At 42.8% G+C, this 57671-nt stretch carries 26 protein-coding genes and 2 tRNA genes (2 of these 28 cut by a window edge); 16 read left to right on the plus strand and 12 right to left on the minus strand.

Going from position 1 to position 57671, the window contains the following annotated elements; translation table 11 throughout:
- The 3 genes from BY457_RS12375 to BY457_RS12385 all read right to left on the minus strand — a co-directional run.
- Window positions 1-735 carry the 5' portion of a glycoside hydrolase family 28 protein gene (locus BY457_RS12375; protein WP_106153644.1) on the minus strand. The gene continues 972 nt to the left of window position 1, outside the view, so only the first 735 of its 1707 coding nucleotides appear in the window; the start codon lies at window positions 733-735; the stop codon falls past the left edge of the window.
- Window positions 736-910: 175 nt separating this feature from the next.
- The gene (locus BY457_RS12380; protein ID WP_106153673.1) at window positions 911-2530 is read right to left on the minus strand and encodes a RagB/SusD family nutrient uptake outer membrane protein; all 1620 of its coding nucleotides are present in this window, start codon (window positions 2528-2530) and stop codon (window positions 911-913) included.
- Between the two features lie 88 nt (window positions 2531-2618).
- Window positions 2619-5702, minus strand: a complete 3084-nt coding sequence (locus BY457_RS12385) for a SusC/RagA family TonB-linked outer membrane protein (RefSeq protein ID WP_181256471.1) — start codon at window positions 5700-5702, stop codon at window positions 2619-2621.
- Between the two features lie 336 nt (window positions 5703-6038).
- On the opposite strand from BY457_RS12385, the gene BY457_RS12390 reads away from it, so the two are divergent.
- Window positions 6039-10418 (plus strand): hybrid sensor histidine kinase/response regulator transcription factor, encoded by a 4380-nt coding sequence (locus tag BY457_RS12390; RefSeq protein ID WP_106153646.1) that lies wholly within the window; start codon window positions 6039-6041, stop codon window positions 10416-10418.
- A gap of 340 nt (window positions 10419-10758) precedes the next feature.
- Here BY457_RS12390 and BY457_RS12395 read toward each other — a convergent pair whose 3' ends face one another.
- A complete protein-coding gene (locus BY457_RS12395) occupies window positions 10759-12843 on the minus strand; it encodes a glycoside hydrolase family 31 protein (protein WP_106153647.1) in 2085 nt (694 codons plus the stop codon).
- Window positions 12844-13114: 271 nt separating this feature from the next.
- Window positions 13115-15340 carry a hypothetical protein gene (locus BY457_RS12400; protein WP_106153648.1) on the minus strand — a complete coding sequence of 742 codons (2226 nt, stop codon included), beginning with the start codon at window positions 15338-15340 and terminating at the stop codon, window positions 13115-13117.
- Between the two features lie 253 nt (window positions 15341-15593).
- Between BY457_RS12400 and BY457_RS12405 the strand changes: the two genes are divergently transcribed.
- From BY457_RS12405 to BY457_RS12415, 3 genes are all read left to right on the plus strand, one after another.
- Window positions 15594-16319 carry a DUF434 domain-containing protein gene (locus BY457_RS12405; RefSeq protein ID WP_106153649.1) on the plus strand — a complete coding sequence of 242 codons (726 nt, stop codon included), beginning with the start codon at window positions 15594-15596 and terminating at the stop codon, window positions 16317-16319.
- Window positions 16320-16853: 534 nt separating this feature from the next.
- Entirely contained in the window at window positions 16854-28064 is an 11211-nt protein-coding gene (locus BY457_RS12410; protein WP_106153650.1) for an Ig-like domain-containing protein, read from the plus strand.
- 41 nt (window positions 28065-28105) lie between these two features.
- Window positions 28106-28999, plus strand: coding sequence for a PorP/SprF family type IX secretion system membrane protein (locus BY457_RS12415; protein WP_106153651.1), 894 nt, complete (start codon window positions 28106-28108; stop codon window positions 28997-28999).
- A 259-nt stretch (window positions 29000-29258) separates the two neighbouring features.
- Here BY457_RS12415 and BY457_RS12420 read toward each other — a convergent pair whose 3' ends face one another.
- The 5 genes from BY457_RS12420 to BY457_RS12440 all read right to left on the minus strand — a co-directional run bounded on the left by BY457_RS12420 (window position 29259) and on the right by BY457_RS12440 (window position 44741).
- Window positions 29259-32186 carry an FAD-binding and (Fe-S)-binding domain-containing protein gene (locus BY457_RS12420; RefSeq protein WP_106153652.1) on the minus strand — a complete coding sequence of 976 codons (2928 nt, stop codon included), beginning with the start codon at window positions 32184-32186 and terminating at the stop codon, window positions 29259-29261.
- 170 nt (window positions 32187-32356) lie between these two features.
- Window positions 32357-33403 carry a recombinase RecA gene (gene recA, locus BY457_RS12425; RefSeq protein ID WP_106153653.1) on the minus strand — a complete coding sequence of 349 codons (1047 nt, stop codon included), beginning with the start codon at window positions 33401-33403 and terminating at the stop codon, window positions 32357-32359.
- Between the two features lie 128 nt (window positions 33404-33531).
- The gene (bcp, locus tag BY457_RS12430; protein ID WP_106153654.1) at window positions 33532-33996 is read right to left on the minus strand and encodes a thioredoxin-dependent thiol peroxidase; all 465 of its coding nucleotides are present in this window, start codon (window positions 33994-33996) and stop codon (window positions 33532-33534) included.
- A 94-nt stretch (window positions 33997-34090) separates the two neighbouring features.
- Window positions 34091-35029 carry a hypothetical protein gene (locus BY457_RS12435; RefSeq protein ID WP_106153655.1) on the minus strand — a complete coding sequence of 313 codons (939 nt, stop codon included), beginning with the start codon at window positions 35027-35029 and terminating at the stop codon, window positions 34091-34093.
- A gap of 82 nt (window positions 35030-35111) precedes the next feature.
- On the minus strand, window positions 35112-44741 hold the full coding sequence (locus tag BY457_RS12440) for a choice-of-anchor Q domain-containing protein (RefSeq protein WP_106153674.1): 9630 nt from the start codon (window positions 44739-44741) through the stop codon (window positions 35112-35114).
- A 434-nt stretch (window positions 44742-45175) separates the two neighbouring features.
- Between BY457_RS12440 and BY457_RS12445 the strand changes: the two genes are divergently transcribed.
- The 12 genes from BY457_RS12445 to BY457_RS12500 all read left to right on the plus strand — a co-directional run bounded on the left by BY457_RS12445 (window position 45176) and on the right by BY457_RS12500 (window position 56770).
- Window positions 45176-47692, plus strand: a complete 2517-nt coding sequence (locus tag BY457_RS12445; RefSeq protein ID WP_106153656.1) for a tetratricopeptide repeat protein — start codon at window positions 45176-45178, stop codon at window positions 47690-47692.
- A gap of 75 nt (window positions 47693-47767) precedes the next feature.
- Entirely contained in the window at window positions 47768-48043 is a 276-nt protein-coding gene (locus BY457_RS12450; RefSeq protein WP_106153657.1) for an ATP-dependent Clp protease adaptor ClpS, read from the plus strand.
- Window positions 48044-48218: 175 nt separating this feature from the next.
- The gene (locus BY457_RS12455; protein ID WP_106153658.1) at window positions 48219-48677 is read left to right on the plus strand and encodes an NfeD family protein; all 459 of its coding nucleotides are present in this window, start codon (window positions 48219-48221) and stop codon (window positions 48675-48677) included.
- Between the two features lie 5 nt (window positions 48678-48682).
- Complete coding sequence (gene floA / locus BY457_RS12460) at window positions 48683-49702, plus strand: flotillin-like protein FloA (RefSeq protein ID WP_106153659.1); 1020 nt, start codon at window positions 48683-48685, stop codon at window positions 49700-49702.
- A gap of 83 nt (window positions 49703-49785) precedes the next feature.
- Window positions 49786-51825: a sialate O-acetylesterase gene (locus BY457_RS12465; protein WP_106153660.1), complete on the plus strand. Its 2040-nt coding sequence runs from the start codon at window positions 49786-49788 to the stop codon at window positions 51823-51825.
- 294 nt (window positions 51826-52119) lie between these two features.
- Window positions 52120-52208 (plus strand) — tRNA-Ser (locus BY457_RS12470).
- 12 nt (window positions 52209-52220) lie between these two features.
- A tRNA-Pro gene (locus BY457_RS12475) sits at window positions 52221-52295 on the plus strand.
- 295 nt (window positions 52296-52590) lie between these two features.
- The gene (locus tag BY457_RS12480; protein ID WP_106153661.1) at window positions 52591-53853 is read left to right on the plus strand and encodes a site-specific integrase; all 1263 of its coding nucleotides are present in this window, start codon (window positions 52591-52593) and stop codon (window positions 53851-53853) included.
- Window positions 53854-54007: 154 nt separating this feature from the next.
- Window positions 54008-54841 (plus strand): RteC domain-containing protein, encoded by an 834-nt coding sequence (locus BY457_RS12485; protein WP_106153662.1) that lies wholly within the window; start codon window positions 54008-54010, stop codon window positions 54839-54841.
- A 182-nt stretch (window positions 54842-55023) separates the two neighbouring features.
- Window positions 55024-55299: a helix-turn-helix domain-containing protein gene (locus tag BY457_RS12490; RefSeq protein WP_106153663.1), complete on the plus strand. Its 276-nt coding sequence runs from the start codon at window positions 55024-55026 to the stop codon at window positions 55297-55299.
- 21 nt (window positions 55300-55320) lie between these two features.
- Window positions 55321-56013 (plus strand): transcriptional regulator, encoded by a 693-nt coding sequence (locus BY457_RS12495; protein WP_106153664.1) that lies wholly within the window; start codon window positions 55321-55323, stop codon window positions 56011-56013.
- A gap of 58 nt (window positions 56014-56071) precedes the next feature.
- A complete protein-coding gene (locus BY457_RS12500; RefSeq protein WP_258176718.1) occupies window positions 56072-56770 on the plus strand; it encodes an ATPase in 699 nt (232 codons plus the stop codon).
- Between the two features lie 395 nt (window positions 56771-57165).
- Here the strand turns inward: BY457_RS12500 and BY457_RS12505 are convergent, their stop codons facing one another.
- Together BY457_RS12505 and BY457_RS12510 are read right to left on the minus strand one after the other, a co-directional pair.
- Window positions 57166-57645: a DUF4405 domain-containing protein gene (locus BY457_RS12505; protein WP_106153666.1), complete on the minus strand. Its 480-nt coding sequence runs from the start codon at window positions 57643-57645 to the stop codon at window positions 57166-57168.
- 15 nt (window positions 57646-57660) lie between these two features.
- Window positions 57661-57671: the 3' end of an NAD(P)H-dependent oxidoreductase gene (locus BY457_RS12510; protein ID WP_106153667.1), read on the minus strand. 580 nt of this gene lie beyond the right edge of the window; the window shows 11 of its 591 coding nt (coding positions 581-591); the start codon falls outside the window, past its right edge; the stop codon is at window positions 57661-57663.

Consider the following 57671-nt stretch of genomic DNA (forward strand, 5'->3'; position numbering starts at 1 on the left):
ACATTCTTTGATACTCACCATCACGGGACGCAAAAAATCTTTCACCTGTTCAAAGGCCTCCCGGTTATTAAAATCAGGAACGTTAAAATTATCGCGACTGTCTCCTGCTTTTGATTTTTCGGAAGGGTACCAGATTTTCCCGTCGTCACTGAGGACTCCGCCCGATTGAACCAGATTCTTCCATTGGGAAGCAGTCATCTTACTTTTCTTAACGGGTCGCCAGGCATCTCCATTTCCATCAATAACTCCATTTCCGGTGATGGCAATATTTTCCAGATTATGTGCATGAATGGGCGACATACAACGATAGGTATCCAACCCTTCGAAACTGGTTTTTATAAGCGGATACTCATCAAAATCGGAGCTGAAGCGAATAACAGCCCCGTCCTCCAAATGAAGATTGATGTTACTCTTCATCTGAATGGGCCCTGTTAACCAAATACCTCTGGGAACAATCACCCGTCCGCCCCCGTTTTCACTAACCTGCTGAATGGCCTGAGCAAATGCATTTCCATTTGGAGTAAGGGCATCACCCACCGCTCCAAAATCGGTAATTGACACCGAATAATCGGCAAACGAAGGCTCCTGAACAACAGGCATTTCAAACTCCACCCCGCTGTAAACGGACTTATCTTTTGTTTCGGGAGACTTTTCTTCTCCCACACACCCCAAACTGTTTACCAAAACGATTAAAGCAGCCAGGCTTCCCTTAACAAAGAACACTGGTATTCTCATAAACTTATGATTTTTCCTGTAAAAAATTAAGAATGCCTAAAAATTCAATATTCAGGCCACAAGGATCTGTCGATATCTTCATGCATTCTATCATCAAAGGGGTAAGGCACTTATGTGTCTGCAAATGGAATCCGGAACACCCCGGATACCATTTGCAACACCAAAGCATGATACATTAATCATATGCCGGATTCTGAGGATATTCTCCCCTGTTCAAATCGAGAGCATCCTGAGGAATCGGGCGCAAAATCTTTAGTTCTCCACCCTTACCAACAAACCAGTCTGCAGACTCAATGTCCTTATTGTACATTACAGTCCTCTCTACCAAGGTTCCTGTTCGCTTCAGATCGAACCAACGATAATATTCACCAGCTAGTTCCCGGGCACGTTCATCAAGAATAAAGTCGATATTAACATCACCTGAAGTAATGTCGGCAACTCCGGCACGCTGACGAACCTCATTGATACGATCTGCTGCAACCTGAGTATTATCGAGCTGATAGTAAGCCTCCGCAGCCATCAAATATGTTTCAGCTAAACGAGCAATAATAAGATCACGGGTACTAACAGTCCCGTTACTTGAAAACATAGATTTGGGATCATCGAATTTTCTAATTGCTATGGTCGCGAAATCAAGAGCAGAAGATTTAGAAGCCTCCAAATCTTCATAATAATGGAAGACAGCTCCGGGATGCTCCGCAAGATAAGCTGCCTCAAAGACCTCATTGCTTTCCCAAGGCCGCGCATAGTAATGCTTCACACCAACGGTAGAAAGATCCTCTACCCTGTAATAATCATAATATGCATCATAAACAGTTGTCATAAATGTACCTTCCCAACGGGTGTCATTTTCATTGTACAGATCCAACAAATACATATTCGGGCATAGATTGTACGAACGCCAGGGAGCATCTCCGGCATTTTCGCTACCTCCCATATACGGTCCGAAATAACTTGACTGAGAATGACCAAGCTCATCAGGAGCTGAGCTAATAGAATTATCAGAATACTGAACAGAAAAAATCACCTCTTCATTCATTTCGTTCCCAGGCCACCATAAATCGTGAAACGAAATGTTCAGTTGTTGTCCGTTGATTACCTCATCAGCCAGGGATGCAGCTTGCGAGAAATCATTTTCTGTTCCAAAAGATTCATAACCTCTGGTCAGATAAACTTTAGCCAAAAGGTTAGTCACTGCCCTACGGTTTACCCTGCCTGAAAATGCTTCGGTACTTACAAGTCCCTGTGCCTCTTCCAACTCATTAATTATAAATTCATAGATATTTTCAGCACTTTCACGGTTCAATTCAGTAACAGGTTCATCAATCATTTCGGTAACCAGTGCTACACCTCCAAAGCTCTGAACCAAAAGGAAATAAGCATTGGCCCTGATAAACTTCAATTCTCCAATGCGGTGTTGAAGAGCATCGAAAGACTCTGTAATAGAGCTATACTCAAGCCCCATATTACAAGCCTGAACTGAGCTGTAACAATTTTCATAAAGCGGCAGAATCTCTGATTCAGAAGCCGTCAAAAACCTGTACTCACTAAGTCCGACAGGCTGTGCCTGACGACCCTCCACGAACATGTCGGTTCCGGCACAAAACATCCATGGTGCAGGACCGTAAATATCGCGCATTGAACTATAAGCAGCGTTGACCAGCGTTTCATAACCGTCAGAGGATTTATAATACTCATCGGCACCAATGTTTGACAAGTTTTCTTCTTCCAGATAATCGGAACAGCCGGAGGCCAGAAAACCCAATAATCCTAAAAATATAAATATCTTCTTCATTTGATTTTCGATTTTATGAATAAGTACGGATGGGAAAATTCCATCTTTTCTTGACTTCATTTGCACTTTTTAGAAATATAAAAACTCCTTAAAATCTGGCACTAACACCAAATTGATAGGTTACAAAGCTTACACCTCCGGCACCATAATCAGAACCAGCCCATTCCGGATCAAAGCCGTCATAATCCGTGAATACGAAAGGATTCAGCACATTGGTGTAAATTCGAAGATGGCTCATCCCTAACCTGCCGGCCACACTTTGATCAAAAGTATATCCTAATGATATGTTTTTAATTTTCACATAATCCACCAATCGGTAGTACCCCACTCCATCATTTCGCCAATAAGTACCGCCATTCCTTGGCTGAGGATATTCATTCGAATACTGAGCAGGAATTCCGGCATCGTTTTCAGGAATGTACCAGTTATCCACATCAAGTTTGGCACGACCACGATCACGCATATCTACGAAATTGGAGTGAAATCCACTGTAAACAAACATCCCCTGATTGGTAAAAAGATTCATTGAAAGATCAAATCCCCTGTATTTAAAATGTGTGGAAAAACTTCCTGACCAATCGGGATCAACAGAACCAAGAATCATACGGTCATCATCAGGAGTTATTTCTCCATCGTCATTGACATCCACAACTTTTGCCTGTCCTTCTGTTTGCCCATAAGTGGCAGCTTCAGCAGCTTCATCAGCTTGCCAAATCCCATCAAACTTATAGTTGTAGTGAGTCCTTATGGGTTCTCCGATAAACCAACCGTTTCCGATGTCATCAACCTCTTCCTGTCCATAAAGAGAAACAATTTCATTGGTATTCTTTGAAAAAGTAAAAGAAGTTCTCCAGGAGAAATCTCCATTATCGATATTAACGGTGGTTAAAGAAAGTTCAATACCTTTATTCCTTACTGAACTAACATTGGCATCCAACTCCTCCCAGCCTGTTTCTTTGGGCAATTTTTGTTTCATCAGCAAATCCTCTGACAAACGGTTATAAATATCTACAGACCCGAAAATTCGATTTCTCAAAAAGCCAAAGTCCAGCCCCAGGTTTAACTCGGAAGTGGTCTCCCAGGTAAGAACTTTATTTGCAATCTGTGAGGGAATAAATCCATTAACCGTATTATCCCCAAAACTATAATAGGTCTGCCTGTCGGCATAACTAACTGTTTTATATGGATCTACATTTTGGTTTCCTGTAAAACCGTAACTCACACGCGCCTTCAGGTTTGAAAGGGAGCCAAAATTCTCCATAAAAGGCTCTTCACTTACGCGCCAGGCAAATGCTCCTGAAGGAAAAGAATGCCATTTATTTCCTTCTGAAAGATTGGAAGCTCCATCCCAACGATTGGAGAGAGTTATCAGATATTTATCATTGAAATCATAATTGAGTCTTAAAACATATGACATCAATGAAGTATTGATGTAATTTGATCCAATATTAAAACTTGATTGTGCTCCCGTGCCCATATTGTAATACTGGGAATTAAACGGGAGATTTGTGGTGGACATCCTGGACGTTTCTATTCTTCGCTCATAAATACTGTAAAGTCCCATTAAATTAAAGTGATGCATGCCGAAGCTTTTATCCCAGGAAACCTGATTATCCCACGTATAATTCAGATCCTCCTCTGTGTCTCTCTGAGCCAAAGCCTGATCTCCGTTGCTTGCACCATCATCGGTTTGAGCTCCCCAGGATCGTCCACGACGAAACTGATCATAGCCAATAGAAAAAGTTGTTTTAAAAGTCAGCTCTTCAATTGGCTTAAATTCCAAAAATACATTTCCAACACCGTTGTAACGACGGGTATTGTCTGATGAATTATTGATTTCCAGCAAGGGGTTGTAGGTACTGGTTTTGTTAATCAGGTAATCGCCTTCCGGAGTGGTATATTTTCCCGGCATCGGAACCAGTACTCCTGTAGAATCACGCGGTGAAAGCAAAGGGTTAAGTCTGAAGGCTTCCCTCATTGCTTTCTGACTGCCCATTTCCTGTTCTGTAAGAGAAACATTTAAACTGGCCCCGGCAGTAACCTTCTCCGACACTTTATGATTTACACTGGTTTTAAAAGTGTACTTATCAATGTATTCATTATTAAGGTTTCCCTCTTCGTTCTGATAACCAATGCCCATAACATAGGAAACATTTTCATTGGCACCGGAAATGGAAATGTAATGATTTTGTTGTTTTCCATTTTTTAATACTTCATCATACCAATCTGTGGTTTCATTGTTTTGGGCCCGGCGTAACAACTCACTGTTTGCAGTACCCAAATAAGAAGCTTCATGCTCCTGGGCATCAATGATACCATCTCCATTGGAATCACTTGCCGTAGCCAGATAAGCTGATTTATGGTAGTACCACCACTTTTGACCATCCATAAGTTCAGGAAGACGTGCCGGTTTTCTAACCCCGTAATAACCATCATAAGTTACAACAGCTTTAGACTTACTATCAGCTCCCTGTTTTGTGGTAACAATAACAACACCGTTTGTTCCCCTGGATCCATAAATAGCTGTTGATGAGGCATCCTTGAGAATATCAATACGAGCAATATCCTGAGGGTTTAAAAAATCGATCCCATCTGTAATAACACCATCTACCACATAGAGCGGTTCACTATCATCTGACAAAGTATTTTGCCCTCTGATCTGGATGTCAAAACCATCCCCGATACGCCCGGTGGCCGAGGAAATCTGAACCCCGGGGACTGCTCCCTGTATGGACTCAAGAGGACTGGTAGTTCCTTTTTCCGTAACCATATCTGCATCGAGGCTTCCCACCGATCCGGTCAAGTCTCTTTTACTAACTGTTCCGTAACCAATCGCAACGACCTCATCAAGCCCTATAACGCTTTCCTCCATTTGTACATTGATAGTCGATTGATTTTGGACAGGAACTTCCAAATCATTAAATCCAATAAACTTAAAAACAAGCACCGCCTCCTCTGCATTGGTAACTGATAGTTCATAATTACCATCCACATTTGAAATGGTCCCAGTAGTAGTACCCTTTATAATAATATTTACCCCCGGTAACGGTAAACCATCAGATACAGAGGTAACTTTTCCCCTGACCATTAATTCTTCCTGCGCATGTGCCGAAAAAAAGACAGCACTGAGAAACAACATGAAGAACAATCTTAGAAAATTGTTTTTTTTCATAATTCTTTTTAAAATTTGGTTAGACATAAATGATTTCATCAATCATTAAAAACTATGTTTCAACAACATCCAAAATCACTCCTGCAATATATGAGGTAAAAAAACCATCCGGAAGGCGCAAAATATCAGAAAATGTGTTTCAAATTGTTAACTTTTACCGGGGTCATTTTATCAAAACACTGATTTACTACAATTTACCGACCAATCACCCACTTAATTAAATTATATAAAACCAAAAAAATGTTGCATTTTTGCAGGTGTCCTGCTACATAAAGACAGGTAATGCTGCTTCCACAAAAAGCAACATCACGAACCATTAATTATTCGGATTAACATATGTCGGCACTCAGGTTCATTACTTCTTTTTTAATACTCTCTCTTTCAATCCCTTCAATCTTATTGGGGCAGGAAATTTTTCGCTTTGAGCATATAAGCACACAGGAAGGATTGTCACAGAACACCGTTTCAGCAATGTATTGCGACAAGGATGGTTTTATCTGGGTTGGGACCAACAACGGATTGAATCGTTACGACGGATACAATTTTAAAGTATTTAAGGGAAATGATGATGACTCCGGAATGCTTATAAACAACAGAGTTACAGACATCTGGCAGGATAAGCAGGGATTCATCTGGTTTATGACGCACGATGGGTATTATCATTATTTTCATCCGGCTCTGGAAAAAATCCATACCCTTCCCGGATATCTGGAAAAAGTATCGGACGATAATTTAATTATTACCGATTTTGAACAGTACACCGATGATGAAATATGGCTGGGCTTGAAATACCAGGGTGTTTTCAGATTGAAGAAAGAGGGTGAGCAGTTTCAGTATGAAGTAACCCACTTTCTCAATCGGGGTCAGTATGCGTTGTCCAACAATGATGTTTCATTTGTAAAAAAAGACAGCACAGGCAACTTATGGATTGGCACTCAAAGGGGAATAAATTTCGTTGCAAGAAAAGATATCGAATCCGGTGCCCCGACGTTTCAGCACTTTTTTGTGGATTACTCATTCACTTCTTATTGTGAGACCGATGAGCATGTATGGCTGGGTACCAGTGACAATGGAATCATTCTTAAAGACAAAAATGACAACCTTTTTCTTCAAATCAATCAGGAAAACACCTCCGATTTAATCAGCAATCAACTCACCCGGCTATTTATTTCTGAATTGGGAGATATTTATGCAGGATTCAGAGACCGCGGAATGATGCAATACGACGGTGATTTAAAGAAATGGGAAAAAATGAACATTTCCGGAAAGAATGTGGATAAGATTTATGAAGATCATCAGCATCAAATATGGATAACCACAGAGACATTTGGAGTGGACAGGTTTAATCCAAAAGATAAAACCTCCAGGCATTACCGTCTTTCACCACCATCGAGAGAAAACTCCACCGACCTTGAACGACATGTGTTTTTTGAAGACAACAACAATAACTTCTGGATTGGACTGCACGAAGGAGGATTAGCCCTGTATAACAGAAACACCGATCAGTTCAGTTTCTATCTCAATGACCCCAACAATCCGAACTCCATCAACTCCAACATTGTCGCCAGCATTATCCATGACCACTCAGGTCAGCTCTGGCTGGGCACAGGTCAGTATCTGGGAGGAATAGAGAGGGTAATACTAAGAACTCCGGGCTTCCGGCATATCCTGCCCCAGAATGAGATAAAAGAAATATCAGACAATGTAACCCGGGCATTACATGAGGATCAACAAGGGCGTCTTTGGGTTGGGACCAAAGCCGGACGTTTGCATGTAATGGACTCACTTTACAACGAAATAGCTGTTTACAACGAGTTCACAACCGACAAAGGGGTGGTTTCAGGAGCAAATATATACTCCATCATTACCGACACTCAAGGGTATTTATGGCTGGGCACCAAGGGGAAAGGAATTTTGGTGAGCCAAAAGCCTCTGAACAAATACTCAGATCCCGCAAACCTCAGATTTTACAATTATCAACACAACCCATCCGATTTCACGTCACTCACCCACAACAATGTTTATTGCATTGTGGAAAATGAGGAAAACGAAATCTGGATTGGCACCTATGGAAACGGATTAAGTAAGGTAAAGACAAATTCCGACGGGAGCAGGTATTTCCAAAACATTCACAGCCAAAACAGCACGCTGGGAAGCAATATGGTCAGAAATATTGTTTTTGACTCCAATGGACGAATGTGGGTGGCTACAGGTTTTGGTTTATATATGCGTACCCAAGCAGATGAGGGATCATTTATGAGTTTCTTTTATACCCCTGAAAGAGACCAAAGTCTCAGTTACAACGATGTGGTGCATATTTTTGAAGATTCGGACAACGATTTATGGTTCGGCACCCTTGGAGGAGGTCTTAATAAACTGGAAAGCATCAAAGATTCAATCGCATCGTTTTTGCACTTCGACAGCAACAATGGTTTGGCCAACGACGTGGTGCTTGCCATGCATGAAGGAAAACCCGGACAAATATGGGTAAGTACCGAAAACGGACTGAACCGCATCAACAAAAACACCGGAACCATAGAAGCCTTCAATGCCAACAACGGACTGAGCTTTAACATGTTCATGGAAAACACCTGCCTGAAGCGCAAAAACGGTGTTTTGCTCTTTGGAGGCTACAAAGGGATTGAGGCTCTGGACAGTGACAAAATCAGCGTAAAGAACTACAGTCCTAAAATAGAACTCACCAATTTTCAGCTCTTTAACAAAGATGTATCAACATTGGAGCCAAACTCTCCCCTGAACAAAACCATTACCTACACAAACCATCTTACCCTGAAACATTTCCAGTCCAGTTTCAGCATTGAATTTTCAGCATTGGATTATCAGGATCCGGGCATTGTACAATACGCCTATTTCCTGCAAAACTTCGACAACAACTGGAACCAGATAGGTAACCAGAACAAGGCCACATTCACCAATTTGCCTCCGGGGGATTATGTTTTTAAAGTTAAATCCACAAACCGCATGGGAGGATGGATTGAATCTCCGCGTGAATTGAAGATTACCATTTTGCCGCCCTGGTACAAAACCAACTGGGCATATATGGGGTATTTTATCCTTTTCATTGGTTTTCTGGCAGGAATCCGAAAAATTGTCATTAAAATCAACCGGTACAGAAACGAACTCACTGTCGAAAAGAGGATTAATGAACTCAAACTGAAGTTTTTCACCAATATTTCGCATGAAATCCGAACTCCATTGACCCTGATTCTGGGACCGCTGGAAGACATCAAAAGCAAGACCCGACAGATATCTCCTGAAATCTACAAAGAATTACAGATTGTGCACAAAAACGGGAAGCGCATGCTTCAGTTGATTAATCAGTTACTGGATTTTCGAAAGATCCAGAACAACAAGATGCGCCTTAAAGTAAGCCAGTTCAACATTATAACATTTACCCGTGAGGTATTTGACAGCTTTGTTCCAATGGCCCATCACAAGAACCTGGAGTTTTCATTCCAAACCGATCAGGAGGAAACAAACATCTGGGCGGATGCCACACAAATTGATGTGGTACTTTACAACATATTAAGCAACGCCATCAAATTTACACCCAAAGGAAGAAAAGTAACCCTTTACATCAGTCATTCTGATCAAAAACAACTTACCATCTCGATCACCGATGAAGGCAAAGGAATTCCTGAAAAGAACCTGCAGGATATTTTCTCGCGATATACAATCTTAAGCGATCAGGAGATGTCAGGCACGGGAATAGGTCTCTCCCTGGCCTACGAAATCACCCGCTTGCACGGGGGACAACTTTCGGTAGATTCCACAGAAGGAAACGGAAGCACTTTCAGCATTACCCTGCCTGTCGGGAAACAACATTTGACAGGACGCAACGATGTGGACTTTGTCGAAGAAGGAGCCCCCCACCATCATCCGGTAACAGAAGACACCTTCATCCCCCGGGACACTGATATTCAGTCCGATCACAACAATTCAGCCACCAACAAACCGGCAGTGCTGATCATAGAAGACAATGCTGAAATTCTTGAGTACATCAATCAGGCACTCAGAAGCCTCTTCACAACAACAAAAGCGCTCAACGGAGAAGAAGCACTGAAGATCCTCGAGAAAATTCATCCTGACCTCATCATTACCGACGTTATGATGCCCGGAATTGACGGTTTGGAGCTGACTGAACGTTTGAAGAAAGACTTTAGCACGAGCCATGTCCCCATCATCATGCTCACAGCCAAAACAGACATCGAGGATCAGATATCGGGTCTTCAGTGTGGTGCCGACGCCTACCTGCCCAAACCATTCAACACAAAGCTTCTCAAAACAGTCGCACTAAACCTGATAGAACAACGCAAACGAATTATCGCAAAATTTAGAGACAACAAAACCATAGATCCTGAAACCCTTAAAGTAACCAGTAAAGATGAAGAGTTTCTTCAGCAGTTGGTTGCATATGTTCAGGACAATTATTCCAATGAATTTTCCATAGAAGAACTGGCTGAACAGATGTGCGTGAGCCGGACAGTCTTCTACAATAAAGTTAAAGGATTGACAGGCATGAGTCCGGTGGAGTTTGTTCGCCAAATGAAACTCAAAATTGCTGCCCAGTTATTGGAAAAAGGCTATAATGTATCCGAAGTCTCCTTTCGGATTGGCTTTAATGATGTGAAATATTTCAGTAAACAATTTAAAAACCTGTTCGGTTATCCCCCCAGCAAGCATAAAGAAGTTTAAGGCAAAAAAAATATAAACAATAAAATGAGCATGGCAACGGTTGCCACAAAAGAACATTTAAAGGCGTATTCAGGCGTATTCCTTTCAACTGTAAAAAATAAATTTCATACGGATCAGCTGTGCTCTTAAAACCAAACATACGGCATCGGCACCAACCTCTCCATTTTACCTGACGAACCGGACACTATATAGGAATTTAGCCTGATCAACTTTTAAAAAACTCCTCTCTCCGGTAACTTTTAAAGCTACCGGAAGAAAGGAGAATTGAAATTAACAGATATTTTGAAATTTTCTGTGCCGGGAAAATCATTTCAAAGAAGACGGTTTGATACACCAAGCATCAAAAGGCTTCTTTTTCCAATACAAATAAATCGGGTTTCTTTTGAGAAATTTGGAGCGACTCTTCATACAATTGCTGAATATTCCCCAGCTCTGTTTGGGCCCCTTCCCTGATAAAAAGTGGTATTTTATACATGGGGCTTTCAACCTCAATCCATTGTCCACCCTCAAAAACATCTCCCGGATTCCAGGCATCAACCCAACGTTCACCGGCAGGAAGATACATTCTGTGCAATTCCACGCCTTTCTGCCATATAGCCGACACCAAGATATCCTCTCCGTAAAGAAAGGTCTGCCAGTCACTCCAAGCATCCGACTGTTCGGGAAAATGCAAAAACAATGGTCGGACAATGGGCATTCCCGTCTCATTTGCTTCCACGGCGTATTGATGACTGTAATCAGCCAAATCGGAATGCAATCGGGCATAAACTCTCCAAATAGCAATTAATTCTTCATCATAGCCGGGTTCTGAATCCATACTCCAGGGTGCAAGGTCTTCGGTCGGACCGACTTCCATAATGGGATTAAAACACCCAAATGCCAACCATCTGGCAAAAACTTCGCGGTCTAAATCGCCCTGCCAGTAACCGCCAATATCAGACCCCCAAACCGGATAACCAATTACAGAACTTCGAAGCAAAGCAATAATGGCAGCCCTGAGGCCCTCCTGCGGAGAACCAATATCTCCACCCCAAAATGAAGTATATTTTGAACTTCCGGTATAGCCGGCACGTGTGAGAAGAGCAAAATCGTCTCCATGAATCTTTTTAGCGCTTTCATGAACCGTTTTGGCATACAATACAGGGTAATCGTTTCTTACCTCACGGGCTGAACGACCATCCGCAAACAGTACGTCGCGTGTTTCGGGCACCAACTCTTCTGACCGATCTAACTTAAAACCAGCAACACCCTGTTTCAGCATCTTCTCCGGGCCATTCTCCTGCCACCATTTACAGGCTTCTGGATTGGTAAAATCAATCAATGCGGCAGAGTCCGGATCAATTCCTCCGGCCGGACCTTTCATAGGCACCGAATATCCCTTTTCATGTGCAACCTGCTGCATATCTCCAGCCACCCAGGGAGCTATCCAGAGCATGAATTTCACATCACGCTCGCCCAACCAATTCAGCATAGCTTTCGCTTCAGGAAAACGCTGAGGATCCCATTCAAAATCGGCATAGCCATACACTCCTTTGGCCCAGGGACGATCGACCCAATAAACACCACATGGAATACCAAAAGCCTCCATCATCAGAATGTCCTCCACCAATTGACTGTTATATGGAGCTTTTACTTCGGTACCATCATAATAGGTTTGCTTATGCTCATGGTTGTCGCGCCATCGCCAGGGCTCAAAGGCCCATTTAGGCGGAACCAATGTAGGCCCAACCGCCAAACTATGTTGTTGAACAATTGTAGCAGGATTGTCTGCTGTGTAAAACACGGCAGAAAACGAAGGTCCCTCAAATTCAATCAGCACCATATCTTCATTGGTCTTACAGAAATCATAATGGCCCGGCCAGGTGCCCTCCACAAACATCCCATAATTGTTGGATGAAAGATAAAAAGGGGTGTACAACGAAAGTGTTGGCTTGATGAGCATATCCACGGCCTCGCCCCTCAAATTCATGGCTGTCTGAATTCCTTCTTTCCACGATTCGGTCTGATTTCCATCCACCGCACGCTCAAATAATCCGGTAAAATACTCATCATCAGAAGCATTGAGACCCAGCCCCCATTTCAAAATGTCCACTTCGGCATCCGAGTTCAAAGAAAGATGGTAAGAATCAGCGTTAACTTCAACCAATAGTTGAACTTCAGCCTCCTCAAGATTCCATTTTGCCAAATAGGAAGAATCCGTCCAGGTTTGCTGGTCGGGAAGTTCCTTAATCCAGTTCCGTCCATCTTTTGTTTCGAAATAAAAAGCCCCCTGATCACCGGAAATAATGAGAGGATTTGAAAGGTTTTCGAAATCAAGTTGAATGGACAGGTTTCCATCCTCATTTAAAAAGGATTGACCATGCCTGGGCGGTTGGCAGGAATAAGCCAACAGCAAAACTGTAAGAATAACAAGATATTTTTTCATCCGTTTAAAATTTTGTAATTATGTGATAAAGAACTAATTAAAAATTTAAGAACGAATGGAACCGCTTCGCTCTCGCATAATATTCTTTTAAACATATTCTCTTGTGATATTTATATTTAAAAAATATCATGCTCGTTTCATCAGCATATAATTAAACTAAGTTATTGGTCTGATGGAACTCGCATGTAAGAAATTATACATATTCTCTTGTGGCAATCGTTGCCATGCTCGTTTTCATTGGTAAAATTTTATTTTTTACAATTTCCAAAATCTAAAAGTCAGGGTTCAGATTCTCCCATTCAACGTCCCACGTTCCATCATCGGGAAACCCCGGGTTCTTTATTTCACACCCTTCCCACCCGGCGCACATCAAGGCAATGGTTTTTAGAAAACCGCCGTTTCCGGGAAGATATACTTTCAAACGATCATCCTGATAATTGTGTCCGTTCTTCAAGTAAGTATTTTTTTGAACATTCATTAACAGAGCTTCAAGAGCTATCTCGGGCTCATTCAGTCTTGCAGCGCACATGGCCACCATTGGATAATCCCATCCCCAGGTATGTTCCCAATTCCAGTTCTTCATTATTAAGTCCAGGGTATTCCGCATAATTGCAGTATCCACCTTTTCCCAAAGAGGCAGCATTCCGTATGTTCCCAATACCATGGGATGATCACGCATATTCTCCGGTTCTGAATAGGAATCAGGGGCATTTCCAATTCCCAGATACACACTATCCATTGATACCGGAGCTTTTAATTTAGTCCGGACTTCTTCCCACTTTTCATCGGGCTCCTCCTGTAAGCGTTCCTTCCATTTTTGGGCAATCGACAAACCCCAATGCCAGTAGGCCAACTCGAAAGGAGGATTTTCTGTGGTTTCACGATCCCAATGTTCCTGAGCCGGAATCAAAGGTGGTTTAAGATGATAAGTATCTGAAACCTCATCATAAACGGCAAAGTCGGCCATAAAATCAGCTGTGGCAAAAACCAGATAATCATATTTATTAAGTGTCTCTTCAGTTGGATTGGCCTGGTATTGCTGTTCGGCGAGATAAATAAAATGTGGTTGCTGCCAAACCAGGTAAGAACCGATGGAGGAAGGACTGTTAAACCCATCAGGCCCTGTCATCTTGGGCCATCGTACCCCTTTGTATCCCTGTAAATTGGTAAAATCAACGGCAGTCCGGTAAATATCGCTGTAAAACTCCAGTTGATCTTCAACATAATCAGTTCTTTGCCAATTGTAATAATGAGCGCTGTGCCACCATATCATTTCCAGATGAAACTTTCCAAACCAACTGTTAAAAACAAGACCCGTTTCCTGTGGGGGGAGATTTCCTGAACCATTTATCTTGGTCAGATATTGAGACAAGACCGTTCGTCGCTCCAGCTCCCGGGCCCTCGGATCGGTACATTTTGAAAAATCAACAGCCCCTCCTGTAGTCCAGAATTTCTCCCATTCTTTTTCATTGTTTTTTTCTGTTTCTGCAAACCCCGGAACATCAATATCCTCATCCGATGCAGAAAATAAGCAGCTAAATTCCAATGCCTGCTGATCAGGATTTGGGGTCAACAAAAAGCAGTGTGCTTCAGTTTTTTCAAACACAGCACCTCCTTTCCACCGGATATCTGTAAAATATTCATCCTCATCAAGAATACGTCTGATTGCAGCATGACCGTCCTCATTGACTTGCAATATTGAATGATGCTTATTGGGCGAACCAAAATCATATCCGGGACCTGTATGAACCGGGGCACCATAAGGGAAAAGCCATTCAACAGACAGCTGTTGAGATTCAATCAGCGGAGATTCAATTCGGGCCGAGATTAAATCTTTTTCCTGATGAACAAAAAGTTTTACAGTGATTGGCTGACCTTCAACCTCAAATTCACTGTAAAGTTCGCCCCGCCATAAATCGAGTTTTTGTTCCGGGCTTTTCACATCCTCAATCACGATTTCTTCACCATTGGACTTAATTATTTTCAGACGAATAATACCCAGGTGAAGCCGATGTGGATTGGAACGAAAATAATCTGCCGCCTCCATAGCACGGGGCGACGACTCAATCTGGTCTTCATAAGGAACCTCCCGTCCTTCTACTTCATGAGAACGATAAGTCTCTTTCCGTTGATACTCGGGAGCATTGGCAATACTCCTGAAATGAGGTAATGATTGTACATGATGGGGGAAGTCCGCACTGTCATATTTTTTATTTGGAATGGTATGCCACCCCCAGTTGGACATGGTACCTAAAGGAATTCCTTTTTCATATTCCTTATAGAAAGTCTGAAGCCCTGTAACATCTGCAGTAAAAGCAAAATTACCGTTACCTGCCGATAATGGTGTCATGGGGTCAAACTCTTCAACCACAATATTGTGACGATTAACAAGGGCAAAACGATCAATTTTATTGGTCTCCATCGGTGATTGACAAGAAGAAAAAAACAGAAGAAAAAAGGAAAAAAGCGTAATGACTATTTTACCGCGATAATGCATATCAAAAGAGAATTTGAATCATAAATCAGATTAAAAATAGGAATATAAATCGGATATCTTTTAAATTGGCTGTAATTTTAAGTAACGTTTATTTCATCCGTATAAAATTTATTTTTCAAAGTCGGATGGAACTCGCATGGTTGATTGTTTACATTCTCTTTTGAGGCAACCGTTGCCATGCTCGTTTCATCCGTATAAAATTCATCTAAGTTATTGATCTGATAAAAAAAGTATTTAAAATTACACTTTCTTCATGTCCCCCGACAAACGAAAACACAGAGGCCCGGCACCGAAGGACCACCTCCTTTTTTCACCGGAACAGGTTATTATCCTGAAAAAAGCTGCAGCAGATTACTGCTGGCTACTCGACCGGAACTATTCACCCAAAGCTGCTCTTAAGTTGGTGGGCGACAAATTCAAATTACAGGAAAGACAGAGACAGGCTCTTGACCGGTGCTGTCAACCACTCAGCCTGGCTGAACCTGTCAAACAAAAAGAAATCAAGACGAGCGCCTCCTTCAAAGACCAAACCGTTACAATAGATGGTTTCAATCTGCTGATTATTCTGGAAGCTGCCCTCAGCGGAGCCCCCCTTTTCAAAGGTAGAGACTCTCTGATCCGCGATATCTCCGGGCTGCACGGATCCTATCGAAAAATCACTGAAACACCACGGGCCATAGAATTAGTGGCAGACTTTCTTAGAACTCATCAGCCGACTCAGGTATTTTGGATTTTCGACAAACCGGTAAGCAACAGTGGCCGCTTGGCCAAACTGGTCGATGAAATCGGTCAAAAAGCAGGTATTTGTTGGAGCACCTCTCTTGAAGACCAGACCGACAACAAAATTGCACATGCCGACGGAATTGTTATCTCATCCGACTCTCAAATCCTTTTGCAATGCGAAAAATGGTTTAATCTTTCTGCTCACATAATTGAAGAGACGATTCCTGACAAGTGGATGATTGACATCTGGAAATAGCCGAAAAACACATCCCAAGACATAAACCACACCACTTAAGATTATTTAAAAAACATTTGTTTAATCTAATTCAGAACTCCGTTTATCCACAAATACAACACATTCACCATATTTTTCTGAAAACCAGATAGATTAACCCCCAAATCAGGTAACATATTAATTATATTTGGCGTTCAAAAGATAGGAGTGAACATTTTTGGAAAAACACATCTTCCATACAAGATTATTTCCTGATCACTCCTGATTTTCACAATTTTTAAGGGCCATAAATGCGTACTCCGGTATTTTACCGGTAAGTGCATTGGATTGTCATACTCTGAAGAGTTGAATTAAACCGACAATATTATGAAAAGGGCCCCAAAAAATTCCGATTACAGAGAGACCTCTCGTTTTTTTAACATTCCCATTATTATCCCCGGTAAGTTGCATTGGCATCTCATAATGTTCCTGTTTTTGTGAGTGAAGAAAAGCTATTGCACCTTTCGCTGTAACCCAACACTAATTTGATACCAATTCCCCAAAAGACCACATACTATGAAGAAACTTCTACCCCTGATCATTTTCCTGACAACTTTTACTGCAACCTTTGCCCAGGAAGGCACCAAACAGCTGATGCCGAATGCCAATGACCGATTATTTATCGAGTTTAATGTTTTTGATGACAGCAACTTCGGTCTCTACGATTGCGATGAACACGAACGCATCAATATTTTCCTGAATGCAGGGGAAAAAATGTTTTTTGGAATGAGAATGGTCAATCACAATTATGGTGGTTCCGTTCATACGGATCCGGATTATATGTCTTTCAGGATTATTGATCCGGATGGTCAGATATTCTTCCCATCAACCACTATGCCTGAAGATGGAGATCCTGGGTACATTAACAGTTACTCTGAAGCAATATCAGGTCCAAACGGTGCATTTCTCAACAACACATTGATTACCACTGGCTACCCTCCTATTTACTTTACTGCATCAAAAACAGGAAATTACAATATCCAGTTTCAAACCTGGGGCAGCAACCATCGAACCAATGGAGATAACTCAGTTTACAGACGCCGTTTTGCCCTTGAGTATTTTGATGTGACTGTTACCGATAGCGAGAACAACATCATCTCCAATCCCGGAGAGCCCAATAAATCTGCGGGTCGCTTGTGGTCTTACGGATGGCAGCTCACCAACACAAGTTTCTACGATTACCGGGTAAACGCGCACTTTTACGTATTCACCTCCGACGAGTTCATCAACAAGGTCAACTTCCGGATGTATCCCTATTCCTTTGTTTTTGTGGCCAATCGATATGGAATTACGCCCTACTCGGAGGAAAACTACATCAAACGGGTACAAAGTATGGAAGGCGACCAGGTAAGCGGAGAAGACCTGGCAGAATACAAAGTATTCCTAAATGATCCCGACCGCAGCGTGTGGCCCAATACCCGACTGGCGCCACCCACCGTTCAGGTGAAAGCCGAGGATCAGCTTTATATGGATTATCAGTATAATCGATACCCGGCCTACAGCGACATCGACCGGGGAACCATCCTACTGGAAAAAAACAATGAATCCTGCCCGCACGAAGACATCACTTTTTTCAGCATCGAAACCAACATAGAAGGCTACACAGCCATTATGCTTGATCTGGATGGCGATGGAGAATATTCAGCCGAAGGCAGTGACCGGGTCATCTATCGGGAACTGAAAAAAGGACTCAACTATGTGCTCTGGGATTTCAAAACAGATGGTGGAGCCGAAGTCGCTGATGGAGAATACTCTGCATCCGCAACGTTCTTCGGACGGGGTCCGGCCCATTTCCCCATGTACGATGTGGAACAAATGGATGGTATTACCACTTCGTCCATCCGCCCATTTAACCGCCTGAACACTACCATTTACTGGGATGACAGTCAGATTGACTATTGGGGAGATTACACCGGGCAGGGAAGAATGGATGGAACAGCACAAAAACAATTAAAAATATCAACAAACACTCCAAGAAACTGGGTTTATCATGGAGCTTGGCAAGGATTCAGTCACAATGGTGAAGAGAACACGCTAAATACCTGGTTCAACGCCATCGACCTGGGGTACAATGACATCGTTTTCGAGGTGGCACAAAGCGATACCAAATGCCTCAACGGGGAAGCTCCCTGGGTGGGCGACGTTTACAAGGAAGGCCCTAAAAACAATGACCTTATCTTTGAAGCAGCAGACTTTGACCCCAAGTTTTCTCATCCTGCAAATACACAATTCCAATCCATCAGAATTACCTCTCTTCCTGAAATCGGAGAACTTCGCTACAATGAGAGCCCCATTTCTGTACCACTGGAAGTTACGCGGGGAAATCTTACAAATCTTACCTACACCCCTCCCACCGATTGGATTGGCAAAACACCATTTACCTGGGAAGCCTTTGATGGCACACTCTGGAGCAACAACGAGGAGGCAGTTTACTGCATCATCAACTCTGCTCCCACCATTACCGAAATTGACGACCAGGTACTTTGTACCAACAGCGAAACCCAGCCCTTAAACTTTACCGTGGGCGACGACGACACCGCCCCCGATGAACTTACCATCACAGGATTCTCGGCCAATCCATCTGTTGTACCTCACAGCGGCATTGAAATAGAAGGAACCGGAAGCGACCGAACCGTTACCATCAAGCCTGTACCTTACGAATCGGGTCATGCCATCATTTACCTGATGGTGGAAGACGGCCTCAGTCAGACCATCGAAGAGTTTGCAGTAACCATTGCCCCCAGCCTGCAGTTTTCGGGCGACACCTCTCTTTGCGTGAACGACCCGCTTCAGCTTATTGCCGAAGAATTTGGGGCTGACAGTTATTCCTGGAGTTTCGATAACAGTATAATTTCGACAGAACGCACCGTTGAGCAAACATCCGGCAATGTCAATTATGGCGAATGGTCACTCTCCATCGAAAAATATATTGAAGAACACGACATCACCTGTACCTCTACCCGCAATTTTAATGTCACCTACTCGCCCAACACCAATTTTACGGGCGACCAGGATGTATGTGTTGGGCAAGAAATTTCTCTAACTGCCGATGAAGTGAATGCTATTTACCAATGGCGAAGAGGCGGAACCGACATTGAATCACAAAACACCGGTACATTTTCCAAAGAGGCTGCTCTGGCCGACGACGGAAACGACTACACCCTATGGGTAAACAAAGATGGTTGCCAGTGGGAATCTGATCCGTTTGCCATCTCCGTAGTAGTAATGCCCTCCACAGGACTAACCATCACTCCCGGAACGGTTGATCCCGGACGCGACGGTGAATTCGTCATTAACAGCACAGAAAACGGTTTTCTTTACAGAGCTTACTACGAAGGTGCTGAAATCGCATCCGCAACCTCAACAGGAGGGGAACTGTCCATGACCATCCCCGCCCAGTATCTGGAAATTGGTGAGAACACCTTTGAGCTGACAGTGGACAACACCAATTGTGAAGTCCCGCTGACCAATCCGGGAATCATTAACGTCAACGAACCCGGAATTACGGTTTCACCTGTCACATTATCCACATCAGAGGATGGTGCAACTCAGACTTTTTCTGTTGTGCTAAACACAGCACCACTTAATACTGTGAGCATAGATCTTTATTCTGATGACGAAACAGAAGGAACCATAGCTCCCGAAACACTGACCTTCGATGCAGGGAGTTGGGACACTCCGCAAACCGTAACGGTAACTCCTGTCAGAGAATGGGAAGTGGATGGAGACATCAGTTATTCCATCATCCTGGAACCGGTTATCAGTGATGATACTTATTACAGCGACATGAATCCTGACGATGTGAGCGTGACCAACACCAATGTGGATGTTGCCGGCATCAACATTTCGCACTCAGAACTGACCACCTCTGAAGCCGAAACTACTGCTGACTTCACAGTGGTGCTGACTTCAGTACCATCAGTGGCAGTCAGGGTTGAATTTTCAGGACTTGACGCTTCTGAAGGAAGCATGAGTACCAACGAACTGATATTCGATGCAACCGACTGGAATGTACCTCAAACCATCACCATCACAGGGGTGGATGATGACATAGACGACGGTCTGCAATCTTACACCCTTCAGGGAACGGTTATCAGTGGAGATAATAATTATGATGATATGGCCATAAGCAGCATTACCGTTAATAACGAGGATGACGACAATGCAGGACTCAACATCAGCGAAACAGCCGTAACAACCTATGAAGACGAGACACAACCATCGGCTACGTTTGAGATATCCTTAAACAGTGAACCCGAATCTACTGTAACGATGAATCTTTCATCTACCAATTCAGATGAAGGACAGTTACCCACCACATCTCAAACACTTACTTTTAACAACGCCAACTGGAGCACCGCCAAAACAGTAACCATCAACGGAGTGGATGATGACATTGATGATGGAGACCAGACTTACGTCATCAACATTTCAACATCAGCCACCGATGTCAATTACAACAGCCTTTCTGCCGCTGTTAATGCCACCAATGTGGATGATGACCAGGCAGGCATCAGCGTTTCCGAAAACTCCATTGAAACCTCTGAAGATGAAACTACTGCTACGTTCTCAGTTGTTTTGGACTCCGAACCGGTTAGTGATGTCACCATCGACATTACCTCTTCCGACACAGAAGCTGCCGAAAGCACCATTTCTGCTTCACAACTGACCTTTACACCGGCCAATTGGAATACGGCACAGGAAGTAACCGTTTCAGGCGTGGATGACCATCTCATTGACGGAGACCAGAACTATACCATTACGCTCTCGGTAAACAACGGAGATGCCAATTATCGGACCTTAGGGGATATTTCCATTGATGCCACCAACACTGACAATGATGTGGCAGCAATAATGGTTTCCAAAACCACATTGCAGACAAGTGAAGACGGAGCATCTGATAATTTTGATATCCGACTGTCAGCTCAGCCGGAAAGCAATGTGACCATTACCATAAACGGACTGGACGCATCGGAAGGAAGCCTGAGCAACTCATCGCTAACTTTCACTCCGGGAAACTGGAATACCAACCAGACGGTCACCGTAACAGGTGTTAATGATGAAATTGCAGACGGAAACATTGTTTACACTTTAACCACGACTGCATCCAGCAGCTACACCCCGTTTAATGGCATTAATGCGGACGACATTGAGGTAACCAACCTGGATAACAATACAGCAGGTATCAGTGTCTCTCCCGCGAACATCAATCTCAGCGAGGGAGAAAACGCAACTTTCAGCATTTCGCTGAGTTCGCAACCTACCTCTGATGTAACCATCACTCTTTCATCCTCCGATGAAAATGAGGTCACCGTTTCACCCGGTAGTGTTACTTTTTCACCATCCGACTGGGCTGCCAAAAACGTAACTATCACTGCCATCAACGACCTGATTGATGACGGAGACCACAGCTACACCATCACTACCTCAAACGCATCAGGAAGTGAACCCAGTTACGGTGGAATGGCTGTAGATAACATCAATGTATACATTACTGATGTTCATTCAGCAGGTGTCACCACATCGGTCGTTTCAGGCAATACCACTGAAGCCGGTGGAACAGCCGCCTTTACGGTGGTACTTGAATCCAAACCCACAGCAAATGTGGAAATCACAGCAACATCTGATAATGCCACCGAAGGCCAGGTTGCCAGCGGCACACTTACCTTTACCCCTGCCAATTGGGATACCCCGCAAACAGTTACCATCATGGGTATGGACGATGACATTGACGATGGAAATCAGAACTATAACATCAATGTGGAAGTAACCAGCGCTGACAGTAATTATGATACTGCTTTCGATACATCTTTTACCTTAGTCAACGAAGATGATGACACAGCAGGTCTTACCATCGTGCAAAACACGCCGCTTGGGACCACCGAGGCCGGAGGAACAGCCACATTTACCGTTGTGCTTGATTCGGAACCGGTATCAGATGTAACCGTTGCCTCTTCATCCAACACAACACCCGAAGGCCGGGTAACCAGTGGAAACACATTAACATTCACTCCATCCAATTGGAATACTCCGCAAACCGTTACCATTACCGGACAGGATGATGCTATTGACGATGGAAATCAGGAATATCAGATTGACATAGAAATAAGCAGCGCTGACACAAATTACGGAAGTAATCTGAATACTTCGCTTTCTCTGAGTAACGAAGATGATGATGCATTTGGAGTAACCCTCTCTCCGGTCACTTCTGTATCCGACAGACTGGAGACCAGTGAGGACGGCGGACAAGCAACATTTACCGTGGTTTTGGAAAGTGAGCCCACCCATCAGGTATCTTTCAACTTTGTTTCCGGCGAAACGGGTGAAGGAACAGTCACTTCAAGTGTTGCGTTCTCTTCTTCAGACTGGAATACACCCAAAACCATTACAGTAACGGGAGTCAACGATGATGTGGATGACGAAGACCAGGATTATATGGTCAGCATTACCACCAGCAGCAGCGACAACAACTACAACAACCTGTCTTTCAATGACATTTATCTGACTAATATTGATAATGATGATGCAGGAATTGTACTCTCAAAAACTGCTTTCGAGACTTCAGAACCTGATGTTACCGACAACCTCTCCATCAGTTTACAGTCTGAACCAACATCGGATGTAACCATTTCTTTTGATTCTTCGGATGAAACAGAAGGGACAGTTGCACCGGAAACTCTTACTTTCAGCCCCGGCAACTGGGATGTTAATCAGGAGGTAGTCATTACAGGTCAGGATGATGCAGTCATGGATGGAGACATCAACTACAACATAACCATCTCTGTATCATCAAGTGACAACAATTACAGCAACTTGTCGGACCAAACACTTCCGGCAATTAATAACGACAACGACCTGGCCGGAATCACGGTTACCCCGACAGCAGGATTATACACCAGTGAAACAGGTGTAACCGCAGGTTTCAGCATAACACTCAATAGTGAGCCTACAGAGGAGGTTCGTATATCTCTTACATCATCAGATATCACTGAAGGAGTTATTACTGCTGTTAGCCGTGGTACTGTAGATACTGATGCCAATTCAGCTACCATTACTTTCCAGCCGGATGAATGGAATGATGCAGTGGAAATCACTGTTACCGGCCAGGATGACGAAATTGATGATTCGGATGTGGCATACAACATCATTACGCAAGCTGCAGTAAGTGCAGACAATGATTACAACAATCATTCTGTTTCCGACGTATCCCTGACCAACCAGGACAACGATGCTTACGGAACAACGGTCACTCCTCAGGATATCGCACTTGATGAAGATGGAGCAGCAAAAAGCTTTACCATTGTACTGAAAAGTCGTCCCACCTCGGATGTCACCTATAACCTAACGGCAGAAACAGACGGACGTGCCACTGTTTCACCGGAATCCGTAACCTTTAGCACAGAAGGAAATGACTGGCAGACGCCTAAGGAGGTTACCATCACCCCGGTCAACAATGACATTGATGACGGAAATCTTACATTTACTGTGGTTCCCGGAAAAGGAGACACCGAAGATGCTCAATACAAAAATCATTCACCGGCCAGCGTATCGGTCACTTTAACTGATGAGGATATTTCCGAAGTTGATATATCCGAACCATCAGGTCCGACATCCGAAGGAGGTGCCGAGGCACATTTCTCCATGGGACTGAAAAGTGCACCTGGAGCTCAGATTTTGTTTGTTATGAGTTCCTCTGATACATCCGAAGGAAAAATCACCAATATTTCCGGTGGTAGAGGAACCATCGATTCACCTAACAATCAGGCCTCTGTTACCTACGATGACACCAACTGGTCAGAACCTGTTACCATCACAGTAACAGGCCAAAACGATGAAATGGCTGATGGCAATCAGACCTACTACATTAATTTTGAGCCGATAGTTGGTGGCACCAGCAGTTATAACGGTATGCTGCCCGACCCTGTGACTTTTGTCAACCAGGACAACAACACTGCAGGTTACATGGTCAGCCCCTCTGGCGGACTGGAAATTACCGAAGCAGGACAGAGTGATAGTTTCACCATTTCGCTGAATACTCAGCCCGAAGGAAATGTGGTCATCAATCTCTCTTCGGACGACACAACGGAAGGAGTCATTACCGCCGTTTCCGAAGGACGAGGCACTGTAAATGTGGCCGACAACGAAGCCACTGTTACATTCAATACCACCAACTGGGATATTCCTGCAACTGTTACCCTCACAGGAGTGGACGATGAAGAGCAGGATGGTGATGAAACGTTCAACATCAGCACCTCTTACGACGATATACTGACAGAAGACGAAAACTACAAAATAGAAATCAGTGATGTTTCTGTTACAAACACAGATGATTTCACTCCCCGCCCGCAGGATGATGCAGCAACGACAGACCAGGAAACGCCTGTAAACATTGATATTTTGGCCAATGATGCAGGACTGGAGTATGGTGCAACCGTTGCCATTGTTTCGCAACCCGAACATGGCGAAGCAACGGTCAATCCCGACAACACCATCACGTTCACTCCCGACCGGATGTACCATGGAGCTTTTTCATTGGAATATGAGATAACCAATTCCATCAATCAGTCTGCTACCGCGATGGTCAGCATCAACGTTACGCACATCAACGTAACGCCTGTGGCCAACGACGACAGCAGAGGTACAAGTATCAACACCCCGGTGGAGGTGGATGTCCTGATGAATGATGAAAACCTCTTTGATGGCCCGATAAACATAACCATTGCAGACGCATCTGCTACCAATGGAACAGTTTCAGTTTCATCAAACAGCAGCATCGCATTCTCTCCCGATCAGGATTTCACGGGAATCACCACTTTCAGCTACCGCATAACGGATAACGAAGGTGATAGCGATGAGGCTAACGTAACCATCCATGTGAGAGAAGAGAATCACCAACCGGTGGCCAATGATGACGAGCTGATAACTTACACCAATACCCCGGCAAACATTGATGTATTGAGCAACGACAGCGGTCTGGAAGACGGTTTGCAAAACTTCAGCATCTTTGCGCAACCTGCCAACGGAACCATCAGCATCAACAGCAACCGGACCTTACATTACGTTCCGGATGCCGATTTCACCGGTAATGACCTTTTGATTTACCAAATCGAAGATGTGGACGGTGATTATGCCCTTGGCGTGGTCAATATCCAGGTATTGGAAACACCCGATGCCACCCCGGTTGCCAATGATGTGGCTGTTGCTACAGAATTTGAAACCCCGGTAACCATTGACATACTGTTCAACGACACTGGTCTGGAAGATGGAGTGGCAGGCATTACCATATCACCTCAACCAGTCAATGGCACTGCTCTCATAAATGCAGATTTCACCATCACATACACGCCCGATGCCGGTTTCAGTGGCACTGAGACTTTTGGGTACCAGGTTTGCGATCAGGACGGAGATTGTGCTTCGGCAAACATCACCGTAACTGTAAAGGCAGAAAATGTAGAAAACCATCTGCCAATTGCCACGGATGACCAGGCAACAACCTATCTGAATACACCTGTTACCATTGATGTATTGTCCAACGACACCGGACTGGAAGACGGAATGGGCAACATTGCCATTCCGACATCTCCGGCATCCGGCAGTGTTCAGGTAAATGCCGACCATACGGTAACATTCACCCCTGGATATTTCTTCGTTGGAGACATCAGCTTCTCTTATATTGTGGCTGATGCAAACGGGGATTGGGATATGGCCCTGGTAACTGTAAGTGTCACAGAAGACGAAAATATTGTGCCTGTTGCAACCGACGATGCGGCAACTGTCGAAGAGAACAGCTCGGTTAATATTGATGTACTGGGCAACGACACCGGACTGAACGACACCCCGGTATCAGTGGGTGTTAGTCAGCAACCGACCAACGGAACTGTGGTGGTGGAAAGCGATAACACCGTTACCTACACACCGGACAGCGAATTTTTCGGCAATGATTCCTTCAACTACACCGTTACCGATGCCAACGGGGACGCCGACGACGCAACTGTTTTATTGACCATTACTCAGGCTGCAAGCGGAATTCCGGTTGCAACCGACGATGAAGCTTCAACCACTGAAAACACGGCTGTTTCAATCAATGTACTGAGCAATGATACCGGTCTTGAAGACGCTCCGGTTGTAGTTACCATCAGCACAAATCCGACCAACGGAACCGTGGTGGTGGAAAGTGACAACACCATTACCTACACTCCGGACAACGAATTTTTCGGCAATGATTCTTTCAACTACACCGTTACCGATGCCAACGGAGACGCCGACCAGGCGAATGTTGCGGTGACTGTTACTGAGGACACCAACAACGTGCCTGTTGCAACCGACGATGAGGCCTCAACTACAGAAAATACGGCTGTTTCGATAAATGTACTGAGCAACGATACCGGACTTGAAGATGCACCGGTGGTGGTCACCATCAGCACAAATCCGACCAGCGGAAGTGTGGTGGTGGAAAGCGACAACACCGTTACCTACACACCAAACGATGCATTCTCGGGCAGTGATTCATTCACCTATACCGTTACCGATGCCAACGGGGACGCCGACCAGGCGGATGTTGCGGTGACTGTTACTGAGGACACCAACAACGTGCCTGTTGCAACCGACGATGAGGCTTCAACCACCGAAAACACGGCTGTGTCAATCAATGTACTGAGCAATGATACCGGATTGGCAGACGCTCCGATTGTAGTTACCATCAGTACAAATCCGACCAGCGGAAGTGTGGTGGTGGAAAGCGATAACACCGTTACCTACACACCAAACGATGCATTCTCGGGTAGTGATTCATTCAGCTATACCGTTACCGATGCCAACGGGGACGCCGACCAGGCAAATGTTGCGGTAACAATCTCTGAAGACAGCAATGAAGACCCCAACGTTGTCCCTATAGCAGCTGATGATTATGCAGAAACCAATATCAATGTAGCTGTAAACATTGCAGTTCTGGACAACGACCAGGGACTTGATAATTCTCCCGTAATTTTAAGTGTAAGCCAAATTGCAGAAGGAGGTTCAGCGATTGTAGAAAACGACAATACCATAACTTTTACTCCCGAAACAAATTTCATCGGTCAGGTTACTTTTCGCTATGCGATAGTAGATTCCAATGGTGATCAGGATATGGCAACAGTTACCGTTGAAATTCTTCCCGGAATAACAGCCATCAACGATACCATCGTAATTGAGATGAATGAAACTGTGAACATCTCACCCTTGAAAAATGACCTGGATATCAACGGACAAGTGCAATTCTCCATCCTGAAACATCCGGAAAACGGCACTGCCGGATTCAAAGGAGCAGGAATTCTAACCTATGACCCACAGTTTAATTTCGTGGGTAATGATTCCATCTCGTACCAGGTTTGCAGTGAAGACAACAGCAATGATTGCAGCAGTGCGTGGATAATCATCCAGATTGAAGAACCGGAATTTGTTCCTACAACTACATTCAGGATTCCGGAAGGATTCTCTCCCGACGGAGATGGAATCAACGATTATTTTGAAATTGAAGGGTTGGAAGATTATGACAGGGTAACGATCCACGTATTCAACCGTTTTGGTAACATCATCTACGAAAATGACAACTACCAAAACACCTGGGACGGAACCACCAGAAAGTCACTGGGTGGATCCGGATCACTACCGACCGGCACTTATTTTTACGTAATAAAGGTTGTTGATACAGGAAAACAGTACAAAGGCAATGTTTTCCTAAAAAAATAAACAAATAAAAGGAACCACATCAACCGGAAAATATCAGAAAGATGACATCAATCTACAGAATATTCACAATCATATTGCTCTCCCTGAGCCTGATTACCGCTAAAGCCCAGGAAGAACCACTGTACACCAACTATATCAATAATCCATTAGAGCTCAACCCGGCCATTGCCGGTACGATTGATGGCCTGAACATGAATCTGCTAACCCGACATCAATGGGTGGGAATTGACGGATATCCGGCATCTTACAGTTTTGGTGCCCATACCCCGTATCAACGACAAAATTTTGGTATCGGGCTGAGTCTGATGACAGACAGGGTTGGGCCGGTCAGAAACACCCACTTTAAAGCATCCTATGCCTATCAGATTACCGTTGCCCGGGGGATGCATTTATCGATGGGACTCAACGCCGGAATAACCAATTTCAGTGCAACAATCTCCGATTTGGAACTTACCGAAAGTAACGATCACCACTTCCAGAGTGATCTGAACCGGACTTCACCTATTTTTGGAATTGGTTTTTACCTCTATACGGATGAATATTTTGCGGGAATATCCTCTCCCCGAATGATTCGGGTAAAGCTGGAGGATGAGTACCGGGAGAGTAATACCTCCTATGATGCACCAATATTCCTAATGGGTGGCTATCAATTTAATATCGACCATGAGTGGCAATTTCTTCCCTCTGCTCTGATAACGGTGATGCCCGGGGCTCCCATATCTGCAGATATCACCACCAGATTCCTCTATCAGGATCAATATTACATGGGAGCTCATTACCGAATTGGAGATGCTGCCGGCTTGTTTTTCAATATTCAAATTACAGAGTTTCTGAAAGCCGGTTACGCCTTCGACTTTACACTCAACAAATTATCAAGAGTCAACAGTGGAAGTCATGAATTTATGGTAGCTTACAGATTGGATAATCTGTGGTGAAATTAAGGATATAATACATAAGAACCCCTCATGCTCTGACTGCCTTAATTGCTTAAATAACAAACTCTTCACTACATTCAGAATGACACTTAGCGCAATGTCAATCTGAGGAGGAACGACAAAGAATCTGTTACGGAAAAAACAGAATTGCCCCAAAGCAATAGATGCCTTTTACAGGGATTCTTCGCATGCTCAGAATGACAAACAACACGAAGGCAATGACTATTTAGGCAACCCCCCACTACTGACTAATTAACTTTTATCTTAAGGCCTGATAAAGAATATCTATCGGATGCTGGGCTACCACCCCCGTTCCGTCCTTTATCTGGTGCCGGCAACTGGTTCCCGGAGCAGCAACCAAGGCATCCGGTTCTTTTTTTCTGATGGCCGGAAACAAAACCAACTCTCCTATCTTCATAGAAACGGTATAATGCTCTTTTTCATAACCAAAAGAACCGGCCATACCACAACACCCGGAAGGAATAACCTCCACTTCATAATTCCGTGGCAAACTCAGCATACGGACTGTTGGATCCTGAGACGCAATGGCTTTTTGATGACAATGCCCGTGAAATTTCACCTTTTTTTGCTCTGAAGTAAAAAACTCAGAAGTAATATGCCCTTTCTCAATCTCCCTGACGATAAACTCCTCAAAAAGCAAAGCGTTTTCACTAAGTTTTCGGGCATCCTGCCTCAGATCATCAGTTACAAGGTCAACATATTCATCCCGGAAAGTAAGAATGGCGGAAGGCTCTATCCCCACCAATGGCGTTTCTTCTGTAACAATATCCTTCAGGCCGCTGACATTATCAATTGCTATTTTCCGGGCTTTCTTTAACAATCCTTTTGAAATATAGGCCCTGCCACTCTCCCTGTGCTTCGGAATCACCACCTCATAACCCAAATGTTCCAGCAACAGTACAGCATTTTTACCCGTTCCCCAATCGTTGTAATTGGTAAATTCATCATTAAACAAATAAACCTTCCCTCCGGGGAAATTTTGCTGAGCCGGTGAGTAGCGTTTTTTATACCATTTCTTCACAGTTGTTTTTCCCAATAAAGGAAGGGTACGCTGCTGTGCAAAACCGGCAATCCACTTGAAGATGGCGGATGTAAACAGGTTTGAAACAAAAAAATTATAGATTGCCGGCCAGAACGAAGCCAACTGATTAAGTTTAGATATCCCGGCAATCATCCGTGTACGCAATGACACCCCATTGGCTTCGTAATAATGTTGAAGAAACTCAGCTTTCAGCTTAGCCACATCCACGCCCGAAGGACATTCAGACTTACAAGCCTTACAGGAAAGACAGAGATCCATTACTTCATAGATTTCTTTGTGGTTAAAACGATTTTTCACATACGGTTTACGCAAATACTCCCGCAGAATATTGGCCCGGGCACGGGTGGTATGCTCTTCATCGCGGGTGGCCATATAACTGGGACACATCGTTCCTCCCGAAAGATGTGTTTTCCTACAATCACCTGAACCATTACAGAACTCAGCGGCCCTGACAACACCTTTCTCCCGGCTAAAATCGTAAACAGTTTTGATTTCGGGTGTTTCCACGCCGGCACGATAACGCAAATGAGTATCCATTGGAGGGGTACCCACAATCTTCCCCGGATTGAAAATATGATGAGGATCCCATTTATTCTTTAACTCCTGAAAAAGCCCGTAATTCTCGTCTCCCACCATCAACCGGACAAATTCCCCCCGCAAACGCCCGTCTCCATGTTCTCCGCTTAGCGAACCTCTGTATTTCTTAACTAGTGCTGCCGTTTCTTCCCCGATTTTTCTAAAAAGCTTCTGCCCCTCTTTTGTTTTAAGATCAATGACCGGACGTAAGTGTAACTCACCAGAACTGGCATGACCATAAAAAGTACAGGTCAGGTTCATGTCTGCCAACAATTTTTTGAAGTCAGCCACATAAGCAGGCAAATCTTCCACAGCCACCGATGTATCCTCAATAACAGCTACCGGTTTTGCGTCCCCCGGAGTAGTAAAGAGAAGTCCCAAAGCAGCTTTTCTCAAAGCCCACACTTTCTTAATATCATCACCTGTCACCAAAGGATAATGATACCCTAAACCGGAAGATTTAAGATCTTCAATTAACTTTTGTGCAGACTCCTGGATTTCTTTTAATGAATCACATGAAAACTCAACTACCAAAAGGGCATTGGGTTCTCCTTTAAGAAAGAACCTGTTTTTGCTATGCTCAGGACTGTTTTTAGTGCAATTCAGTATAAAATCGTCCAACAGCTCACTGGCTGTAGGTTGATGCTTTAATGCCGTTAAATTAGCTCTCAGGGCTTCATCAACAGAGTTAAAATGAGCACATACCAGCCCCTTATGTTTTGGTGGCAATGGATGACATTGAAGCTTTACCTCGGTAATAAACATCAGTGTACCTTCAGACCCTGCAATTAATCGGGAAAAATTAAAGTCAGGTCCTTCTTTTTCAAAGACATTGGTTTCCGCAATTTTATCCAGCGCATAACCAGTATTTCTTCGGATGATCGATGGTTTGGGAAACTCAGCTTTGATTTTCATTCTGACCCCATCACTGGCCAGTGCTTCGTAAATGTGGCGATATAAGTCGGTTTCAAGAGACTCTGTTTCCGCGGTCATTTTTTCCTGAAACTCAACAGGGTTTAAATCAGTAAATACCACCAAGGAACCATCATTCAGAAACCCCCGAACTTCCAGAATATTATCCCGGGTAGTACCATAAACCACAGAATTGGCTCCTGAAGAGTTGTTCCCCACCATTCCTCCTATCATCGCCCGGTTAGAGGTGGATGTCTCAGGACCAAAAAACAAACCGTGCGGTTTCAGGTACATATTCAGTTCATCGCGAATAACACCTGGTTGAACCCTTACCCATCGTTCTTCAAGGTTTATTTCAGGTATCTTTGTGAAAGTTTTGGAAACATCTACTACAATACCTGCCCCCACTACCTGTCCCGCAAGTGATGTTCCTGCTGCTCTGGGAATCAAAGAAATTCTATGCTCTCCGGCAAATTGAATCAGCGCCTTTATGTCCGACTCATCTTCAGGAAAAGCAACAGCCAAAGGCATTTCCTTATACACAGATGCATCGGTCGCATATAATGTTCGGAGCACCTCATCCGAAAATATTTTTCCTTTATGAATTTTCTCTAATTTCTTCAGGTCTGCTTTCATCACATTCCAAAATAATAAAAAACCAATTTATCACAAACAAGCAGGGCCTGCCGAAAATTCAGCAAGCCCTGTCAGTTATTTTTCAAGAAAACTTCTATCAACTTCTGCCTTCTGCCTAAACAATCAAAATATTGTGATTTACAGAAAGCTCATGAAGCGTTACATTCCTCCTAAGCTTTCTCTTCGGTCAAAGCAGCAACAATCTTCCGCTCTAGTTCTTCGGCCAATTCGGGATTGTCACGAATCACATCTTTAACAGCTTCGCGTCCTTGTCCCAGTTTGGTATCTCCATAGCTGAACCAGGATCCGCTTTTCTTAATCACATTGTGCTCCACACCAATATCGATAATTTCTCCGATTTTAGAGATTCCTTCACCATACATGATATCAAACTCGGCCTTGCGGAACGGAGGTGCCACCTTATTCTTAACAACTTTAACACGCGTATGATTACCAACCACCTCATCGCCGTTTTTCAACTGTGTAACCCGTCTGATATCCAAACGAACAGAAGAGTAAAACTTCAGGGCATTACCACCGGTAGTAGTTTCAGGATTACCGAACATCACACCGATTTTCTCACGCAACTGGTTGATAAAAATACAGCAGGTGTTGGTTTTACTGATGTTTGAAGTAAGCTTTCGCAAGGCCTGTGACATCAGACGCGCCTGAAGTCCCACTTTATTTTCGCCCATTTCACCTTCAATCTCAGCCTTAGGAGTAAGAGCAGCAACGGAGTCAACCACCACCAGATCAATGGCAGATGAACGAATCAGCTGATCGGCAATTTCCAATGCTTGCTCACCGTTATCTGGCTGTGAAATCAACAGATTCTCCACATCCACACCCAGTTTTTCAGCATAAAAACGGTCAAAAGCGTGTTCCGCATCAATAATGGCAGCGATTCCACCAAGTTTCTGCACCTCTGCCATGGCATGAATGGCCAAAGTCGTTTTACCTGATGATTCAGGACCGTATATCTCAATCACCCGTCCACGGGGATATCCACCTACACCAAGTGCACGGTCAAGTCCGATAGATCCTGATGAGAAAGAAGGCACATTTTCAGCCACCGATTCTCCCATCCGCATGATGGCTCCCTTTCCATAGGTCTTATCAATTTTATCCATAGTAAGCTGAAGAGCTTTCAGCTTCTCGGCATTCACTTTTTTAGCTTCTTCTTTTTTCTTGTCCGTTTTTTCCTCTTGTTCGGCCATACTATTTTTCTATGTTATGCAGTTTAATAATCCATGCAAACTGACAGGACTCTTCAATCAGCTCACTTACAGCCAATAAAAAAAGCTACACCCTGCAGTATTTTCACCGATAAAGATAACCATAAATATTAAAGATTCAACTCGGAAAAAATCTGTTCAGAATGTTCTTTAGTCTTCACCTTTTTGAAGATTTTCTCTATCAAACCGCTCTCATCAATAATAAAGGTGGTGCGAACTACGCCCATGTATGTTTTACCATACATCTTTTTTTCGGCCCAAACACCGTATTTCTCGAGAATTTCTTTTTCGGGATCAGCGATCAGATCAAATTTCAATCCGTGTTTGTCGATAAATTTACGGTGTGAGGCCTCACTGTCGGGACTTACCCCGATTATTTTAAATCCTTTATCAGCAAACTGGTCCAAATTATCATTTAGATTGCATGCTTCTGCTGTACAACCGGAGGTATTGTCTTTGGGATAAAAATAAAGTACTACTTTCTGCCCTTTAAAATCATCCAGAGAGATTTCTTTCCCATCCTGATTCTTCCCTGAAAAGGAAGGAGCTTTTTGTCCTTCTTCTAATTTTGCCATAATATAAACATGTTTTTAAATGCACTAAAAAAACAGCCTACACCGCGTTTTGTTTAGCATTTTTACAATTGCTCTGATTTATGGACAAATCAGATTAAAACCTAATTCCAAGAATTCCCCGGAAACCGGAAAAGGTAACCTCGCCCTGATTCATGACACTCAAATTCTGATGCAATGCACCACTGGTGTTGTATTCAGGACCAGGAAACAAAATGTCCTGTTTCTCTAAAAAGGGATCATTCCCGGGGAAATAATATCTGGCTTCAAGAAACAAGTGAGAATTCTGTCCCGGAAAAACCACACCAATACCTGCAAAGGGCAGCAACACATTATCCAGATCCAGGTCTGTTTCATCCACCCATTTAGGATAATCCGTATAATAGCCAAGTTCGGGAAGATTGTCCAGCAACAGATTATATTCTTCATAGTACCCCTGATGTGTAAACATTCCCTTCTGCTCATAAGTGCTCTTAACCGGCAATCTGTACTCTGCACCTGCCTCGGCAAAAAGGTCCCATCTGCCAACAGTGACAAACCCACGAATCAAAATCGGAAACTCAGCCCAGATGTATTTTTGGGTTTCCTCCACTCCGGTTGCAGAAACTCTTTTCTCAAAGGCATCTCCTTCATCATCAATCCAGGGCATAGCAGCCGAATATTCTGCAACATTTCCTTCGGTGGTTTGCAGTGAAAGGGAGGCACCAGTAGAAAGTTCCAGCCACTTAACTATTCTGAAGTTAAAGGCCACCCCTCCTCCATAAGAAGGGAAAGGATCCAGCGCCACTGAAGAGTTAGTGTGTGCCCACTCAAACATTCCTCCATGAACATAAAAAGTAGTGGAAAAAAGCTTTTGCTTCGTAATTATTTCTTCCTGATTGAATCCGGAAGCCTCCTCTGCCCTATTTTGACTTACGGTTAAAGAGTCTGACACCTGGTCGCTTTGTCCCTGCAAATCAAGGCAAAAAACCATAGACAGAAGTAGAAAGAAACCAAATCCTTTTATACGAAAAGTAGAAATAATATTTTTATCCATAGTATAGGGTATTGCATCTAAAAAAATTAATCTAATTACCAGGCAGTTGTCCGGTTTAAGAGCAGACAACTGCCTGAAAAATCTATTCAATAATCAGTTTCTTATTCTCCAAGAAGCCATCATTGTATTCAATCTGTATCAGATAAACACCGCTGCTCAAATCGGTATCTTTCAACTGAAGAATACTGCTTTCACCATATTCCCGGTCAATCAATAAAGAACCTTTCATATCGTAAAGCCTTATTCTTGACATTTCTGACACAACAGGAAGAATAACATCAACCGGATTTCCGGCAACCACAGGATTCGGTGAAACCACAGCGGATTTTAAAGAGGCACTCTTCGTTCTGTTTACTTCTCCGAAAATCAGACATTGAGACATTTCATCAAAGGCCGTTACTGTCAAATCCCCTCTACTCATTGACTTCACATCCACATATTGTTTTTGTGAGACTTCTTCTCCGTTAAGATACCATCTGAATTCAGATAAATTGCCAGATGAATTATCAACAAAATAAACAGTATTCCACTTAGGTTCAGGAATTACCAGCTCGGTTCCGGCCTTGTACTGAAGATTAAGCGTTACCTCCTCGGATGAGCCACACCAATCATTAACAGTAACAGTGTAAACTCCTGTATTCTCCGGCATCACAGACTCAATAAACAGAGAATCCGAAACTGAAACTTCGGTTTCCTGGTCATTGAACACCCACGAATAATCCAGCGCATCACCCTCTATGTTGACACCAAGAGTAACCGACGTTCTCGGACAAACCGAAACATCAGGATCTTCAACAGATAATACTACCGGAACACAAGCCCTGGTGGTAAAGTCAAATTCAGCAAACCACTGGATAATCTGATCATTGTTTGCCAGAGTAACTTGTCCTCCGGGTAACTCCAGATGATAATCTGTAGAGGCCTGAAGTCCCGGATGAGAAATAATCAATAGGGACGGATCCTGCGGTGAAACACTCAATTCTGTTTCCAAATCCGGGTTAAGGACCGGTGAAACAGACGGGTCAACAGCAATAGGTTGATTGAAACGAATGGTAATTGAATCAATAAAATCGGTAAGTCCATCAGTATCAACAGAGCTTTCCACAACTTCCAGCTTCCCGTTTTCTGTGGCTTCATAAGCCCCCATGTCGGTTTTCAGCCAGTGCGTACGTGAATTTTTAGCCAGATCATATCCAAAGAGTCCTGTAAACCATTTATTGTTTCCCTGCTCAATACATGGTGAGAACAACTGAAGTGAATAGTCGCGATTCTGAGGATCAGTCCACAGCGGATCGTAAGAGATGTTTTCTTCACCTTCGTAACCACCTTCAACACATGAATAGACCACCTGAGACGCAGCATCTGAAAATGCTCCGTTTTCATTGGAATAAACGATGCTGTTCTTCACATCAAAAGTTCCATATAATCCGCCGGTATTGGATGCTCTGTTATGAGCAACAGTACAGCTGAGCAATTCGGGTTTAGAGTCTCCATCAGCAAAAATTGCCCCTCCACTTCCTGAGGCTTCATTGTCATGGAACAGAACATTAAAAAAGCGGGGACTTGATCCATCATTGTAAACAGCACCGCCATTATCTCCGCTATTGTTGCGGAAAACTGAAAACTCAATTGAAGGCGAAGAATTTACATTGTAGATGGCACTTCCGGTCGCATCTTCAAAAATGAAACCTTCGATAACTGCTCCCCGTCCAAGTGGAGTTGCAACATCAAACTCATTTCTGAAAAGATGAATACTATTATCAGAATCATCACCGGAAACACCAATATCACCGCTCAATATGACAGGATGTTCCACATGATTTCTATTCCATGCGTTGGATTCATCACCTGCCAACCCACCGTAAATGATCACTCCCGGTTTGAGCGAAAGAGCCTGTTCACGTTCCGCTTGCGTAACATTACTAGGGTCGGCGGGAGTTACAGGATAGTATTTTCCTTCAGCTACCCAGATTTCATCACCTGGTAAAGCAAAATCAAGGGCTTCATGCAAAGTTCCAAAAGCATCATCCCATGAAGCGCCTGTTGTTCCGGTACTACCCTCTTTTACCTTAATGGTGTAATCATGACCGATGTAGAAGGTGGAGGGCTCAGACCAATTGACATAATCACCGTAATCCAGTCCAATGGTCCATTGATAAGCGGAGCCATACTCCAGGCCACCAATAATTGTGCTGTTATTGGTTCCATCAATGCCACTGCTTGCACTGAAAGGACCATCTTCCAGGAGATTATCCTCATCACCAACTTTCCACAATTTCATCTGATACTCAAAGTCGGAAGGAATGTTGGTCTGTGGTTCTATCGTACCGTCTGATATTCCCCAAACAAGATTTAGCATCATCAACATACTGTATTCCTTCGTCCCGCTACCTCCATTGGTGGGAGCTACAGGTTGAATTTGCAGGTATTCAAACGGGCCAATGTCCACATTATCTCCAAAAGTACGGTCAAATCCTGCATAATCAGTTAACAACTCATCGGCAACAAGATCATTATCACCTGCATTGATAGCAGGCGAGCCTTTTTGCAAATGGAAAATACTATTGTCAGCATCCACAAAAAGAGGATCTTTGGCAATGTTTCCATTGGAACCGTCAGCATCCGCAAAAACAGAGTTTTCAATTCCGGTTGTGAAATTAAAATCAGAATCTGACGAATCGTGATTGTTCCAGGCAATGGAATTATTAACCTCCACAGAGACCCAGTTGTTCTTATAGATAGCTCCACCTATGTCGGTTGTTGTATTTCCATACCATAAACAATTATTAAAAGTAGCATCAGAAGATGCCATTACTGCAGCTCCTGCTGATGCGGCACTGTTATTTACAAACAACACATTAGAAAACGTAGGATTACTACCATTTTGGGAATAAACAGCTCCTCCCCACCTGTCGGCCAGATTGTCTCTTAACCAGATATTTCTCAACTTGGGAGAAGACCAGCGAATATATATACCACCGCCATCATACCTAGCTTTACCTTTTTCTATGATAAAACCGTCCACCACATTATCCTCAAAGAGACGATCCTCAGACCCCCTGACTCTCAATATATTGTAACTATTATCATTCACATCTCCTTCCACGCCAATGTCTCCGCTGAGTATGGTTTCGTTGGCCATCCAGTCACGCTCCTCCACAGAAGATTCGAAACCGCCAAAGCCACCATAAAGTTTCATGCCATTCTTTAATTCAAAAGTAGCATTCCTATCCCCTTCATCAGCAGGTTTATAGGTTCCGGCCGCGATCCATATCTCATCATTTTCGATGGAAATCGCCATTGCATCTTTGAGATCCATTGCATCCAGCCATGAAGTTCCATTGCCTGTTGCTCCGGGTTTTACATACAGTGGATGGTCACGGTTAACCGTAAAAGTTCGGCTCTCTGACCAGTTTGTAAAACCGGTATCCTCTAGGCTACCAACACGCCATGAAACCACATCGGCCGACTGAAGACCGGTCAACTGAGTTTCTAAAGCAGTCAGATCTTCAATCAGTTGCGACTCACCACCGTTAATGATATACTCAACAACAAAGCCGTTAATATTGTTGGGGATAGAGTCATTCCAACCCCATTCAAGTTTAGTTCCTGAGAAACCAGCATCCAACCAGGATTTATCGGCAGGGCTCACAAGAGTTGGGCAAATAACCCATCCTTCTATGGCTCCCATATCCACAGTATCTCCCTGTATCCTGGAATTACCATGATAATCGGTTACCAACCAATCCGGAAGGTTTTCGGTGCTTCCTGTATTAATGGCAGGACTACCCTCTTTTAATCTGAAATCTGCTTTTTCAACAGAAACAAAACCAGGCTCCTGATTCAAATTCCCATTCTGTTCAACAGCATTGTTGAAAATGGAATAGAAAGAAGAAACTCCATAAGAGAAATTATCATAACTCCATCTTGCCTCATTATCCCAGGCAATAGAATTGTACACCAAAGAGGTACTACTGTTGTCATAAACCGCACCACCATAATAACCGGAATAATTTCCCGACCAAACACAGTTATAATAGTTCACCTTATTATCAGAATAGACAGCACCTCCGTTATCACCCGCTTCATTATTTTGGAACAGTACATTTCCGAACAAAGGATTACTCCAGGTATCCACATAGACGGCACCCCCTTTATCGGAAGCAAAATTATTCCTAAACCAAACATTTTTTATAATCGGGGAAGCTCTGTTAATAATCAAGCCACCTCCATCATTGACGTCATAAACATCAGAGAACCCGTTTTCAATGGTCACCCCATCCAGGATCATTTGCTCTGTAACAGGCTGATCCTGAACACCGAAAATTCTGACTACGTGATAACTGTTGTCACCTTCAACACCGGGCTCCCCAATATCTCCACTCAAAACCACCTGGTTTTTATGGGTATTACGTTCTTCAAAGAAAGTCTCAACACCAGAGAATCCACCAAACAATTTAAGATTCTCATCTATAACAAAAGAAGAAGTTCTGTCTGTTGTATTTGTAGGTTTATAGATCCCGGCTGAAATCCACAAAGAATCACCTTTTGCTACAATGTTCAATGCATCTTTCAAATCAATGCCGGTCCCCCATGAAGAGCCGTCTCCGGTACCATTTGGCACAACAAACAACGGATGTCCACGATAAATACTGAACGAAGCATAGACTGACCAATTGGTGTTACCACTACCATCCACATATCCTACCCGCCACTTAACTAAATCCAGTGGTGCGAGTCCTGAAAGACCATAATCATAACCTTCAATATTCTCAACAAGGGTTGTATCTTCGCCGATCACATATTCCAGTTGATAATCAGAAATAGTTGCAGCAACTTCACTGTCTTCCACAGCCCACTTAAGCATAATGGTGGTTCCTTCCACAATCGAAAGAACCGACTGGTTTTCGGGAGCTAATAATACTGGACCAACGACTGCTCCTTCAGAGATTCCAATATCAACTGTATCTGCTAAAATTCTGGAATTACCAAAGTAATCGGTAGTCAACCATTCAGGAAGCGCATCATTGCTTCCGGCATTCAAGGCTATACTTTCATCTCTTAATCTAAAGTCTCCATTTTCCGCATCAACAAATCCGGGGTCTCCTTTCAGGTTAAAGTCGCTATCCCCTTTATCATAAATAGTATAAGAAACCAGTTCCTGTCGACTCAAATCATTGTTGTAATCATTTTGAGTTGAATTTTTCCAAAATATAGAATTAACAATTTTGTTTCGTCCATAAGCTGCGCCCCCATCACTCCCGGAGGAGTTATTAAACCAAACACAATTGTAATACCTGAGATATTTTTGAGCATAAACAGCACCACCTTCGCTATCGCTTGCATTATCAGTAAAGAGAACATTTACAAATCCAGCCTGGCTTCCTTCCGCATCATAAACTGCACCACCATCATTTAAAGCATAGTTATTTGTAAAATGCACATTGATAAACAAAGGAGAAGCCCATTGGAGATATAGACCTCCTCCATTCCGACTTTCCCCACTTCCATCTGCATAACCGTCCTTTATAATAACCCCATCAACTACGGCACTCCAGTCATCCCGTTCTTTTGTTGTGCCCAAAGCCGATAAAACATGGAAACTATTGTCGGCTTTAACACCTTCACTACCAATATCACCACTTAAAATGGTTTTGTTCAAAATGTGGTTTCGTTGGGCAAATTCAGTTTCAGTACCGTTGAATCCTCCAAACAATTTTATTTTTTCGGTTAATACAAAAGAAACCTCACGATCAGCTGTCTCAGTTGGTGTATATATCCCCGCCTTCACCCATATAGAATCTCCATCCACTGCATTGTCCAATGCATCCTGAAGACTCATCGCATCACTCCATGAAGTACCTTCACCGGTTCCTTCAGGAGTTACGAAAAGCGGATGCCCTCTCAATACTGAAAAATGGTGTTGTTTCGACCATGTATCCTGTCCGGATTCAGACACGCTACATACCCTCCAGGCAACCTCTGTCGCAGATGAAACGCCCAACAAACTATAGGCGGTACCCGGGAGGTCATCTACAAGGACTACCTCTCCTCTGTTAATGGAATATTCCAGTATATAATGATCTACATCTGCCGGTTCACCATTCTCCCAATACCATTCCAATAAAAAATCCATACTTGTTCCCTCAAAATACCTTCCATCTTCCGGGAAAAACAACTTAGGACTCTCTACAGCTCCTTCAAAAGAACCAACATCCACAATACTTTCTTTGATTCGTTCGCTTCCGAATCCGTCTGTTGTCAACCATTCAGGTACATCTTCGTTAACACCGGTATTCAAACCCGGACTTCCGGCAAGAAGCCTAAAGTCATTTTTATCGGGTGCAACAAACATCGGATCCGCAGAAACATTTCCATTGCTTTCATCACGGGTTTCGTAGATAGAATTTCTGACGTTATTGCTGCTGGAGAATTCATTGTCATAAAGACCGGAATTATTTCCCCATGAAATAGAATTGGTAATGGTTGCATATCCATAAACAGAACCACCCCTGCCGCCGGCTGAATTCCCGGACCATGTACAGTTATAAAATTCGGCATTTCCCACTGAACAAACGGCACCTCCATCATCGCCTGAAGAGTTTCCAGAGAACAACACATTCCCAAATTTTGGCTTACTGCCATAATTAACATACACTGCACCTCCATCATAGCTTGAAGAATTATCTCGAATCCACAAGTTTCGAATTAAAATGGAAGCATTATCAAGATAAATTCCAGAGCCATTATAACCTGCCCCGCCCTCAACAATTAATCCGTCTAAAACAGTTTTTTCAGTAAGCAACTTTTTTGAAGTACCAATTGCTTCAAGCACCCTATAACTATTGTCGGAATTCAGTGCCTCTTCACCAATATTTCCACTTAAAATTGTTTCGTTATCCTTCCAGTTTCGTTCAGAAAACTCTGTTTCAAAGCCTGCGAAACCACCAAAAATCTTTACATTATCTTTCAATTCAAAAGAAGCATTCCTATCCAAAGTATTGGTAGGATAATAAACCCCATTAGCCAACCAAATAGAGTCACCCATCATTGACTTATTAATAGCAACTTGTAGATTGGTGGCATCGCTCCATGAGCTTCCGGTTCCTGTTCCATCCGGAGTTACATACAATGCATGTCCGCGTAAAATAAAGAAACGATAAAAATCTGACCAATTTAAAGCACCAGAAGCATCCACGCTGGCAACACGCCATTGTACAACACTTGCCGGACTTAACCCTGATAATGTGTAATTTAAACTCTCCAAATTTTCAACTAAAACAGGTTCGTTCTCATTGATTGAATATTCAAGAATATAACTCTCCACATCAGCAGGCTGAGTATCACTCCATCCCCATTCAAAAAGAACACTTGTTTGATTAGACTCAAAGACAGTGCTATCTGCAGGACTAAGCAGTTCAGGAGTGAAAACAACTTCTTCCGAAATGCCCATATTCACAACCCCATCCTGAATACGTTCTAACCCAAAATAGTCCTTTGTCAACCATTCGGGGACATCCGTATTGCTACCTGCGTTTATAGCAGGACTGTTAGCTCGTATCCTAAAATCACCCTTGTCAGGTGCAATAAAAGCAAGCTCGCCTGAAATATTCCCATTAGTATTATCGGCATCTGGATAAAGCGTATTTCGTATAGTTACATCATAAGAAAAATCATTATACCCATCTGCTGAAAAATTATTCCAGGCAATAGAGTTTACAACAACAGAGTTTCCATATACAGCCCCAAAATAATAATTAGAATAATTGTCATACCAGACGCAATTATAAAACTCAAATCCTCCATAGCTATTTACTGCACCCCCATAGCCATAATAATGTGTAGTCGAATTATTATGGAAAATAACGTTTCCAAATGATGCCGCCGAAAAATCATCTCCAGAGACTGCACCTCCATGGCCATAATTTACAGTATTATCGCGAAATATAACGTTACGAACAATCGGTGATGCATATTGTAACCACATTCCGGCACCATTTTCCAAACTGGCGATTGAGTTATACCCTGTATAACCATTCTCAACAATAATCCCATCAATAACAGTAGCTTGGGTTATCGGTGCATTTTCATTACCGACCATTTTAATAACATGATAGCTGTTATCCGTATTATCCCCTTCAATTCCAATGTCACCACTTAGAATGGTCTGATTCTGATTCCAGTCCCTTTCATCGGGAGAAGTCTCATTTCCGCTAAATCCACCCAGCAACGTCAGATCATACCGGATTTCAAAGGACTCATCCCGTGAATCTCCGGTGGTTGGAGTGTAAATTCCCGCTGCCACCCAAATCTGCTCACCGGGACAAGCAATTTTCATGGCATCAGAAAGAGTTATAGCATCCGACCATGAAGCACCACTTCCTGTAGCGCCGGGTTTTACATATAAAGGGTGCGAACGTTGAATAAAAAATTGTCTGTAAGGCGACCACCGTTTCGTCCCGTCAGAAAGATTTGCACATACCCTCCAATTGCCAGTAGTACCTTCACTCAAACCTGAAATAGTATGCGATGCAACGGATGTTTCAGCTTCCTGAACCATTTCTCCTCCATTCACCGAGTATTCTACAGTATAATCATCCAGATTTTCAGGTGCGAATGTTTCCCAGTCCCAGGTAAGTGCAACACTCGACACATCAATATCAAAGACATGGTTGTGTTCCGGCAATTGCAAGGAAGGAACGGCAACAGTACCCTCAAACACACCCAGGTCAACCACTTCATTCTGTATTCGGCTATTTCCGGAATAATCTATTAACAGCCAATCAGGCAAATAGGAATTGTCACCCCCATCAACAGCAATACTACCTTCAGCCAAACGAAAATCACCATTCATCGGGTCAACAAAAAGCGGTTTGTAGTTTATTTCTTCATGAAAGGAAAGAGTTGAATATTCGTTGTTATTACTAAAATAAGAATTATCAGACTCTCCACATTCGTTAAGCACCTCCAGCGAATTATAGACAGTCGTTGCAGATGTATTGGTAAATAAGGCTGCGCCGGCAATTTCAGCGTAATTTTTATACCAGGTACAATTATAAAAAAGAGCTTGCCGCTCAGCATACACAGATCCACCATAACGACCTGAATTAAATGAAAATATTACATTCCCAAACAATGGTCGGGCATTCAACAGGGAATAAACCCCACCCCCATTCGAAGACCCCTGATTCCTTCTAAACCAACAGTTCTTGACAATTGGGTCGCCATCATATATATAAAACCCTGTCCCCGAAGATCCTTTCCCATCCTCAACTATAAAACCATCGACAATTGTTCGGTAATTCAGATTCACATCGGCCGCCTCACGTAAGGTAACTACATGATAGCTATTATCTGAATTATCTTCCTCAACCCCAATATCACCACTCAGTATTGTTTCATTCAGGCGCCAGTCTCTCTGAGAAAGTTCTGTTTCATCACCGGCAAATCCACCATAATAATGAACCCCGTCTTTCAGCTCAAAGCTGATATCCCGATTCCCTGCAGTGGTAGGTTTATAAATACCGGCAGCCACCCAAACTTCATCACCGGCCACAGCAGCAGCCAGGGCAGTTTGTAAATCGGAATAAACATTGGTCTGATTTTGCCAGGCGGTACTCGCAGTACCCGGCTTTACATAAAGAACATCGGCTTTTAATTCGGAGAAAGAAATTGCCAGAATCAACGAAAGAATGAGGTAAAAGTGCTTCATAATTGGGGCCATTAAAAAATTATAATTCACCCCTCCTTATGAACAAACAAGTAACCAAGTTCTGTTATTCTACTGACTTGGTTTTGGTAAAGATCGAACCGGGAAGGGTTGTGTTTTTTTAACAAAATCGAACAATATTACCAATTATTAAATAATTGACCAACCACCCACCGGGAAATTTTGATGAACATCAAAAATCCTTTTAGGGATTTCACCTCGAATGATTAAATTTGATGCCGGAAATTGTATTAGTGACCAGCTAATAGTGAAAAGTGAATAGGTGAAAAGGATATCGTTTGAAAATCATTAACATGAGGATTCAAACCGGTAATAATGAGCTACCTTAAATCATCTATAAACAAACGACATACGAATATCACAAATAATAAACAAGTCCCTTTTCATAATAAAACAACAACAAAACTCAGGAAGGCATGAAGCAGTATTTTACCATAATTATTCTCAGCATACTCTCTCTCCAAATGATGGCACAGGAATCAGTCGTATCTCCCGATAGGGCACTGGAGTTATTCACACAAGGGAACTATGCCGAAGCCCTCCCCATGTACGAGCAACTTATTGAGCGATATGAACGGGAAGCAAAATACAACTACTACCTGGGTGTTTGTCTTGTTGAGCAGCGCCAAAACCTCAGTGAAGCCATCAAAAGATTAAAATTTGCGCAGTCAAGAAGAGTTAACCGAGATGTTCATTTCTATCTGGGAAAAGCCTATCAAAAAGCATATGAATTCGAACTGGCCGAACAGGAGTTTAACAACTTTCTGAAATACGCAACCAATAATGACCCGAGAAGAGCCAAAGCGCTCAGATCTGTCGAGGATTGTAAAAGTGCCAACACACTAATCAACAAACACTTTAGCATTCAGATCATTGACAAAGATACCGTTCCGGAGTCTGCATGTCTCTCGCAATACAACTTGCCTGAAGAGGCCGGTACAATTGCCAAAAACAAAACTTTTTTCAAAACAGGCGTCCCACCCGAGAAAATCATGTACCGAACCGAAAAAGGTGATGATGTTTACTTTGTTTTAGAAGAGCCCGACACCACGCTTCATGATATTTACTTCATGGAGCAATTGCTTGACCGCTGGAGTGGAAGCAAAAACCTGGGTGAACCTGTAAATTCAGATTTTGACGACCGTCACCCATTCCTGATGGTGGATGGTACTACTTTTTTCTTTGCCTCCGACCGACCGGGAGGAATGGGAGGTCTGGACATCTACCGTTCAATTTTTGACCCGGAGAGTGACACGTTCTCGTCACCTGAGAATCTTGGCCCTCCTTTTAATTCGCCGGATGATGACTTTCTGTTTGCAGCAGACCCGTTTGGAGAAAGAGCCTGGTTTACCACCAACCGGGGAGTTGCGCCCGGAACTGCAGTTGTTGTTAAAATTGTCTGGGACAACAACGTGTTCAAAAACCTGACGGAAGATGTTAACCAGGTACGTGAGCTTGCCCTGCTTCCTCTGAGTGAAGGCAATTTCTGGGAAGATGGCACCAAACAAGAGCAGGAAAAACAATCAACAGCCAAACGAAACAGTGAACAGCAATTTCAGTTTTACATCAATGACACATTGGTTTACACCAATTTTGATCAGTTTCTGAGTGATGTTGCACGCATGGAATTCAAAAGGGGTCAAAATGTAGATATGCAAAAAGACAGCCTGGAACAAGTGATGCGCAACAAAAGGGAACAATATGCGCAAAGCTACAATCAGGAAGAGTTGAGCAGACTGATGGATGAGATTCTGGAACTGGAAAAGAAGGTTTACGGCCACGACGACCAGGTAAAAAGACATTACATAAGAGCCCGGCAGCTGGAGATGGACAAAATATCGGAACTTAAAAGCCGGGGAATGTATAATGAAGCGCAAAAACCGGCGCCCGGGGCGTCATCCAACAACAGCCTGACTGCTCCGGCTCTGAAATCGGGCAATTTTTCATTTTATTCCGATGAAGAATTCATGACCAGACAGGAGCGTTTAAACCCGATGTATAAAAAATACTTTTCACCTGCACAAATCCAGGTACTTCAGCAAACCGACAGCATGTACACATGGGCCAAAATCATGCAACTGGAAGCTTCTAAGCTGTTGGAAAGCTCTGTTACGTCAGGGACAGAAGAAGAACAACAAAAAAGTCTTATTCAAAGAGTTAGAAACCTGGACTCATTGTCAAAAAACAATCAGGAAGAAAGTGGCGAGCCGGCATCCAGAAAGAGCAGATACATGCAACAACAGGCTTTATCGATGTATCATGAAGCGCTCGACAAAAAGTTTAATATCTACAAACCTGTTCTTAAGCGAATGGCAGAAAACCAGGGCAACGGGCACTGGGAAAATCTTTTGGGTGAAGCCCAGAGCAGATTCGAGCAAGCCAATAACGGCATCGAAAAAATGGCTGTCTGGAACCCGGGACAATATGAAAATCTGGGAGGATTAAAGCGCCAGGCCATTGAGATGATCGAACAAAGTCTCCTCGACAGTCAGGGAAATAATTTAACGGTTTCTGCTACATCATCAACCGCCAATAATGCCACCAGCAAGCAGAAAACAGAAAGCGTTCCCGCTGACAATCAACCATCAATAACCCAATCTGAAAGACAAAACGCAAACAACGTTGTAAAAGCAGCTTTCGGAGAACCTGACAAAAAAACAGCAAGCCGAAAACCTGTTTACAAAATTCAAATTGGCGTCTTCCGTAATTCTCCCGATTCGGAAGCGCTGTCACGCATACCACAGGTAACCTCGCAGGCAGTACCGGGAAAAGATCTTACCCGATACTACAGCGGAGCATGGTCCGGTTATGCGGAAGCCGCACAGAACATCGAAAGAGTTAGAAACAATGGTTTTCCTGGTGCTTTTATTGTAGCATTTATTGATGGAGAAAAAATATCCATTGAAAAGGCAAGAGAACTGAGTTCAGAATAATCAAGAAGCACAGAATAGGCAGAAACGCTTGTTTGGAATGAATTATTTTCCTATTTTACAACAAATTTTTGAACTATGGCGCCTTACGACAAAAGGAAAGAAAATTTGGGTTCCAGCAAAGAGAGCATTGGCAACCATCTGCTGATATTGCACAACGATGACATCAACTCCTTTGATGATGTCATCGATGCATTAATAGAACACTGCAACCATGACACTTTGCAGGCGGAACAATGTGCCACCCTCACCCATTACAGGGGTTACTGTGAAATAAAGAAAGGTTCGTTCAACGAACTATCTGATTTGCAAAAACAATTAACCGGAAAATCCTTGAATGTCACCATTGATTAACCCTATACAGTTTCTGTCCATAAAGTACCACTTGCGTCGTTACGCTTGCCGCCAAAATACTCATTTACACAAGTAAACTCCGCATTTGGCGGCTTCGCAAGCCTAGCAATTGGCACATTCTGACCAGAAACAGGACTAAAAACAAACTTTACGTAGTTTATTGACAGACTATACAATGACAATTATTATCTTACTGATTATCACCGGGCTTCTATTGCTCATTCTGGAATTTTTTGTGGTTCCGGGAATTACCATCGCCGGCATTGGTGGTCTGGGCATGATTGTCGGTGGTATTTTCATGGCCTACGGGCTGGATACTGCAACAGGCCACATCACATTAGCGCTTACCATATTCTTAACACTCATCATCCTATTTTACGCGCTTAGAACCAAAACCTGGCAAAAACTGATGCTGAGTTCAAGCATCAACAGCAATGTGGATACCGTCGTGGAAAATTCCATCAATATTGGCGATACGGGAAAAACAATTACCCGCCTGAACCCCATTGGAAAAGCGAGAATCAACGGACAGGATGTGGAAGCCCGTTGTCCCGGTCAGTTCCTTGATCCTAAAACAGAAATTGAAGTAACCGAAGTATATAAAACCTACATCATTGTTAAACCAGTAAAATAATTACTATGGAAGTTTTCGGAACACTCGGGCTCATTGCAGTCATCATTGTTCTCTTTTTTGTGATACTGTATTATGTTCCCGTAATATTGTGGTTCTCGGCACTGGTAACCGGTGTTCGCATCTCTCTTCTCCAACTGGTGCTTATGCGCATCCGGAAAGTACCGCCATCCGTCATTGTAAGGGCCATGATTGAAGCCCATAAAGCAGGCCTTCAGACCATCAAACGCGATGAATTGGAAGCGCACTTTCTGGCAGGGGGAAATGTGGACAACGTAGTCCATGCATTGGTTTCCGCATCAAAAGCCAATATCGATCTTACTTTTCAGATGGGAACAGCTATCGACCTGGCCGGTCGTGATGTTTTTGAGGCTGTACAAATGTCTGTAAACCCCAAAGTCATTGATACACCTCCGGTGGCTGCTGTGGCCAAAGACGGAATTCAGTTAATTACCAAAGCCCGGGTAACCGTTCGTGCCAACATCAAACAGCTGGTGGGTGGTGCAGGTGAAGAAACAGTGCTGGCCCGGGTGGGTGAAGGTATTGTCTCCTCCATTGGTTCATCAAGTTCACACAAAGCTGTGCTTGAAAATCCCGATTCTATCTCAAAGGTTGTGCTGAGCAAAGGATTGGATGCAGGAACAGCATTCGAAATTCTCTCCATTGATATTGCCGACATCGATATAGGTAAAAACATAGGTGCTGAACTTCAGACCGACCAGGCCGAAGCCGACAAAAACATTGCTCAGGCCAAAGCAGAAGAGCGTCGCGCCATGGCCGTTGCCGAAGAGCAGGAAATGAAAGCTAAAGCACAAGAAGCAAGAGCTCATGTAATCGAAGCGGAAGCAGAAGTGCCCAAAGCCATCGCCGAAGCCTTCAGATCCGGAAACATCGGAATTATGGATTACATGAAGTATAAAAACATAGATGCCGATACGCAAATGCGTGACTCTATCGCAAAACCCCAGCAATCGTCAGGACGATCCAAAGATGATAAGTCCAACGATAAAGGGAAAAACGATAAATAATCTTTGATAGAAATACTCACATCAATAAAGGCCGGCCGCACAAATGGCCGGCCTTTTTTGAACAACACTAAAAAAGCAAAAAGATGAAAACCCTTTTCAAAATTACTTTATTGATTACCGCTATTTCAACATTGATGAGTTGCAATAAAGAGACAAATCTTTCTGTTCCGTCAATCTTTTCTGACAATATGGTGATTCAGCAAAACAAAAGCGTCGCCATTTGGGGAAAAGCCACCCCTGGTACGGAAATAACAATCTCGGGCAGCTGGGAAAAATCAGCGACTGCCACAGCAGGTGACGACAGCACCTGGCAAACAGAGCTTTCCACCATTGAAGCCGGCGGTCCTTACGAATTATCAGTCAGTTCTTCCGACACCACCATCACCATAAAAAATGTGATGTTGGGTGAAGTATGGCTGGCCTCAGGCCAATCAAACATGGAAATGCCACTGAAAGGCTGGCCTCCCAACGACACCATCCTTAATTCAGCACAATTCATTACCAACTCTGATAATGAAGCCATCCGGATGTTTACGGTTGCCAGAAATATGGCTTCAGAGCCGCTTGACAACGTTTCAGGAGCATGGGTTCAGGCCAATCCGGAGAATTCCGGAAACTTTAGTGCTACGGCCTACTTTTTTGCACGGAAGCTCAATAAAGAATTGAATGTCCCCATAGGAATTATCCACAGCAGCTGGGGCGGAACCCCCATTGAAGCATGGATAAGTTCAACGCAGCTCAAGGAAAGTGAAGATTTCTCAGACATCATTAAAGACCTGGAAAAATTAGCCCCCCAGGCTGAAGCCTACGACAGATGGCTTGCCACCAACGAATCTGTAAGTATTCTTCCCACTGCCGGGAATAAAGAACCCTATAAAGATCTGGATGCTTTCGATGAATTTTGCAGTGACCCGGCAACCAACACAGCAAATTGGCCATCCGTAAAACTCCCCACAACCATCGAACAAACCGAGATTGGGGAGATGGATGGAATTGTCTGGTTCCGAAAAGACATTGAAATCCCTGAAAGCTGGGAAGGACAAGAATTAATCCTTTCACTGGGCCCCATTGATGACATGGATGTGACCTATCTCAATGGGGAAAAGATTGGCGGAACAGAAGTAGAAGGTTTCTGGCAACAAGTAAGATATTACACCATTCCGGCAGAAATGGCTAAACAGGGCAGCGCCACTATTGCCGTGAAAGTAATGGACCATCAGGGTGGTGGTGGAATATACGGTGACCCGGATCAGATGAAAATTCATCCCAAGGGAAATGACGCAAATGCCATTGCCCTTGACGGAGAATGGAAATACAATGTGGTCGGACAAATAGCCGGAAGCAAACTATATCTCTTCGATCCATCCACCGATGCTTATGAGTCACGGCCCGAATTGTCAGTACAACTCAGTTCGCACACCCCCACCGTCCTTTACAATGCCATGATTGCTCCTCTTGTTCCTTACACTATCAATGGAACAATCTGGTATCAGGGTGAAACCAATGTGGGACGAGCCAACCAATACATGGAGCTTAAATCGGCATTGATCAACAACTGGCGGAGAGATTTCAAAAACCCGGAGATGCCTTTCTACTATGTTCAGTTGGCTCCCTGGAATTACAACGATGTGGAAGGTATCTCATCTGCCAACTTGCGTGAAGCACAAAGGCGTTCCCTGAAGATTCCGAATACGGGGATGGCAGTAACCCTCGATATCGGAAATGTGAACAACATCCATCCGGCAAACAAAACCGATGTTGGAGAACGTCTGGCTTTATGGGCTTTGACAAAGGACTATGAAAAGAACATACCATTCAGTGGCCCGATTCCAGATGATTTTAAAGCACAAGAGGGAAAAATCATTATCACATTCACCAATGTTTCCGATGGTTTGAAAATCAATTCTGATGTGCCAAACCAGTTTGAAATTGCCGGCAACGATGGCAAGTTCTTCCCTGCAAATGCAACAGTAAAAGAAGAACAGGTAATCGTATCTTCACCCAAAGTGAACCAACCGGTAAATGTACGATATGCCTATAAAAACGGCGCTGAAGCATCTCTGTTTAACGGAGCAGGATTGCCGGCACCATCATTCACATCAGAAGAAACCATAAACGATTAATCCAATCATTTTACTTATTAAGACCGCCCGGGAAACACTCCCCCGGACGGTCTTTTTTATTGCAGAGAGACCATCTGAATACGCTTTTACCGGCTACAAACACAAAATCTGAAAAAATAATTCAACATATTTATTTTTTTAATCGAATAAGAATCAATACACTCCACTTTTCGACATTCATTTTTTTTCTTTTCCCGGTAAAAATATTTGTCAATTCAGAATCGAATTAATACATTTGCAATCGCGTTTGAGAAAAGCGTCACCCTCTACAGACAAAGGTCTGCAGAATATTTTGGAGAGGTGGGTGAGTGGCTGAAACCACCGGTTTGCTAAACCGGCGTACGGGTAATTCTGTACCGGGGGTTCGAATCCCCCTCTCTCCGCTCTTATTTTTTCGGGGTATAGCACAGTCCGGTTAGTGTACCTGCTTTGGGAGCAGGGGGTCGCAGGTTCGAATCCTGCTACCCCGACTTTTCAGAAACCATCTGAAATCAAAAGCCTGTAAATCGTATGATTTTCAGGCTTTTTTGTTTTTTATAAATCAATTCAATTTAGTTTATTTCAATAAAAATGAGAACAAAACGGTGAGTCAATTATTTTTTTATTTTTGACTCACCAGATAGCTGCAGATCTTATGAACAAAGGCTTTTCAGCGTTTTCAATCTCATTTGTCTTGAATCGAATCAGGTGTTTTTGGTGAACAAAACGGTGAGTCATCACCAGAACCAGGTCAATTCATTTCAAACATCAAAAAATTGAATGGTTATGAAAACATCAAACACCTTTGGCGTACAGTTCATTGTAAGGCCAAGCAGAAAGAAGAAAGACAACAACCGCTTGCCGGTTTACGCCCGCATCTCAGTCAATGGAAGACGTTTAGAAATCTCCCTTAAAACCACCATCGCTTCCGAAGATTGGATTCCGGCAAAAGAAAAAGCAAAAGGCTCCAGGACGGAAATAAAAGAGTTTAACCAATACCTATCCAATGTCAGGGCAAAAATAAACGGGTGCTATCGTGAGTTACTTATGAGTGACAAGATCATTACAGCCGAAGCAATTAAAAACCTCTATTTAGGCAATAAACCTCAAGAACACACTCTTCAGAAGCTTATTACTTATCACAACGAAACATTAAAAGACATCCTGGCCCGGGGAACACTTAAAAATTATTACACGACTCAAAGATATCTGGAAAAGTTTCTAAAAAATAGATCCGGGAGCATAGATATTGGACTCAGTGATTTGGACTATCAGTTTATCACAGACTTTGAGCACTACCTAAGAACCTACATCCCTGTTGACCATCAAAAACGACTCTCCAATAACGGAGTCATGAAGCATCTGGAGAGATTAAGGAAGATGGTCAACATGGCAGTAAAAATGGAATGGATCAGTAAAGACCCGTTCGCCAGGTACAGATTAAGATTTCAAAAAAAGTCAAGAGAGTTTCTTACCTCCGGGGAACTTCAGGCTATTGAATTAAAAAAACTGTCAATTGACCGGTTAGACTACGTCCGGGACCTTTTTATTTTTAGCTGTTATTCAGGACTGGCATATATTGATGTTATAGAATTAAAGCCCGAAAACATAAATATTGGTATAGACGGCGAATTATGGATTACCACATATCGGGCAAAAACAAGCCAACCGATTAGAATCCCCCTTTTGCCTAAAGCTTTAAGTATTTTGAAGAAGTACGAAAACAATCCACGCTCCCTTAATTCCCAAAGAGTTTTTCCCAGGATATCAAATCAAAAATTAAATAGTTACCTAAAGGAATTGGCAGATTTATGTAATATCAGGAAGCCCCTCACATTTCACATTGCCAGGCACACCTTTGCAACCACGGTAACGCTGACCAACGGAGTCCCCATTGAAACTGTTTCAAAATTACTCGGCCATACAAGCATCAAAACGACTCAAATTTATGCCAAAATAGTAGAAGAAAAAATCTGCTCAGATATGCATAAATTAAGAGATACTTTAAATCAAAAACACTCAATATCTCTAATGGCTTCCAAGGGATAAAAAAAGATGGAGGTATAGAAAATTGTGAAATAATTATTATATTTTGGAGGTAAAATAAAAATAAACCTGTTTTTTTAGCGGGTTTATTTTTATTTTCAACAAAATGGTTACTTGGGACTTACAAAGCATTTTTAACCCGCTTTATTAAAGAACCATGCTAACCCAACTTGTTGAAGTTAAGGATGAACTTTTATCTAAACTGCAGTTAATTAGTCGTACAAATAAATTAAGCCAGGCAATCAAATCTGTAGGTTTGATTCTCTATTATATTGAAAGGATAAAGAGCATCCTAAACAATGATTCTTTCAAATCTCAAAATGAGGAGATTTATTTTTTTAAAGAAATCAATCCGGAAATATTTCATAGATTGATTTACTTTAACAAAGTGCTGAAAATTGAGTCTAAACTTAAGGTAGGTGGCAAGAAAAGACAAAAAAAGATTCTGAAGAAAGAACATGAAAAAATTTCAAAATTCTTTAGAAATAACAAAGATTTTTGTTCTTACATGCGCTTAAAACACACCCACTTCGATGCCATTTATTTTAGAAGAAATGAGAATGCCTGGATTAATTATTTTGAATCCTTTGATTATTATTCCTTTGCACCTTTGATTTCTACCCCTCATAGTATTAAGGCCAGCTATCTTTTGGGATATGATTTACTTCTGGATTATTTAAACTCCAAAACCACAAGGCTTAAGGACGACCAGGATTTTCAAACAGGAACCGAAAAGTTCAATTTAAAATGGACGGATTCTAAAACAGACCTAATAGAACTTATATATGCTCTTCATTCAAAAGGATGTTTTAATTACGGTAGTGCTGAAATAAAGGAGATTGCAACCTGTTTCTCAGAAATTTTTTCAATCGAACTTGGGGATTTTTATAGAAACTTTTTGGAAATAAAGAACCGGCAAAATCCAACAAAATTACTCACTCAATTGCAAGAAAAACTTCAAAACAAAATAGAGGAACAAGATTTACTGTAAATCGCAAATCGCAATACACCCAAGTTGGGACTTCACTGGAAATTTCTAACATTCCCCTTTTTGTATATCAAAATAATTCATTCTCGGTGAAATTTTATTTTTACCCAACTTGGGGTGAACTGGTGTTTGTTTCCGATTGCAACATTCTAATTTTGAAACACTAACCCCTAAAATTTAGAATTATGGCTTCTGAAATTATCACTTTAGATGATTTGCAAGTTTTTAAGCAAGAACTCATTAATGACATCCAACGGATTATCAAGGAAACTTCAGGGCAACCAACAAAAAAATGGCTAAAATCCTATGAGGTTCGAAAAATCCTTAACATTTCTCCTGGTACTTTGCAGAACCTCAGAATAAACGGCACTTTGCCATACACAAAGATAGGAGGTGTCTTATATTATGATTACTCAGATATTCAGAGTTTACTTGAGAGAAATAAAACAACTTCACTTTAACTTACTATTAAGGTTCAATAAATGAACTACATACGGCACCTTTCTGCTGTGTTTGAAAAGATGGATAATGAAGATCGTGTAACTCCTTATCTCATTAGTTTATATATGGCATTATTTAGGAGATGGAATGAGAACTTTTTTAATAATCCTATTTCTATTGCCAGGTGTGAAATAATGAGGCTTTCTAAGATTGGTTCTACTAATACTTACATACGTTCGTTAAGGGAATTAGACCATCTGGGCTTCATTAAATATAATCCATCCAGAAGCAAGCATCGAGGCAGCTTAATTTACATGTTCACTTTTGATAAAACTGAAGAACAAGACGTGCGACCTTATAAAAACAGTTATAAAACATCCTCTTCCCAAAGTGGCAAGAAAAATGAAAATCAGAATTTTTTAGAAATGAGTAATTCTTATTTATCCGGTTTTGGGCCAGACATTCCTCCTATGCTTCAGCATGTTCAAATTTACTTTGAGGAAAAGGGGATGCCCTCAATCGAAGCGGACAAATTTTTTAATTATTATGAAAGCAATGGCTGGCTTGTGGGGGGTAAATCAGAAATGAAAGATTGGAAGGCCGCTGCTCGAAATTGGATCCTTAACCGCGAAAGATTCAATAACCGAATTAAGAACACAAAGAAAAAAAAGCGGTCTTCAAAACCTAGTAGCACTAATTTGAATCAAAACAAAAATTACAACACACCCCTCTAATCTCACACCATGAACAACAATACCTCTACCAACACTCAACCCCCAACCTCCACTCCCCATGCTCCAGGCTCCTTGCCCCATGCCTCTTACTCCCTACTCCATGCCCCATGCCCACCCCCCAATAACCATTAACCTCATGTCCCCCTACTACCAAAAAGCATTCGCATATCTCCAACAAAAAGGAAGAGAAACGTATGGTAATTTCTTCCTCCTATACCCTAACGACACCCAGGTGATAGGTAAACTACTGGCGTGGTTTCTTCGAGACAAAGCCACAGCTGACCTCAAAGGCATAAATCTCCAAAAAGGAATTCTCCTCTCCGGCCCGGTTGGTAGCGGAAAAACTTCACTGATGAACCTAATGCGACATTTTTCACGCGAACAAGCACCCCATTTCATGAAACCATGTCGCGACATTGCTTTTGAATTTGAAAAAGATGGGTTTGAAATCCTTCGTCGATACTCTGGTATCACCTACCTGGCAGGTGCAAAACCCAAAATCATCAAAACATTTTGCTTTGACGACCTCGGAACCGAACAGATTCTCACCCATTACGGAAAGGAATGTAACGTAATGGCAGAAGTCATTCTCTCCCGTTATGAAAATTTCACCAGGCACCACAGGTTAACACACTTCACTACCAACCTCTCTGCTGACGAAATTGAAGAAATCTATGGGCCAAGAGTTCGTTCGCGCCTCCGGGAAATGTGCAACCTCATCGCATTCCCCGCCGAAACTCCCGACAAAAGAAAATAAAAGAACATCAAATCTGGTTTTCGGATAATTTGTTTATGGGTATATCTAAGTGATTAAAAATAACCATCTTTAGCACTCAAACCATCGTTAAACCTAAACTCACAAAAACCATAATTGGGATTTCGTTCTTTTTGGGGCAATGCCAAAAAGAACAACAATATAACGAATTACAGACTTTTTGCCACACAATTGAAAAAAATCCAACAATTACCGGATTTCCCGGAAACCTCCAACTGATTCCAACAAATTCTATGAGATTCCAGTAGAATTGGGAAAAATCTAATTCCCACGCATGGGGTAAAATTCTAATTCAACAATAGCCATCATTATTGTATCCGCAGTTTCCTGCACAATGCCCTTGAAATATAATACGGTCATTTTGCTCATTTCTTCAATTAATAATCCGTGATCAAATCAAATACTTCTTCTGGGGTTGCATCATTGTTAGTCCAGATTTCCTCCATCGTCGCTGCTCCGTCAATTGATATTCCGTTTGCTTCCAACCTTTTTGCGGCTTCAACAGAATCAACCTGCAGAACTCTGAAAACATCATCAATCGGTGCTTTTACTATTCTTTCTAAAACGATGGTATCAACTTTCGGATTGTAATGTTGCTGAACGATAAACAATATGGACATTACTGCTACGGCCAATGCAGCAGGGAAGAAAACACCCTTTTTGAAATGGATTTTCAAGGCCTTCCAATTGATTATGACATGGAAAACGGCAAAAATAACAAAGAAAAGGCCAAGGAACTCATGTACGACTTCTGTATAACCGTCAAATAAATGGAAAAACATAAGTAAACCGGTAATTGCAACGACCAGGAAAACTATAGAGATGAAAGGGGTAACGTAATTTCGGTTCAGTTTCATAATACAAGGATTTTTTTAGTTGAGTT

It is taken from the genome of Marinilabilia salmonicolor, from assembly GCF_003003035.1.
Lineage (GTDB): Bacteria > Bacteroidota > Bacteroidia > Bacteroidales > Marinilabiliaceae > Marinilabilia > Marinilabilia salmonicolor_A.

What these genes read in the sequence shown, in the direction of transcription:
- BY457_RS12380 (WP_106153673.1), bottom strand. Translation starts at nt 2,530, where the DNA reads ATGAAGAAGATATTTATATTTTTAGGATTATTGGGTTTTCTGGCCTCC.
- BY457_RS12385 (WP_181256471.1), bottom strand. Translation starts at nt 5,702, where the DNA reads ATGAAAAAAAACAATTTTCTAAGATTGTTCTTCATGTTGTTTCTCAGT.
- BY457_RS12390 (WP_106153646.1), top strand. Translation starts at nt 6,039, where the DNA reads ATGTCGGCACTCAGGTTCATTACTTCTTTTTTAATACTCTCTCTTTCA.
- BY457_RS12395 (WP_106153647.1), bottom strand. Translation starts at nt 12,843, where the DNA reads ATGAAAAAATATCTTGTTATTCTTACAGTTTTGCTGTTGGCTTATTCC.
- BY457_RS12400 (WP_106153648.1), bottom strand. Translation starts at nt 15,340, where the DNA reads ATGCATTATCGCGGTAAAATAGTCATTACGCTTTTTTCCTTTTTTCTT.
- BY457_RS12405 (WP_106153649.1), top strand. Translation starts at nt 15,594, where the DNA reads ATGTCCCCCGACAAACGAAAACACAGAGGCCCGGCACCGAAGGACCAC.
- BY457_RS12410 (WP_106153650.1), top strand. Translation starts at nt 16,854, where the DNA reads ATGAAGAAACTTCTACCCCTGATCATTTTCCTGACAACTTTTACTGCA.
- BY457_RS12415 (WP_106153651.1), top strand. Translation starts at nt 28,106, where the DNA reads ATGACATCAATCTACAGAATATTCACAATCATATTGCTCTCCCTGAGC.
- BY457_RS12420 (WP_106153652.1), bottom strand. Translation starts at nt 32,186, where the DNA reads ATGAAAGCAGACCTGAAGAAATTAGAGAAAATTCATAAAGGAAAAATA.
- recA (WP_106153653.1), bottom strand. Translation starts at nt 33,403, where the DNA reads ATGGCCGAACAAGAGGAAAAAACGGACAAGAAAAAAGAAGAAGCTAAA.
- bcp (WP_106153654.1), bottom strand. Translation starts at nt 33,996, where the DNA reads ATGGCAAAATTAGAAGAAGGACAAAAAGCTCCTTCCTTTTCAGGGAAG.
- BY457_RS12435 (WP_106153655.1), bottom strand. Translation starts at nt 35,029, where the DNA reads ATGGATAAAAATATTATTTCTACTTTTCGTATAAAAGGATTTGGTTTC.
- BY457_RS12440 (WP_106153674.1), bottom strand. Translation starts at nt 44,741, where the DNA reads ATGAAGCACTTTTACCTCATTCTTTCGTTGATTCTGGCAATTTCTTTC.
- BY457_RS12445 (WP_106153656.1), top strand. Translation starts at nt 45,176, where the DNA reads ATGAAGCAGTATTTTACCATAATTATTCTCAGCATACTCTCTCTCCAA.
- BY457_RS12450 (WP_106153657.1), top strand. Translation starts at nt 47,768, where the DNA reads ATGGCGCCTTACGACAAAAGGAAAGAAAATTTGGGTTCCAGCAAAGAG.
- BY457_RS12455 (WP_106153658.1), top strand. Translation starts at nt 48,219, where the DNA reads ATGACAATTATTATCTTACTGATTATCACCGGGCTTCTATTGCTCATT.
- floA (WP_106153659.1), top strand. Translation starts at nt 48,683, where the DNA reads ATGGAAGTTTTCGGAACACTCGGGCTCATTGCAGTCATCATTGTTCTC.
- BY457_RS12465 (WP_106153660.1), top strand. Translation starts at nt 49,786, where the DNA reads ATGAAAACCCTTTTCAAAATTACTTTATTGATTACCGCTATTTCAACA.
- BY457_RS12480 (WP_106153661.1), top strand. Translation starts at nt 52,591, where the DNA reads ATGAAAACATCAAACACCTTTGGCGTACAGTTCATTGTAAGGCCAAGC.
- BY457_RS12485 (WP_106153662.1), top strand. Translation starts at nt 54,008, where the DNA reads ATGCTAACCCAACTTGTTGAAGTTAAGGATGAACTTTTATCTAAACTG.
- BY457_RS12490 (WP_106153663.1), top strand. Translation starts at nt 55,024, where the DNA reads ATGGCTTCTGAAATTATCACTTTAGATGATTTGCAAGTTTTTAAGCAA.
- BY457_RS12495 (WP_106153664.1), top strand. Translation starts at nt 55,321, where the DNA reads ATGAACTACATACGGCACCTTTCTGCTGTGTTTGAAAAGATGGATAAT.
- BY457_RS12500 (WP_258176718.1), top strand. Translation starts at nt 56,072, where the DNA reads ATGCTCCAGGCTCCTTGCCCCATGCCTCTTACTCCCTACTCCATGCCC.
- BY457_RS12505 (WP_106153666.1), bottom strand. Translation starts at nt 57,645, where the DNA reads ATGAAACTGAACCGAAATTACGTTACCCCTTTCATCTCTATAGTTTTC.